The sequence below is a fragment of the Escherichia sp. MOD1-EC6475 genome (assembly GCF_003046645.1).
Taxonomy (GTDB): Bacteria; Pseudomonadota; Gammaproteobacteria; order Enterobacterales; family Enterobacteriaceae; genus Escherichia; species Escherichia ruysiae.
Genome location: NZ_PZKQ01000028.1, coordinates 1 through 57,671, shown reverse-complemented (window position 1 = coordinate 57,671; position 57,671 = coordinate 1). Strand labels below are relative to the sequence as shown.

At 52.0% G+C, this 57,671-nt stretch carries 46 protein-coding genes and 1 pseudogene; 10 read left to right on the top strand and 37 right to left on the bottom strand.

The window, feature by feature from the left end; all coding sequences use genetic code 11:
• The first annotated feature begins 31 nt into the window (after positions 1-31).
• From gntX to gntT, 3 genes are all read left to right on the top strand, one after another.
• Complete coding sequence (gene gntX / locus A7589_RS10135) at positions 32-715, top strand: DNA utilization protein GntX (RefSeq protein ID WP_010352788.1); 684 nt, start codon at positions 32-34, stop codon at positions 713-715.
• A 58-nt stretch (positions 716-773) separates the two neighbouring features.
• Entirely contained in the window at positions 774-1,349 is a 576-nt protein-coding gene (gene nfuA, locus A7589_RS10130) for a Fe-S biogenesis protein NfuA (RefSeq protein WP_000619389.1), read from the top strand.
• Between the two features lie 343 nt (positions 1,350-1,692).
• On the top strand, positions 1,693-3,009 hold the full coding sequence (gntT, locus tag A7589_RS10125; RefSeq protein WP_001131743.1) for a gluconate transporter: 1,317 nt from the start codon (positions 1,693-1,695) through the stop codon (positions 3,007-3,009).
• Positions 3,010-3,084: 75 nt separating this feature from the next.
• On the opposite strand, the gene A7589_RS10120 is transcribed toward gntT, so the two are convergent.
• From A7589_RS10120 to malP, 3 genes are read right to left on the bottom strand one after another with little or no spacing between them, the layout of a single operon-like run.
• On the bottom strand, positions 3,085-3,438 hold the full coding sequence (locus A7589_RS10120; protein ID WP_000367402.1) for a hypothetical protein: 354 nt from the start codon (positions 3,436-3,438) through the stop codon (positions 3,085-3,087).
• Between the two features lie 52 nt (positions 3,439-3,490).
• Complete coding sequence (gene malQ / locus A7589_RS10115) at positions 3,491-5,572, bottom strand: 4-alpha-glucanotransferase (RefSeq protein ID WP_105282535.1); 2,082 nt, start codon at positions 5,570-5,572, stop codon at positions 3,491-3,493.
• A 9-nt stretch (positions 5,573-5,581) separates the two neighbouring features.
• Positions 5,582-7,975 (bottom strand): maltodextrin phosphorylase, encoded by a 2,394-nt coding sequence (malP, locus tag A7589_RS10110; protein WP_000081936.1) that lies wholly within the window; start codon positions 7,973-7,975, stop codon positions 5,582-5,584.
• A 623-nt stretch (positions 7,976-8,598) separates the two neighbouring features.
• On the opposite strand from malP, the gene malT reads away from it, so the two are divergent.
• Positions 8,599-11,304, top strand: a complete 2,706-nt coding sequence (gene malT, locus A7589_RS10105; RefSeq protein ID WP_000907057.1) for an HTH-type transcriptional regulator MalT — start codon at positions 8,599-8,601, stop codon at positions 11,302-11,304.
• 42 nt (positions 11,305-11,346) lie between these two features.
• On the opposite strand, the gene rtcA is transcribed toward malT, so the two are convergent.
• Together rtcA and rtcB are read right to left on the bottom strand one after the other, a co-directional pair.
• Positions 11,347-12,363, bottom strand: a complete 1,017-nt coding sequence (rtcA, locus tag A7589_RS10100) for an RNA 3'-terminal phosphate cyclase (protein ID WP_000827113.1) — start codon at positions 12,361-12,363, stop codon at positions 11,347-11,349.
• A gap of 3 nt (positions 12,364-12,366) precedes the next feature.
• A complete protein-coding gene (gene rtcB / locus A7589_RS10095) occupies positions 12,367-13,593 on the bottom strand; it encodes an RNA-splicing ligase RtcB (RefSeq protein WP_001105450.1) in 1,227 nt (408 codons plus the stop codon).
• Positions 13,594-13,779: 186 nt separating this feature from the next.
• Between rtcB and rtcR the strand changes: the two genes are divergently transcribed.
• Positions 13,780-15,378 (top strand): DNA-binding transcriptional regulator RtcR, encoded by a 1,599-nt coding sequence (gene rtcR / locus A7589_RS10090; protein ID WP_108188824.1) that lies wholly within the window; start codon positions 13,780-13,782, stop codon positions 15,376-15,378.
• On the opposite strand, the gene A7589_RS10085 is transcribed toward rtcR, so the two are convergent.
• From A7589_RS10085 to glpE, 3 genes are read right to left on the bottom strand one after another with little or no spacing between them, the layout of a single operon-like run.
• Positions 15,360-16,118 (bottom strand): DeoR/GlpR family transcriptional regulator, encoded by a 759-nt coding sequence (locus A7589_RS10085; protein WP_000815099.1) that lies wholly within the window; start codon positions 16,116-16,118, stop codon positions 15,360-15,362. The genes rtcR and A7589_RS10085 overlap by 19 nt on opposite strands.
• A 16-nt stretch (positions 16,119-16,134) precedes the next feature.
• On the bottom strand, positions 16,135-16,965 hold the full coding sequence (gene glpG, locus A7589_RS10080) for a rhomboid family intramembrane serine protease GlpG (protein ID WP_000928733.1): 831 nt from the start codon (positions 16,963-16,965) through the stop codon (positions 16,135-16,137).
• A gap of 44 nt (positions 16,966-17,009) precedes the next feature.
• Complete coding sequence (gene glpE / locus A7589_RS10075) at positions 17,010-17,336, bottom strand: thiosulfate sulfurtransferase GlpE (RefSeq protein ID WP_000371926.1); 327 nt, start codon at positions 17,334-17,336, stop codon at positions 17,010-17,012.
• A gap of 189 nt (positions 17,337-17,525) precedes the next feature.
• Here glpE and glpD point away from each other — a divergent pair, with 189 nt between their 5' ends.
• Positions 17,526-19,031 (top strand): glycerol-3-phosphate dehydrogenase, encoded by a 1,506-nt coding sequence (gene glpD / locus A7589_RS10070; protein ID WP_000448163.1) that lies wholly within the window; start codon positions 17,526-17,528, stop codon positions 19,029-19,031.
• A 51-nt stretch (positions 19,032-19,082) separates the two neighbouring features.
• Here glpD and A7589_RS10065 read toward each other — a convergent pair whose 3' ends face one another.
• From A7589_RS10065 to asd, 9 genes are all read right to left on the bottom strand, one after another.
• A complete protein-coding gene (locus tag A7589_RS10065; protein ID WP_001032090.1) occupies positions 19,083-19,682 on the bottom strand; it encodes a hypothetical protein in 600 nt (199 codons plus the stop codon).
• Positions 19,683-19,940: 258 nt separating this feature from the next.
• Entirely contained in the window at positions 19,941-20,927 is a 987-nt protein-coding gene (locus A7589_RS10055; RefSeq protein ID WP_108188823.1) for a PstS family phosphate ABC transporter substrate-binding protein, read from the bottom strand.
• Positions 20,928-20,952: 25 nt separating this feature from the next.
• Entirely contained in the window at positions 20,953-22,461 is a 1,509-nt protein-coding gene (locus tag A7589_RS10050) for a PstS family phosphate ABC transporter substrate-binding protein (protein ID WP_000983444.1), read from the bottom strand.
• A gap of 124 nt (positions 22,462-22,585) precedes the next feature.
• On the bottom strand, positions 22,586-25,033 hold the full coding sequence (gene glgP / locus A7589_RS10040; protein WP_000993436.1) for a glycogen phosphorylase: 2,448 nt from the start codon (positions 25,031-25,033) through the stop codon (positions 22,586-22,588).
• An 18-nt stretch (positions 25,034-25,051) separates the two neighbouring features.
• Positions 25,052-26,485: a glycogen synthase GlgA gene (gene glgA / locus A7589_RS10035; RefSeq protein ID WP_001197630.1), complete on the bottom strand. Its 1,434-nt coding sequence runs from the start codon at positions 26,483-26,485 to the stop codon at positions 25,052-25,054.
• Positions 26,485-27,780, bottom strand: coding sequence for a glucose-1-phosphate adenylyltransferase (glgC, locus tag A7589_RS10030; protein ID WP_000624234.1), 1,296 nt, complete (start codon positions 27,778-27,780; stop codon positions 26,485-26,487). Before glgC ends, glgA begins: the two co-directional genes overlap by 1 nt.
• Positions 27,781-27,797: 17 nt before the next feature.
• Positions 27,798-29,771, bottom strand: a complete 1,974-nt coding sequence (gene glgX / locus A7589_RS10025) for a glycogen debranching protein GlgX (protein ID WP_000192584.1) — start codon at positions 29,769-29,771, stop codon at positions 27,798-27,800.
• Positions 29,771-31,954 carry a 1,4-alpha-glucan branching enzyme gene (gene glgB / locus A7589_RS10020; RefSeq protein WP_000116222.1) on the bottom strand — a complete coding sequence of 728 codons (2,184 nt, stop codon included), beginning with the start codon at positions 31,952-31,954 and terminating at the stop codon, positions 29,771-29,773. Before glgB ends, glgX begins: the two co-directional genes overlap by 1 nt.
• Before the next feature lie 271 nt (positions 31,955-32,225).
• Positions 32,226-33,329, bottom strand: a complete 1,104-nt coding sequence (gene asd / locus A7589_RS10015) for an aspartate-semialdehyde dehydrogenase (protein ID WP_000799967.1) — start codon at positions 33,327-33,329, stop codon at positions 32,226-32,228.
• Between the two features lie 192 nt (positions 33,330-33,521).
• Here asd and yhgN point away from each other — a divergent pair, with 192 nt between their 5' ends.
• Positions 33,522-34,115: an NAAT family transporter YhgN gene (yhgN, locus tag A7589_RS10010; RefSeq protein WP_001002547.1), complete on the top strand. Its 594-nt coding sequence runs from the start codon at positions 33,522-33,524 to the stop codon at positions 34,113-34,115.
• 45 nt (positions 34,116-34,160) lie between these two features.
• On the opposite strand, the gene A7589_RS10005 is transcribed toward yhgN, so the two are convergent.
• The 7 genes from A7589_RS10005 to A7589_RS09975 all read right to left on the bottom strand — a co-directional run bounded on the left by A7589_RS10005 (position 34,161) and on the right by A7589_RS09975 (position 42,554).
• A complete protein-coding gene (locus tag A7589_RS10005; protein ID WP_010353673.1) occupies positions 34,161-35,456 on the bottom strand; it encodes a DNA-processing protein DprA in 1,296 nt (431 codons plus the stop codon).
• Complete coding sequence (locus tag A7589_RS10000) at positions 35,363-37,459, bottom strand: RecQ family ATP-dependent DNA helicase (protein WP_010353672.1); 2,097 nt, start codon at positions 37,457-37,459, stop codon at positions 35,363-35,365. The genes A7589_RS10005 and A7589_RS10000 overlap by 94 nt, the downstream gene beginning before the upstream one ends.
• Positions 37,460-37,599: 140 nt before the next feature.
• Positions 37,600-38,940: a gluconate transporter gene (gntU, locus tag A7589_RS09995; protein WP_000105942.1), complete on the bottom strand. Its 1,341-nt coding sequence runs from the start codon at positions 38,938-38,940 to the stop codon at positions 37,600-37,602.
• 3 nt (positions 38,941-38,943) lie between these two features.
• Positions 38,944-39,471, bottom strand: coding sequence for a gluconokinase (gene gntK / locus A7589_RS09990; protein ID WP_000108328.1), 528 nt, complete (start codon positions 39,469-39,471; stop codon positions 38,944-38,946).
• Between the two features lie 138 nt (positions 39,472-39,609).
• Positions 39,610-40,605, bottom strand: coding sequence for a gluconate operon transcriptional repressor GntR (gene gntR, locus A7589_RS09985; RefSeq protein WP_000730250.1), 996 nt, complete (start codon positions 40,603-40,605; stop codon positions 39,610-39,612).
• A gap of 93 nt (positions 40,606-40,698) precedes the next feature.
• Positions 40,699-41,394: a quercetin 2,3-dioxygenase gene (gene yhhW, locus A7589_RS09980; RefSeq protein ID WP_000639809.1), complete on the bottom strand. Its 696-nt coding sequence runs from the start codon at positions 41,392-41,394 to the stop codon at positions 40,699-40,701.
• 122 nt (positions 41,395-41,516) lie between these two features.
• Positions 41,517-42,554: an oxidoreductase gene (locus tag A7589_RS09975; protein ID WP_000996651.1), complete on the bottom strand. Its 1,038-nt coding sequence runs from the start codon at positions 42,552-42,554 to the stop codon at positions 41,517-41,519.
• Between the two features lie 458 nt (positions 42,555-43,012).
• Here A7589_RS09975 and yhhY point away from each other — a divergent pair, with 458 nt between their 5' ends.
• Entirely contained in the window at positions 43,013-43,501 is a 489-nt protein-coding gene (yhhY, locus tag A7589_RS09970) for an N-acetyltransferase (protein WP_010353668.1), read from the top strand.
• Positions 43,502-43,561: 60 nt separating this feature from the next.
• Here yhhY and ggt read toward each other — a convergent pair whose 3' ends face one another.
• Entirely contained in the window at positions 43,562-45,307 is a 1,746-nt protein-coding gene (gene ggt, locus A7589_RS09965; RefSeq protein WP_000595055.1) for a gamma-glutamyltransferase, read from the bottom strand.
• 120 nt (positions 45,308-45,427) lie between these two features.
• Here ggt and A7589_RS09960 point away from each other — a divergent pair, with 120 nt between their 5' ends.
• On the top strand, positions 45,428-45,868 hold the full coding sequence (locus tag A7589_RS09960; RefSeq protein ID WP_000825990.1) for a DUF2756 family protein: 441 nt from the start codon (positions 45,428-45,430) through the stop codon (positions 45,866-45,868).
• Here A7589_RS09960 and ugpQ read toward each other — a convergent pair.
• From ugpQ to livK, 10 genes are all read right to left on the bottom strand, one after another.
• Positions 45,855-46,598 carry a glycerophosphodiester phosphodiesterase gene (gene ugpQ, locus A7589_RS09955; protein WP_000073585.1) on the bottom strand — a complete coding sequence of 248 codons (744 nt, stop codon included), beginning with the start codon at positions 46,596-46,598 and terminating at the stop codon, positions 45,855-45,857. The genes A7589_RS09960 and ugpQ overlap by 14 nt on opposite strands.
• Positions 46,595-47,665 carry a sn-glycerol 3-phosphate ABC transporter ATP binding protein UgpC gene (ugpC, locus tag A7589_RS09950; RefSeq protein ID WP_000907810.1) on the bottom strand — a complete coding sequence of 357 codons (1,071 nt, stop codon included), beginning with the start codon at positions 47,663-47,665 and terminating at the stop codon, positions 46,595-46,597. The genes ugpQ and ugpC overlap by 4 nt, the downstream gene beginning before the upstream one ends.
• Before the next feature lies 1 nt (position 47,666).
• Positions 47,667-48,512 carry a sn-glycerol-3-phosphate ABC transporter permease UgpE gene (gene ugpE / locus A7589_RS09945; RefSeq protein ID WP_000572164.1) on the bottom strand — a complete coding sequence of 282 codons (846 nt, stop codon included), beginning with the start codon at positions 48,510-48,512 and terminating at the stop codon, positions 47,667-47,669.
• Positions 48,509-49,396, bottom strand: coding sequence for a sn-glycerol-3-phosphate ABC transporter permease UgpA (gene ugpA, locus A7589_RS09940; protein ID WP_000099289.1), 888 nt, complete (start codon positions 49,394-49,396; stop codon positions 48,509-48,511). Before ugpA ends, ugpE begins: the two co-directional genes overlap by 4 nt.
• 175 nt (positions 49,397-49,571) lie before the next feature.
• Entirely contained in the window at positions 49,572-50,888 is a 1,317-nt protein-coding gene (gene ugpB / locus A7589_RS09935; RefSeq protein ID WP_000803180.1) for a sn-glycerol-3-phosphate ABC transporter substrate-binding protein UgpB, read from the bottom strand.
• A 407-nt stretch (positions 50,889-51,295) separates the two neighbouring features.
• Complete coding sequence (livF, locus tag A7589_RS09930; RefSeq protein WP_000416895.1) at positions 51,296-52,009, bottom strand: high-affinity branched-chain amino acid ABC transporter ATP-binding protein LivF; 714 nt, start codon at positions 52,007-52,009, stop codon at positions 51,296-51,298.
• Position 52,010: 1 nt separating this feature from the next.
• Entirely contained in the window at positions 52,011-52,778 is a 768-nt protein-coding gene (gene livG / locus A7589_RS09925) for a high-affinity branched-chain amino acid ABC transporter ATP-binding protein LivG (protein WP_001075510.1), read from the bottom strand.
• Positions 52,775-54,052: a branched chain amino acid ABC transporter permease LivM gene (gene livM / locus A7589_RS09920; RefSeq protein WP_000803776.1), complete on the bottom strand. Its 1,278-nt coding sequence runs from the start codon at positions 54,050-54,052 to the stop codon at positions 52,775-52,777. The genes livG and livM overlap by 4 nt, the downstream gene beginning before the upstream one ends.
• On the bottom strand, positions 54,049-54,975 hold the full coding sequence (gene livH / locus A7589_RS09915) for a high-affinity branched-chain amino acid ABC transporter permease LivH (RefSeq protein WP_001295111.1): 927 nt from the start codon (positions 54,973-54,975) through the stop codon (positions 54,049-54,051). Before livH ends, livM begins: the two co-directional genes overlap by 4 nt.
• A gap of 47 nt (positions 54,976-55,022) precedes the next feature.
• Positions 55,023-56,132: a high-affinity branched-chain amino acid ABC transporter substrate-binding protein LivK gene (livK, locus tag A7589_RS09910; RefSeq protein WP_000827691.1), complete on the bottom strand. Its 1,110-nt coding sequence runs from the start codon at positions 56,130-56,132 to the stop codon at positions 55,023-55,025.
• Positions 56,133-56,556: 424 nt separating this feature from the next.
• Here livK and panM point away from each other — a divergent pair, with 424 nt between their 5' ends.
• Positions 56,557-56,940, top strand: a complete 384-nt coding sequence (panM, locus tag A7589_RS09905; protein WP_000778812.1) for an aspartate 1-decarboxylase autocleavage activator PanM — start codon at positions 56,557-56,559, stop codon at positions 56,938-56,940.
• Here panM and A7589_RS09900 read toward each other — a convergent pair.
• Positions 56,937-57,449: a GNAT family N-acetyltransferase gene (locus A7589_RS09900; RefSeq protein WP_000342458.1), complete on the bottom strand. Its 513-nt coding sequence runs from the start codon at positions 57,447-57,449 to the stop codon at positions 56,937-56,939. The two genes, panM and A7589_RS09900, sit on opposite strands and share 4 nt — an antisense overlap.
• Positions 57,450-57,455: 6 nt before the next feature.
• A pseudogene (gene ataR / locus A7589_RS09895) lies at positions 57,456-57,653 on the bottom strand (type II toxin-antitoxin system antitoxin AtaR); the annotation flags it as partial.
• Positions 57,654-57,671: the final 18 nt, after the last annotated feature.

Genomic DNA, 57,671 nt, shown 5'->3' with positions numbered 1-57,671 from the left:
TTGTTCTCTTTTCACTTACAAGGATGAACATATGCTAACAGTACCGGGATTATGCTGGCTATGCCGAATGCCGCTGGCGCTAGGTCATTGGGGGATTTGTTCGGTCTGCTCCCGCGCCGCACGTACAGATAAAATGCTATGCCCGCAATGTGGATTACCCTCTACACACTCACATCTTCCCTGTGGTCGCTGTCTGCAAAAACCGCCGCCGTGGCAAAGACTGCTCACTGTTGCCAACTATGCGCCGCCCTTAAGTCCGCTCATCCACCAGCTTAAGTTTTCCCGGCGCAGTGAAATCGCCAGTGCGCTAGCACGTTTGTTACTATTGGAAGTCTTACACGCCCGTCGCACCAGCGAATTACATCTGCCGGATCGTATCGTCAGTGTCCCGCTATGGCGGCATCGCCACTGGCGTCGGGGATTTAATCAGAGCGATTTGCTGTGTCAGCCGTTATCACGCTGGTTGCACTGCCAATGGGATAGCGAAGCCGTCACACGAACAAGAGCCACTGCAACCCAGCATTTTCTCAACGCCCGTCTGCGCAAGCGCAACCTGAAAAATGCCTTTCGCCTTGAATTGCCCGTGCAAGGTCTCCATATGGTGATTGTGGATGATGTCGTTACCACCGGAAGTACCGTCGCAGAGATTGCGCAGTTGCTTTTACGCAATGGTGCGGCGACTGTCCAGGTCTGGTGCCTTTGTCGAACCTTGTAGAGCCTCGATGATGGGCGTATTATAACCAACTAAAATAGTCAACTATTAGGCCATTACTATGATCCGTATTTCCGATGCTGCACAAGCGCACTTTGCCAAACTGCTGGCAAACCAGGAAGAAGGGACACAAATCCGCGTATTTGTGATTAACCCTGGCACACCTAACGCTGAATGCGGCGTTTCTTATTGTCCGCCGGACGCTGTGGAAGCCACCGACACCGCCCTGAAATTTGACCTGCTGACCGCGTATGTTGATGAGTTAAGCGCACCATACCTGGAAGATGCAGAGATCGACTTTGTTACCGACCAGTTGGGTTCCCAGCTAACGCTGAAAGCACCGAACGCCAAAATGCGTAAAGTGGCTGACGATGCGCCGCTAATGGAGCGCGTCGAGTATATGCTGCAATCGCAGATTAACCCGCAACTTGCCGGTCACGGTGGTCGCGTTTCGCTGATGGAAATCACCGAAGACGGTTACGCCATTCTGCAATTTGGTGGCGGCTGTAACGGCTGTTCCATGGTCGACGTAACGCTGAAAGAAGGGATCGAAAAGCAGCTGCTGAACGAATTCCCGGAGCTGAAAGGTGTGCGCGATCTCACCGAACATCAGCGCGGCGAACACTCTTACTACTAAGTTATCCCCTCTTTTGTAGATTGCCCGATGCGACGCTAAAGCGTCTTATCGGGCTTTCGTTGTTCTTATGGCGCTGCTTTACTCCGTCCCCCTTCGTTTCCCCACGATAATATGACCAACCTCTCATAATTTAAATTTACCCCGCTCTGGTGATTCTCAAGCGCATTATGTTACCCGTATCATTCTCATGGGCACCAAACACACTCATAACATCTGACTACACTAATACGTTTTAGGGGTCATCAGCCGTGGTGCCGTTATATCTCTGTTCCCAGTTGGGACAACCAGGATTTGTCGTCAGAAACCTGACGTTACCCATAACAAATTAAAGGCCAGGTAAATCATGCCATTAGTCATTGTTGCTATCGGTGTTATCTTGTTATTACTCCTGATGATCCGCTTCAAAATGAACGGCTTCATCGCTCTCGTCCTGGTGGCGCTTGCTGTTGGATTAATGCAAGGGATGCCGCTGGATAAAGTTATTGGCTCTATCAAAGCCGGTGTCGGCGGGACGCTCGGTAGCCTTGCCCTGATCATGGGGTTTGGCGCAATGCTGGGCAAAATGCTGGCAGACTGTGGCGGCGCGCAACGTATCGCCACCACGCTGATTGCCAAATTTGGTAAAAAACACATCCAGTGGGCAGTGGTATTGACCGGTTTTACCGTCGGTTTTGCCCTGTTCTATGAAGTAGGCTTCGTGCTGATGCTGCCGCTGGTATTCACCATCGCTGCTGCTGCCAATATCCCGCTGCTGTATGTTGGTGTACCAATGGCGGCTGCACTGTCTGTGACCCACGGCTTCCTGCCGCCGCATCCGGGCCCGACTGCGATTGCCACCATTTTCAATGCCGATATGGGTAAAACCCTGCTGTACGGTACTATTCTGGCGATCCCGACCGTGATTCTCGCGGGTCCGGTTTACGCTCGCGTGCTGAAAGGCATTGATAAGCCGATCCCGGAAGGTCTGTACAGTGCGAAAACCTTTAGCGAAGAAGAGATGCCGAGCTTTGGCGTCAGCGTCTGGACTTCTCTGGTGCCGGTTGTACTGATGGCGATGCGTGCCATCGCTGAAATGATCCTGCCGAAAGGTCACGCTTTCCTGCCGGTAGCAGAGTTCCTCGGTGACCCGGTGATGGCGACATTGATTGCCGTGCTGATTGCGATGTTCACCTTTGGTCTGAACCGTGGCCGTTCGATGGATCAGATTAACGACACGCTGGTTTCTTCCATCAAAATCATCGCGATGATGCTGCTAATCATCGGTGGTGGCGGTGCGTTCAAGCAGGTGCTGGTAGACAGCGGCGTGGACAAATACATTGCTTCCATGATGCACGAAACCAATATTTCTCCGCTGCTGATGGCGTGGTCTATTGCCGCTGTGCTGCGTATCGCGCTGGGTTCTGCAACCGTTGCGGCAATCACTGCGGGTGGTATCGCTGCGCCGCTGATTGCAACGACAGGTGTTAGCCCGGAGCTGATGGTTATTGCGGTTGGTTCCGGTAGTGTGATTTTCTCTCACGTGAACGATCCGGGCTTCTGGCTGTTCAAAGAGTACTTTAACCTGACTATCGGCGAGACCATCAAATCCTGGTCGATGCTGGAAACCATTATCTCAGTGTGCGGTCTGGTAGGCTGTCTGCTGCTGAATATGGTGATTTGATAATACTGATGGCCGGATGCATCGCATCCGGCATCAACCGCACTCTACTTCTTCTTCGCTGCCGCTCTGTGCCGCTTATAACAGATGCCTTCGCGTTTCGAAGACAATGGCTATATTTCTATAAAATATCTTGTATCCCATAAACTCCGGGGGATTTTCATTAAATTTTTTAATGGCTTTACTCTTTACAGAAGCCTTATCACCAAAGAAAACAAGGTCTTCAGTCTCATGATCGGATAATCCATTTTCATAGCCATCAAAGTACCATACATCGCAGCTTCGCCAGATATCTGTATCTACTTCATAGAGATACAATTCGATTTCTGTATCACCCCAAAAGCATTTATTTACTTCATCAAATTCATAGTCACCAATCGTATATTTTTCTTTTATCTTATCTTCAAGGTCTGCCTTGACTAACATGTCCATATCATTTTTCCTTGAAAAAAAGCCTGGTAACGTGTACCAGGCACTTCCTAAATTATTTCTTCGCTGCCGCTCTGCGCCGCCTGTCCAGATCCTTAATCAACTTGTTCACCTCATCATCAGCAAACATCGACTCAAGCGTTGCAGAAAGCTTACGTCGCCAGTTTTTATACTGGTAACTGGTGCCGGGGATATTCACCGGGTCCGCCATATCCAGCCAGTCTTCCGGCTGTAGCCCTAACAGGGCACTGTTGCTGTCGGCGATGTAACGCTGTAAGCCACGATTCAGCGTCGGCGTCATCGACATCAGTGATGCCTTATGCCCGGCACGTTTTGGCAGACAGCCATATTTATGCAGCGCATCCAGCAGCCCTTGCTTCGCCAGTTCGCGATCCTGATACAAACCGCGCAGCACCACTTCATCCGGGTACAGCCCCAGCGTTTTGCCCAGCGTTAAATCCCCGCTCTCCCAGTAACCACGCAGCGTAGGCAGATCGTGTGTTGCCGCGACCGCCATCGACTGCTCCGGATACGCTTTTGGTGCGCGGAACGTCTTCTCGTGATCGCTTTCGAAATAGAGCACTTTGTAGGAGTAAACCCCACTACTGCGCAGCTTACCGACAATCTCTACTGGCACCGTGCCAAGATCTTCGCCAATCACCATGCAGCGATGGCGTTTACTTTCCAGTGCCAGGATCGAGAGCAGATCATCCACCGGATAGTGAACATACGCCCCCTGATCCGCCGTTTCGCCATACGGTATCCACCACAAACGCAGCATCGACATCACATGGTCAATTCGCAGCGCACCGCAGTTTTGCATATTGGCGCGCAGCAGCTCGATAAACGGTTCATAGGCGCGCGCGGTGATAATATGCGGGTCCATCGGCGGCAATCCCCAGTTTTGCCCCAACGGGCCGAGGATATCCGGTGGCGCACCAACCGACGCCTTCAGACAATACAGTTCGCGATCGCACCAGGTTTCTGCGCCGCCTTCCGCCACGCCAACGGCCAGGTCACGATACAGCCCAACCGGCATATCATAGCCCTGGCAGATTTCCCAGCAGGCGGCAAACTGGCTGTAAGCCAGCCACTGCAACCAGAGATAAAAATCGACGTCATCACGATGTTCTTCGCAGAACTGACGCACTTCTGGTGAATCCACATTCTGGTACGCCTGCGGCCATGCTGGCCAACCCCAGCGCATTTCGTCCTCTTTCACTTGTTGTGCATGTAGCGCGTCAAACGCTGCCTGCCAGAACAAGCTATCGCCCTGCTCTGCAACAAACTGGCGAAACGCTGCCATCTGTTCATCATCACGTTGCGCGAAACCTTTCCACGCCATCCGCAATGCTGTCATTTTTAGGGCGGTAACCGTGGAGTAATCGACCCAGTCGGCATCCCGCGCCTGTTGCAGCGTCTGTTGTGTGGTCGGCATCTGCCACCAGACCTGTGCCTCTTCGCTAAGATGGAAATCTTCGACGGCGTTAACGTCGATATAAACCACATTCAGCCAGCGGCGAGAAGACGGGCTATACGGGCTGGCGCTTTCCGGGTTTGCCGGATAGAGCGCATGAATCGGGTTCAAACCGATGAACGACCCGCCACGTTTTGCCACATCCACCAGCATCGCTTTGAGATCGCCAAAATCACCAATGCCCCAGTTTTTTTCCGAGCGCAGCGTATAAAGCTGAACGCAGGCCCCCCACAGCTTTTGTTTATTCAGCAACGCCTGCGGTTCGTAACAACGTTTCGGGGCGACAATCACCCGGCAATGCACGCGCTGTTCGTCCTGGGTAAGCGTCAGCGTGTGATAACCTTCCGGCAGCTTCGTCGGTAGATTGAACGCTTTACCACCGCTCACGTGCCCTTTGTACTGAGTACCTTCTTCGGTGGTCAGCAGCCAGCTATATTCGCCGCTGCCCTCCACCACCATCGGCATTTTTTTGCCGCTGGTATAAACCATGACATTCGGGACTGGCGTTACCGCCACTTTCGTGGCGGTACGTTGATGCATCGCGTCAAGCAAACGCCGTTTGGTTTCGGCGCTAATCGACTGCGGTTTACCGTGGGCATTGATGTAATTGGGGCTGATCCCCGCCGCCAGCGCGGCATTATCCAGACGTTTGCTTTCCATCGAGCTTCCTTAGCGTTTTGCCTGCCAGATACGAGCCTGATAATCGCGAATAGAGCGATCCGAGCTAAACATACCGCAGCGGGCGGTATTGAGGATCGCCGCGCGAGTCCAGGCCTCCTGGTCGCGGTACAGCACATCCACCTGCTTTTGTGCCTCTACATAGGCTGCGAAATCCGCCATCACCAGATACGGATCGCCGCCTTGTTTGCCGATACTGTGCAGCATCTGGTCGAAGGCATGTTTATCACCGTCGCTGTATTTACCGCTTTCCAGCTCTTTCAACACGGCGTCCAGAACCTTATCTTTCTTCCGCCATTTCACCGGGTCGTAGCCTTTGGCCAGAATTGCCTTCACTTGTTCCACGGTATGACCAAAAATAAAGATGTTTTCTTCACCGACTTTTTCGGCAATTTCAACGTTCGCGCCATCCAGCGTACCCACGGTTAACGCGCCGTTGAGCGCCAGTTTCATGTTGCCAGTACCAGAAGCCTCTTTCCCTGCAGTGGAGATCTGCTCGGAGATATCCGCCGCCGGGATCAGTTTTTCCGCCGCCGAAACGCAATAATCCGGCAGGAACACCACCTTCAGTTTGTCGCCAACTTGCGGATCGTTGTTGATCACGTCAGCCACTTTATTGATCGCAAAGATAATATTTTTCGCCAGGTAGTAGCCAGGCGCCGCTTTCGCGCCGAACAGGAATGCGCGCGGTACGCGGTCGGCCTGCGGGTTCTCGCGAATTTCTTTATACAGCGCCAGAATATGCAGCAGATTCAGGTGCTGGCGTTTGTACTCATGCAGACGTTTGATCTGAATATCGAAAATCGCCTGCGGATTGATCTCAATACCGGTACGGGCTTTCACAAACTCTGCCAGACGGACTTTATTCGCCTGTTTGATCTCGCGATATTGCTGACGGAATTTCGCGTCATCGGCGAATTTTTCCAGATGGATCAGTTGATCCAGATCGTTAACCCACTCTTTCTTCAGTGATTTATCCAGCAGCGCCGCCAGTGCCGGGTTGCACTGTTTGATCCAGCGACGTGGGGTAATGCCGTTAGTGACGTTATGGAATTTGTTCGGCCACAGCTGGTGATATTCCGGGAACAAGTCTTTCACCACCAGATCCGAGTGCAACGCCGCCACACCGTTCACCGCAAAGCCGCTTACCACACACATATTGGCCATGCGAACCTGTTTGTCATGCACCACCGCCAGCTTTGCCCACACCGCTTTATCACCCGGCCAGGTTTTTTCCACCAGTTTCTTAAAACGGTTGTTGATTTCATTGATTATCTGCATATGGCGCGGCAGCAGGGCTTTTACCAGTTTCTCATCCCAGCACTCCAGAGCTTCTGGCATCAAAGTATGGTTGGTGTAAGCGAAAGTTTTGCTGGTGATTGCCCAGGCGTCATCCCAGCTCATCTGGTGCTCATCGATCAGCACGCGCAGCAGTTCTGGAATAGCGATAGTCGGGTGGGTATCGTTCAGTTGAATGACTTCGTAATCTGCCAGTTCGTGCAGTTTACGCCCCGCCAGATGATGGCGACGCAGAATATCCGCCACCGAACAGGCACACTGGAAGTATTGCTGCATCAGGCGCAGCTTTTTACCCGCAGTGTGGTTGTCGTTTGGATAGAGAACTTTGGTCAGTTTTTCAGCATTGATGCCTTGTTGTTCGGCACGCAGGAAGTCACCGTCATTAAATTTGGTTAGATTGAACGGATGAGCATGAGTCGCCTGCCATAAACGCAGCGGTTGTGCCACACCGTTGTGGTAGCCCAACACTGGAAGATCCCACGCTTGCCCGGTAATGGTAAATTCCGGTTCCCAGCGCCCCTCTTTCGTCACTTTGCCGCCGATGCCCACCTGCACATCCAGAGCTTCGTTATGGCTAAACCACGGGTAGTTGCCGCGATGCCAGTCGTCTGGCGCTTCAGACTGTTTACCATCGACAAAGGATTGACGGAACAAACCATACTGATAGTTAAGACCATAGCCAGTGGCAGACTGCCCGACAGTCGCCATTGAGTCGAGGAAACACGCAGCCAGACGCCCCAGGCCACCGTTACCCAGCGCCGGATCAATCTCTTCTTCCAACAGGTCAGTCAGGTTGATGTCATAAGACTTCAGTGAATCCTGAACAGCCTGATACCAGCCGAGGTTTAACAGGTTGTTGCCCGTCAGACGCCCAATCAAAAACTCCATTGAGATGTAGTTAACATGGCGCTGATTCGCCGCCGGTTTAACGAAAGGCTGGGCTCGCAGCATTTCCGCCAGGGCTTCACTTACTGCCAACCACCACTGGCGAGGGGTCATCTCAGCCGCAGAAGTTAAACCATAACGCTGCCACTGGCGTGACAGGGCTTCCTGAAATTGCTTTTCATTAAAAATGGGTTGTGACATAGGAGTTCCAGTTTTCTTAGATATTAAACACAACGTTATCGTTAGTTTGCCAGGCTCCATGTTGACCTTCCTCATCCTACGGGGGATTAGGCGGGGAGGAGTGACGGGGATGAGCAAGAAAATGTGATCACGACCACTTAAAGGTAGTGCAATCAACTGCAAAAGCATCAGCTCAATGCCAGAGAGCGCAGAAAACCTGCTATTAACAGTAAGAAATGGTCGTTGCGTATTATCAAAAAGCGGAAAGCAACTCTATAAATTAAGTAAAGCGGCGAAATAGTTTCAGTAATGAAATATCCATTGAGGGTCATCTCACTGTTAATAGATTTATTAAGATCAACTTTTTAGATAGACCTTTCATCAGGAATTAAGGCGGTATCGTTGCTTTAATAAGGCTTTTGAACTGAAAGAAAACACCCTAAAATCCAGTATCCACGCTGCATTTGCCTTGTTTTAAGATGAAGTATTAATAAAGATTTGGAATTGTGACAGAGTGCAAATTCAGACACATAAAAAATCGTCATCGCTTGCATTGCACAGGTTTCTGACCGAACTTATAACTATTAATTACGAAGCGCAAAAAAAATAATATTTCCTCAATTTCCACAGTGAAGTGATTAACTATGCTGATTCCGTCAAAATTAAGTCGTCCGGTTCGACTCGACCATACTGTGGTTCGTGAGCGCCTGTTGGCTAAACTTTCCGGCGCGAACAACTTCAGGCTGGTGCTAATCACAAGTCCTGCGGGTTACGGGAAGACAACGCTCATATCCCAATGGGCGGCAGGAAAAAACGATTTGGGCTGGTACTCGCTTGATGAAGGCGATAACCAGCAAGAACGTTTCGCCAGCTATCTGATCGCCGCCGTGCAACAGGCAACCAGCGGGCACTGCGCCATCAGTGAAACAATGACGCAAAAACGGCAATATGCCAGTCTGACGTCACTGTTTGCCCAGCTTTTCATCGAACTGGCGGAATGGCATAGCCCACTTTACCTGGTGATCGACGATTACCATTTGATCACCAATCCGGTGATCCACGAATCAATGCGCTTCTTCATTCGCCATCAACCAGAAAATCTCACTCTGGTGGTGCTGTCACGCAACCTTCCGCAGTTGGGCATTGCCAATCTGCGCGTGCGTGACCAACTATTGGAAATTGGCAGCCAGCAACTGACATTTACCCATCAGGAAGCGAAGCAGTTTTTTGATTGCCGTCTGTCATCGCCGATTGAAGCCGCAGAAAGCAGTCGGATTTGCGATGACGTGTCCGGCTGGGCGACGGCGTTGCAGCTAATCGCGCTTTCAGCAAGGCAAAATACCCACTCGGCGCATAAATCAGCGCGTCGTCTGGCGGGCATCAATGCCAGTCATCTTTCTGATTATCTGGTCGATGAAGTGTTAGATAACGTTGATCTGACCACTCGTCATTTCCTGCTAAAAAGCGCCATTTTGCGCTCGATGAATGATGCGCTAATCACCCGCGTGACCGGCGAAGAAAACGGGCAAATGCGTCTTGAGGAGATTGAGCGTCAGGGGCTGTTTTTGCAACGGATGGATGATACTGGCGAGTGGTTCTGCTATCACCCGCTGTTTGGCAACTTCCTGCGCCAACGCTGCCAGTGGGAACTGGCGGCGGAACTGCCGGAAATCCACCGTGCCGCCGCAGAAAGCTGGATGGAGCAAGGTTTTCCCAGCGAAGCCATTCATCATGCGCTGGCGGCAGGCGACGCTTTGATGCTGCGCGATATTCTGCTGAATCACGCCTGGAGTTTGTTCAACCACAGCGAACTGTCGCTACTGGAAGAGTCGCTTAAGGCCCTGCCGTGGGACAGCCTGCTGGAAAATCCGCAGTTGGTGTTATTGCAGGCGTGGCTGATGCAAAGCCAACATCGCTACGGCGAAGTAAATACCCTGCTGGCACGAGCCGAACACGAGATCCAGGGCATCAGGGAAGGCACCATGCACGCAGAATTTAACGCTCTGCGCGCCCAGGTAGCCATTAACGACGGTAATCCGGAAGAAGCCGAACGACTGGCAAAACAGGCACTGGAAGAACTGCCTCCGGGCTGGTTCTACAGTCGCATTGTCGCGACCTCTGTACTTGGCGAAGTGTTGCACTGTAAAGGTGAACTAACCCGCTCGCTGGCACTTATGCAGCAAACCGAGCAAATGGCGCGCCAGCATGATGTCTGGCACTACGCCTTGTGGAGTTTAATCCAGCAAAGTGAAATTCTGTTTGCCCAGGGGTTCCTGCAAACTGCGTGGGAAACGCAGGAAAAAGCGTTCCAGTTGATTAACGAACAGCATCTGGAACAGTTGCCGATGCATGAGTTTCTGGTACGCATCCGTGCGCAACTGTTATGGGCATGGGCACGGCTGGATGAAGCCGAAGCCTCGGCGCGTAGCGGGATCGAAGTTTTATCTTCTTATCAGCCCCAGCAACAGCTTCAGTGCCTGGCAATGTTAATTCAATGCTCGCTGGCTCGTGGCGATCTGGATAACGCCCGCAGCCAACTTAACCGCCTGGAAAACCTGCTGGGGAATGGCAAATATCACAGCGACTGGATCTCTAACGCCAACAAAGTTCGCGTGATTTACTGGCAAATGACTGGCGACAAAGCCGCCGCTGCCAACTGGTTGCGTCACACGGCCAAACCGGAGTTTGCGAACAACCACTTCCTGCAAGGCCAATGGCGCAACATTGCCCGTGCACAAATTTTGCTGGGCGAGTTTGAGCCTGCGGAAATTGTCCTCGAAGAACTCAACGAAAATGCCCGCAGTCTGCGGTTAATGAGCGACCTGAACCGCAACCTGCTGTTGCTCAATCAGTTGTACTGGCAGGCCGGACGTAAAAGCGACGCTCAGCGCGTGCTGCTGGACGCATTAAAACTGGCGAATCGCACCGGATTTATCAGTCATTTTGTCATCGAAGGCGAAGCGATGGCGCAGCAGTTACGCCAGCTGATTCAGCTCAATACGCTGCCGGAACTGGAACAGCACCGCGCGCAGCGTATCCTGCGGGAAATCAATCAACATCACCGACACAAGTTCGCTCACTTTGACGAGAGCTTTGTCGAACGTCTGCTAAATCATCCGGAAGTGCCGGAACTGATCCGCACCAGCCCATTGACCCAACGCGAATGGCAGGTGCTGGGGCTGATTTACTCCGGTTACAGTAACGAACAAATTGCGGGCGAACTGGAAGTAGCAGCGACCACCATCAAAACACATATCCGCAATCTGTATCAAAAACTCGGCGTTGCCCACCGTCAGGCTGCGGTACAGCACGCGCAGAAACTGCTGAAAATGATGGGATATGGGGTGTGAGTCTGGTCGGGTAACACACCTGATCCGACTTGCTTCTCTGCATCATTCAACGCTAACCCGCGTTACGCCATCTGTTTCAGCCAGAATAAACCGCACTGGCAAGAAACGCTCTACCACCGCGATATTGGTCAGCAGATGGCATGAGGGATGAGCAACCGTAAATTCCCCCGCGCCTGCCAGCGCCATCGGCAACACTAACTGGTCTGCGAGATATTCCCCTACCGCAGCCGAACTTGCCAGGTAGCGTTTAACCTCTTTCACCAGTTGGGCGGCAACCACTTCGGCACTAACGCGCTTTTCACCAACAGCAAAAAAACGCTCGGTGATGTGTTCGCTGACGATTTCAAGCGAAGCGGTATTTCCTGGCCCCTGCTCGCGCGGCAGACTTTGAATATTCTGCTCATTCAGGGAAAAGCTGGCAGCCAGCACGGACATCTCTCTTTCGCCAACATGATGAGGCACTCCAGCCAGTAACACTTCACCGCACAGTCGCACAATGTTGCCCCGCTCATTCAACGCTAATGCGTTAAGTGATGCCACAGGCGAGACTTCTGTTGTCACCACACCGCCGCCAGCAGGGTAAAAACCGTGGCGCAACAGCGTTGTTTGCTGCTGAATCCCCATCCGCGCCAGCAACGGTTCCAGCACACGGCAGATAAAATCGGTGGGCGGTGCAGACGGGTTATCGGTGCCACCGCTGACTTCAACACGCGAAGACCCGTCGGCAAACCACAGCGCGGGCAATACCGTTTGCAGCACCAACATGCAGCTACCTGCGCTACCGATGGCGAAGCGGTAATCGCCGCCGCGCACGATGCCAGGCCGGAAGACCAGGCGCTGCGACCCCAACTCCGCGCCCTCCACCGTCGCTCCGCAAATTTCCGTCGCTGCCTTTACCGCCGTCAGATGCTGGCGCAACAGCCCTGGTTTCGCCCGTCCGGCACGAATGCCGGTGATGGTGAACGGTTTACCGGTTATCATCGACAGACTCAGCGCCGAGCGCAGGATCTGCCCGCCGCCTTCGCCCTGTGCGCCATCCAGCGCAATCATCCTTTTCATTATTTATCCTTTTACGCACACTACCTGACGCAGGGTGTAGATAACTTCCACCAGATCGCTTTGCGCCGCCATCACCGCATCAATATCTTTATACGCCATCGGGATTTCGTCGATCACTTCGGCATCTTTACGGCATTCCACATGCGCGGTGGCACGAATCTGATCTTCCACGCTAAACAGTTTTTTTGCTTTGGTACGGCTCATCACGCGTCCGGCACCGTGGCTGCATGAACAGAAAGATTCTTCATTTCCCAGCCCACGGACGATAAAGCTTTTCGCCCCCATCGACCCGGGAATAATTCCATATTGACCAGCGCGCGCAGACACCGCGCCTTTACGCGTCACATAGATCTCTTCGCCAAAGTGCTGTTCTTTTTGCACATAGTTGTGGTGGCAGTTGATCTCTTCCATCGCCAGCGTTTGCGGCAGTCTTACCGTTTTCTGCGTAATACTCTGCAACGCCGTTACCACGTTTTCCATCATCGCATCGCGGTTAAGGCTGGCAAAAAGCTGCGCCCAGGCCACGGCTTTCAGGTAATCATCAAAATATTCCGTACCTTCCATAAAGTACGCCAGATCACGCGACGGCAACGTCTCAAGCTGTTCCTGCATCTCTTTTTGCGCCAGATCGATAAAGTAAGTTCCGATGGCGTTACCGATTCCGCGTGAACCGGAGTGCAACATAATCCACACCTGATCCGACTCATCAAGGCAGATTTCAATAAAGTGGTTACCCGTTCCCAGCGTTCCCAGGTGTTTGTAATTATTGGTGTTCAGGAAACGCGGATATTTTTGCGTTAACCACTGATAACCTGCTTCAAGCTCGGCCCATTTAGCATCGACGTTAACAGGCGGATTTTCCCATGCGCCTTTATCACGACGGCTACGATTATTGGAACGCCCGTGCGGCACGGCAGTTTCAATCGCCTGACGTAGCTCCGCCAGGTTTTCAGGCAGGTCCGCCGCCGTTAAGGCGGTACGCAGCGCGTTCATCCCACAGCCGATATCCACACCTACCGCCGCCGGAATAATCGCCCCTTTGGTTGGGATCACGCTACCAATAGTAGAACCTTTACCCAGGTGCACGTCGGGCATTACCGCAATATGTTTGAAAATGAACGGCATCTTCGCCGTATTAATAAGTTGCTGACGTGCATCGGCTTCTACCGGCACGCCTTTGGTCCACATTTTTACTGGGGCATTTTCAGTGGTCAGTAATTCATAATTCATTTTGCTTTTCTCTTTTCGTTGATATGTCCTGATAATTGCAACCGTCGTGCCAAAAAATTAAATCAGCAAATTAATTTTATAATTGATTGTTTTTATTTAATTAAAAGCACAAAGTCCGTAAACGGAGATTTTCCATAAAGTCACTTACCCGATAATGAAATATCGTCTTTTATAAGGATATCTAAGATGCGTAAAACTGTGGCTTTTGGCTTTGTCGGAACGGTGCTGGATTATGCCGGGCGTGGTAGTCAGCGCTGGTCAAAATGGCGTCCGACACTCTGTTTATGCCAGCAAGAATCGTTGGTCATCGATCGACTGGAATTATTGCACGACGCCCGCTCGCGCTCGCTATTTGAAACGCTTAAACGCGATATCGCCAGCGTTTCGCCAGAAACAGAAGTGGTGAGCGTTGAGATTGAACTGCATAACCCGTGGGATTTCGAAGAGGTCTACGCCTGCCTGCATGATTTCGCCCGAGGTTACGCTTTTCAGCCAGAGTGCGAAGACTATTTAATTCACATCACCACTGGCACCCACGTCGCGCAAATTTGCTGGTTTCTGCTGGCTGAAGCACGTTACCTGCCCGCCCGACTGGCGCAAACTTCACCACCACGCAAAAAAGAACAGCCCGATAGCCCAGGCGCGGTGGCGATTATCGATCTCGATTTAAGCCGTTATAACGCTATCGCCAGCCGCTTTGCCAAAGAACGCCAGCAAACGCTTGATTTTCTTAAATCTGGCATCGCCATACGTAACCCGCATTTCAACCGCATGATTGAGCAGATCGAAAAAGTGGCGATTAAATCCCGCGCACCGATCCTGCTTAACGGCCCGACTGGTGCGGGTAAGTCATTTCTGGCGCGACGCATTTTCGAATTAAAACAGGCGCGACATCAGTTTAGCGGCGCGTTTGTGGAAGTGAACTGCGCCACCTTGCGCGGTGATACCGCGATGTCGTCGCTGTTTGGTCATGTGAAAGGCGCATTTACCGGGGCACGGGAATCGCGGGAAGGTTTATTACGCAGCGCCAACGGCGGCATGTTATTTCTCGATGAGATAGGCGAACTGGGCGCAGATGAACAGGCGATGTTGCTGAAAGCCATTGAAGAGAAAACCTTTTACCCGTTTGGCAGCGATCGCCAGGTGAGCAGTGATTTTCAGCTTATCGCCGGAACGGTGCGCGATTTGCGCCAGTTAGTTACCGAAGGCAAATTTCGCGAAGACCTGTACGCGCGGATCAATCTCTGGACCTTCACCCTGCCAGGACTGCGCCAGCGTCAGGAGGATATCGAGCCTAATCTGGATTATGAAGTGGAGCGCCACGCCTCGCTGACCGGAGACCGCGTGCGTTTTAACACTGAAGCGCGGCGTGCCTGGCTGGCCTTTGCAACATCTCCCCAGGCGACATGGCGCGGTAACTTTCGCGAACTTTCTGCCAGCGTTACGCGCATGGCGACGTTTGCCGATAGCGGGCGCATTACACTGGAAACCGTAGAGGATGAGATTAGCCGTCTGCGCTATAACTGGCAGGAAAGCCGCCCTTCCGCGCTTACGGCGTTGCTGGGCGCGGAGGTGGAAAACATCGATCTCTTTGATCGCATACAACTGGAAAACATTATTGCTGTCTGCCGTCAGGCAAAATCACTTTCCGCCGCCGGTCGTCAGCTTTTTGACATTTCGCGCCAGGGCAAAGCCAGCGTCAATGACGCAGATCGGCTACGCAAATACCTGGCGCGTTTTGGTCTGACGTGGGAAGCCGTGCAGGATCAGCACAGCTCCAGTTGAATATGGTGGTCCGTCAGCACCTGCATCACGCTTACTGGCGGCGGGGCGTCGGTGTAGACGGCATCTACCATGCTGATGCTGCCCATATTGACCATCGCGTTACGGCCAAATTTCGAGTGATCGACAACCAGCATAACGTGGCGCGAGTTCTCAATAATGGCGCGTTTGGTGCGAACTTCGTGGTAATCGAACTCCAGCAGCGAGCCGTCGCTGTCGATGCCGCTTATCCCCAGAATGCCGAAGTCGAGGCGGAACTGGGAGATAAAATCGAGCGTCGCTTCGCCAATGATCCCGCCATCGCGGCTGCGTAATTCGCCACCGGCGAGGATAATACGGAAATCCTCTTTTACCATCAGCGTGTTAGCAACGTTGAGATTGTTGGTGACAATGCGCAAATTGCTGTGATTAAGCAGCGCGTGCGCCACCGCTTCCGGCGTGGTGCCGATATCAATAAACAGCGTCGAGCCGTTAGGGATTTGCTCCGCCACTTTGCGGGCAATACGCTCTTTTTCTTCGGTCTGGGTGGCCTTACGATCGTGCCACGGCGTGTTAACGGAACTGGAAGGCAGCGCCGCGCCGCCATGATGGCGCAGGATCAGATTCTGTTCCGCCAGTTCATTGAGATCGCGGCGAATAGTCTGCGGGCTGACGGAAAAGTGTTCTACCAGTTCCTCGGTACTGACATAACCCTGCTGTTTAACCAGTTCAATAATACCGTTGTGACGTTGTGTTTGTTTCATTTATAAATCCCTGGAATCATTTTCGTTTTCGCGCATTGAGCGAATCAACAAAAGCCATCGCTAGCCCCACGGCTAACCCGGCGATGTGTGCTCCGTTCGCCATCGACATCCCAAACAAATCAAACCATCCGGCGACAATCCAGATCAGCGCAAAGATAATTAACCCACGTTGCAGGTAAATGCCACTTTGCGGATTGCGTTCGCCACGTAGCCAGACGTAGCCCATCAGCGCATACACCACGCCAGAAAGCCCGCCAAACCACGGCCCGCTGAATTTTTGCTGCACATAGCCACTTAACAGGGCGCTAATGAGAGTAATGACAATAAGCTTACCGCTGCCGAGGCGTTTTTCCACCGCACCGCCGAGATACCACCACCAGAGCAGGTTAAAGAGGATATGCATCAGCGAGAAGTGCATTAACGCGTGGGTGAAGTAACGCCAGAACTCAAATTTCAGTGTCGGATCGAATGGCCAAGCCAGCCATAACATCACTTCCTGATCGCCGAGGATTTGCATGGCAATAAACACCACCACGCAGGCAATCATCATCACCCAGGTCACCGGACCTGCGCGTTCACGCAAGGTGGCAAAGAAAGGAAAACGGCGATAGTGCAGACCACTATCGGTATGGCCTGACTGCCAGCTGGCGGCGAGATAACGCGGATCTGCCGGGTTTTCGAGAAAACGCGCCAGCTCCGCCCGCACGCGTTCAGCCTGGGATTCATCCGCCAGCCAGACATCGCTTTGGTTATGTTGTTGAATAGTGAGGATAACGCCCTGCGTCGCCATGTAATCAACAAACGCCTGCGCCACGCGGGGGTTAGCAAAAGAGGTAATCATCAACATCGTTGCTGTCGCTTATTCCACACAAAAGGGGACAGTATAAAGCGTTACGCGCCGTACGCCACCTCTGCAGGAAACTGACGCTGCCAGGCTTCAAAGCCGCCATCAATGCTATAGACCACATCGTAGCCCTGTTGCAGTAGATACTGCGCCGCGCCTTTGCTGCTATTACCGTGGTAACACATCACCATGACCGGCGTATCGAAGTCATTATCACGCATAAACGCGCCCAGCGTGTCGTTAGTCAAATGGAAAGCCTGTGTTGCATGACCCATAGCGAAACTTTGTGGATCGCGAATATCGACCAGCACCGCCTCTTTTTCCTGCAACTTCTGGTGCGCGTCGGCAACGTTAATACATTCGAACTGATCCATGCGTCTCTCTTTCTTTACAAACAAGTGGGCAAATTTACCGCACAGTTTACGTTGAAGCGGCAGATAAACGCCATAATGTTATACATATCACTCTAAAATGTTTTTTCAATGTTACCCAAAGCGCGATTCTTTGCTAATATGTTCGATAACGAACATTTATGAGCTTTAACGAAAGTGAACGAGGGCAGCATGGAAACCAAAGATCTGATTGTGATAGGTGGCGGCATCAATGGTGCTGGTATCGCGGCAGACGCCGCTGGACGCGGTTTATCCGTGCTGATGCTGGAAGCCCAGGATCTCGCTTGCGCGACCTCTTCCGCCAGTTCAAAACTCATTCACGGCGGCCTGCGCTACCTTGAGCACTATGAATTCCGTCTGGTCAGCGAGGCGCTGGCTGAACGTGAAGTGCTGCTGAAAATGGCGCCACATATCGCCTTCCCGATGCGTTTTCGCCTGCCGCATCGCCCACATCTGCGCCCGGCGTGGATGATTCGTATTGGTCTGTTCATGTACGATCATCTGGGTAAACGCACCAGCCTGCCGGGATCAACCGGTTTGCGTTTTGGCGCAAATTCAGTGTTAAAACCGGAAATTAAGCGCGGATTCGAATATTCCGACTGTTGGGTAGACGACGCCCGTCTGGTACTCGCCAACGCCCAGATGGTGGTGCGTAAAGGCGGCGAAGTGCTTACCCGGACTCGCGCCACCTCTGCTCGCCGCGAAAACGGCCTGTGGATTGTGGAAGCGGAAGATATCGATACCGGTAAAAAATATACCTGGCAGGCGCGCGGCCTGGTTAACGCCACTGGCCCGTGGGTGAAACAATTTTTCGACGACGGGATGCATCTGCCTTCGCCTTATGGCATTCGCCTGATCAAAGGCAGCCATATTGTCGTGCCGCGCGTGCATACCCAGAAGCAAGCCTACATTCTGCAAAACGAAGATAAACGTATTGTCTTTGTGATCCCGTGGATGGACGAGTTTTCCATCATCGGCACCACCGATGTGGAATACAAAGGCGATCCAAAAGCAGTGAAGATTGAAGAGAGTGAAATCAATTACCTGCTGAAAGTGTATAACACGCACTTTAAAAAGCAGTTAAGCCGTGACGATATCGTCTGGACCTACTCCGGTGTGCGCCCGCTTTGTGATGATGAATCCGACTCGCCGCAGGCTATTACTCGTGATTACACCCTTGATATCCACGATGAAAATGGCAAAGCGCCGCTGCTGTCGGTATTTGGCGGCAAGCTGACGACCTATCGTAAACTGGCGGAACATGCGCTGGAAAAACTAACGCCGTATTATCAGGGGATTGGCCCGGCATGGACGAAAGAGAGCGTGTTACCGGGTGGAGCCATTGAAGGCGATCGCGACGATTATGCCGCCCGCCTGCGCCGCCGCTATCCATTCATTACGGAATCGCTGGCACGTCATTACGCACGCACTTACGGCAGCAACAGCGAGCTGCTGCTCGGCAATGCGGAGGCGATAAGCGATCTTGGGGAAGATTTCGGCCATGAGTTCTACGAAGCGGAGCTGAAATATCTGGTAGACCACGAATGGGTACGCCGCGCCGACGATGCCCTGTGGCGTCGCACAAAACAAGGCATGTGGCTGAATGCGCAGCAACAGTCTCGTGTGAGTCAGTGGCTGGTAGAGTATACGCAGCAGAAATTGTCGCTGGCGTCGTAAATTAACGTAAGGTGGTCAGATTTCAATCTGACCCCTTTTAGATTCAGGGAATTACCGCAAAGCCCACACCATCATACCCAACGTAACAAAACTCAGGCACGTTACCCACTCACTCCACTTCCGTATCTGGCTTCTATTTTTACTACGCCACTGGCAATAATATCCCAACGCAAAACCAAGCTGTGCGCTTATCGGACCGACAAAACCAGTCCACGGCTGTGGCCAAAATGGCGAAAAATTCAGGGGTAACCAGATAACTCTCAAAAAGAAATTGCGGATATTTTCCAGCACAGCTGATTTCTCTGGCGCAATATAAAAAATAATATTGCAGAGAATTAGCCAGAAATAGACCGGTGTGAATACCAGCCAGCAGTGAGGTCTGTTTTTTAGTTCCGATGGCGTTCTGCAAGCAAATTGCCAACCGACGCAACACATTACACAGAAAAAAAGCGCATATTCAGCCGATAACCAAAGTTGTAATTCCAGAAGTGAAATACGCCGAATCATGAGCGGGATTGAGAATAGTATTTCCCCCAGAAAACTCAATGTGATACTAAAAGCCGCTAGCGCAACCACCGTCGGCCACACCAACAACGGCACAATAACAAAGCCGAGAATTACCGGAGGAATATAAAATCTGAATTTGTTCATCTTTATTGTCCTGATGATTCAGGTGATGCGTCATACCTCGCGCATAAACACTCATCAATCATCCCGTCGTCTTCCCAGATCTGATAATCTGTCCACTGCTCGGGCTGTTTTAGCGGATTCTGTTTCACAAGCTAAAGTGTAATGCTGGAAAGGCGGTGAAATATTCTGGTATGCGGCATTACTCTCAGAAAGAAAGAGTAAGCAACTGCTGATAAGTAATAAAGTCTTCATATCCATATCTGCCCCCTACTTACTTAATTATTTAATATCTAATAACGTTTTATACAGCGGCACATACCCTACATCCTCTACCAATTGCTGTCCCTGCGGGCTTAAAAACCAGTCAACAAATTTCTGCGTTTCCGGCGTAGGATTTTCACGCGTCACCATATAAGCATCCACAATGTATGGATAAGTGCCGTTGCGGATATTTTCCTCGGTAGGCGCAACGCCATTTATAGCCAAAAGTTTAATCTGCTTGCGCATTTTGAGCATGTTGTCATTCATACGCGTGACATAATAATGAAAGGTATAACCAACGGAAGATGGTGCATTTTGGTAGTCGGCTACTTCGGTAATTAAACCGCCCATGAGATCAATTACAGTGGATTTTTTAGCTGGCAGCATTGGGGTGTCTTGCATAACCAGTCCCTTCATAACCGTTTGGCTTCCAGAATCCTCTGGCCGCTGCCAGACTTTTATACGTTCGTCACTACCGCCCACTTTATTCCAGCGACTCACTTTACCGCTAAAAATGTCTTTGACCTGCTGTTCGCTAAGTGAATTAACGGGGTTTTTGATATCAACGATAAAGACAAAGGCTTCGCGGGCGAAAGCGGTATATTTCAGCTTAACCCCCGCTTGTTCTGCACGTTTTTTCTGCCCTTCTGACGGTTGCGCGACAAAAATAACGGTCGCAGTACCTTTAATTAGACTATCGTAGGCTTCTGCTGTTCGGGTTTGCTGCAAACCATACGCCTGCCAGGCACGCGAGGTTCGATCCGCATCTTTCGGCTCGGGTATTAATTGATAATATGCAGAGGCATACAGCGGGTATAAGGCCGTAGCACCGTACACTCTTGGCCATCTTGACCAATCTTCGCTGTAACGTAATTCAGGTTGACCCTGCAGAGAAGTCAGTCCATGGCTCTCTTCTTCTCTGACGCTGTTATAGTACCCTTCCCTGTCGACACATCCCGCCAGTAATGCCGTGCCTAATAGTAAAACACCGGTGAATTTATTCATCGCGCTGATTCCTTTCTCTCCAGGGTTATTTCATTGTTGGATACATCGGTACATAACCCACATCTTCCACCAGACTCTGTCCTTGTGGCGTTAAAAACCATTCCACCAATTTTTGTGTTTCTGACGTCGTATTTTCCCGCGTCACCATAAAAGCATCGACGATATACGGATATTTGCCGTTACGAATGTTTTCCGCACTCGGAGCAATACCGTTAATCGCTAACAACTTGATATTCTTATCGGCATTCATTTGCGTCGCGTAATAGCGGAAGGTATAGCCAATGGAGTTGTTTGTATTACGGTATTCAGCAACGACTTTAATCATGCCTTCCATCACGCTTGCCACTTCGGTTTCCTGCGGCGAGATCATGCGGACATCTTTCATCACCAGTGATTGCATCACCGTCTGACTGCCTGAGTCTTCCGGGCGTTGCCAGGTCTGGATCTCTTGATCATTACCGCCAACAGTACGCCAGTTGGTAATAGCGCCACTAAAGATGTCACGCACTTGTTGCTCTGTCAGGGAATTAACCGGGTTATCTGCATTAACGATGAAAACAAATGCTTCGCGGGCAAAGGGAGCGTATATCAAAGTGACGCCCGATTCCTCTGCACGCTTTTTCTGCCCACCAGAAGGTTGCGCCACAAAGATAATATCGGCATCGCCCTTAACGATTTTGTTATACGCCTCCGGCGTGCGAGAGTTATCCAGATATTCCCTGACGTGAAAATCTTCCGGTATAACGCTTAACGCATAAAAGGCAGAGGCATAAATGGGGTACGCTGCCGTAGCACCATCGAGTCGCGGCCAATTTTGCGTAAACTGAATTTGTGGTTTACCACGCAGTGGCGTCAGTTGATTATTGAGTTTGTCGGGTCGCCAGGCCCAGGTATCAATATCTTCGCGAACACCGACACCAGGATTAAGCTGTTTATATAAATGAGCCTGATAACCAGCGACAAAACCCAGCAGGAGAAGGATAAACAGAAGTGAATTACGGTAACGTAGCCCGAATGTGCCGGTTAAAGGATGTCTTGTCGGCCAGGCGTATCCCAGCGAAAAACTGATATGCGCCCCAACGGGAATAATGACCATCCACCAGTACTCACCACCGACTAATGTGACTAACAAAACGCCCAGCCAGGGAAGCATAAGATCTGCCAACCAGCCCGAACCCATCTGGCGAAATTGATAATCTGCCAGATGTAGCGTGATTATCCAGCCAACCAGGGTTAATAATGCAGGTAATAAAAAAAGACATTGTCGCCAGACGGCTATTTCTCTGTTTTCTGGGGCGCTATCTCTCGCCCACACTCGACCCGAGAAAAATATCACTATCGCACCCAGCGCCAGCATAAAAACGTTGAGTAAAAGGTAAATTGTTGGTGTGAGGAGTAGATTGCAAAACTCAAGAATAGCGGCAATCCCGGCACCCAGCATGGCAATAACCGCTGCCAAAAATTGCGCCAGTATGGGAATACCGAAAAAAGTCATTACCAGCGAGGTCAAAATCCATTTTCTGTTTTGCATCATTCTGTCCATTCTTTCTGAATGGCGAAATTATACTCCTCCAGTATCCTTCCCCCCGCTGGACACTTTTCCGAAATAAAGGCAAAAAAAAACGGGACCTTTTGGCCCCGTTCTATTTTTGGCGAAATTACAATCTCACCGGATCAATATGCCAGATAAGATCGGCGTACTCTTTGATAGTCCGGTCAGAAGAGAAATAGCCCATATTTGCGATGTTCAGCATCGCTTTGGCTGTCCACTCTTCTGGACGCTCGTACAGTTCGTCAACTTTATCCTGACAATCGACATAGCTGCGATAATCCGCCAGCACCTGGTAGTGATCGCCAAAGTTGATCAGCGAATCAACCAGATCGCGGTAGCGACCCGGCTCTTCCGGACTAAACACACCGCTGCCGATTTGCGTCAGCACCTGATGCAGCTCTTCATCTTTCTCGTAGTATTCACGCGGTTTGTAGCCCTGACGACGCAGCTCTTCCACTTCTTCCGCAGTGTTACCAAAGATAAAGATATTGTCCGCACCGACATGATCCAGCATCTCAACATTCGCACCGTCCAGCGTACCGATAGTCAGTGCGCCGTTAAGTGCAAACTTCATGTTGCTGGTGCCGGAGGCTTCCGTACCCGCCAGCGATATTTGTTCGGAAAGATCGGCTGCCGGAATGATCAGCTGCGCCAGGCTGACGCTGTAGTTCGGGATAAACACCACTTTCAGCTTATCGCCAATCTGTGGATCGTTGTTGATCACTTTCGCTACGTCATTGATCAAATGGATAATGTGCTTCGCCATGTAATAGGCCGAAGCCGCCTTACCGCCAAAGATATTCACTCGTGGAACCCACTTCGCATCTGGATCGGCCTTGATGCGGTTATAGCGGGTGATCACGTGCAACACATTCATCAATTGACGTTTGTATTCGTGAATACGTTTGATTTGCACATCAAACAGCGCCTTCGGATTCACTACCACATTCAATTGTTGGGCGATGTACTCCGCCAGACGCTTTTTGTTCTCCAGTTTCGCCTGATGAACTGCATGATTGACCATCGGAAAATCACAATGCTGTTGCAACTCGTTTAATTGACTCAGATCGGTACGCCAGTTACGACCGAGGTGTTGATCCAGCACGCCTGAAAGCGACGGATTCGCCACCGCCAGCCAGCGACGCGGGGTCACACCGTTGGTAACGTTGGTGAAACGTCCAGGGAAGATCTTCGCAAAGTCAGCAAACAGCGATTGCACCATCAGATTAGAGTGCAGCTCCGATACGCCGTTAACTTTGTGGCTGACCACAACAGCCAGCCAGGCCATGCGCACACGACGCCCATTCGATTCATCAATGATCGACGCCCGTCCCAGCAGGTCGGTATCGTTCGGATACTGCTCCTGCAAGGTTTTCAGGAAATAGTCGTTGATTTCAAAGATAATCTGCAAATGGCGCGGCAGAATTTTACCCAGCATATCGACCGGCCAGGTTTCCAGCGCCTCGCTCATCAGCGTGTGGTTGGTGTAGGAGAAGACCTCGCAGCACACTTCAAAAGCGTCGTCCCAGCTAAATTTGTGCTCATCGATCAGCAGACGCATCAGCTCAGGAATCGACAGCACCGGATGGGTGTCGTTGAGGTGAATCGCGATTTTATCCGCCAGATTATCGTAGGTTTTATGCAACTGATAATGGCGACTTAAAATGTCCTGAATGGTCGAAGATACCAGGAAATATTCCTGACGCAAACGCAGTTCACGTCCGGAATAGGTGGAGTCATCCGGGTACAGCACGCGGGATACGTTCTCAGAGTGGTTTTTATCTTCCACTGCCGCGAAGTAGTCCCCCTGGTTAAATTTACCAAGATTAATTTCGCTACTGGCTTGTGCACTCCACAGACGCAAAGTGTTGGTCGCGTCAGTATCATAACCTGGGATAATTTGGTCGTAAGCCACGGCCAGAATTTCTTCGGTTTCAATCCAGCGCGTTTTCTTACCTTCTTGCTGAATACGTCCGCCAAAACGCACTTTGTAGCGCGTATTGTGGCGTTTAAATTCCCACGGATTGCCGTACTCCAGCCAGTAGTCCGGAGACTCTTTCTGACTGCCGTTAACGATGTTCTGTTTGAACATACCGTAGTCATAACGGATGCCGTAACCACGCCCTGGCAATCCTAAAGTCGCCAGCGAATCCAGGAAGCAGGCCGCCAGACGCCCCAGGCCACCATTACCGAGACCAGGGTCATTTTCTTCATCAATCAACTCTTCGAGATTTAATCCCATCGACTCCAGCGCACCCTGGACATCGTCATAAATACCTAACGACAGCATGGCGTTAGAGAGAGTACGACCAATCAAAAACTCCATCGACAGGTAGTAAACCTGGCGAGTTTCTTGCGACAGCTGGGCACGATTCGAGCGTAACCAGCGCTCCACGAGACGATCGCGCACAGCAAATAACGTTGCGTTCAGCCATTCATGTTTATTGGCGACGACCGGATCCTTTCCAATCGTAAACATCAGCTTGTAAGCGATAGAGTGCTTAAGAGCTTCTACGCTAAGCGTGGGCGATGAATATGTAAACGGAGCATTCATATAGGCGTTTCCTGAAAACTATTTCAAGCGATAGTAAAGCTCACGGTACGACTTCGCCGCGACCTGCCAGCTAAAATCCATTGCCATAGCCTGACGTTGCACAAACCGCCACAGTGAAGGACGGGACCACAGTACAAAAGCACGTCGAATAGCCCGTAACAGCGACCAGGCATTACTATCTTCAAAGACAAACCCACTGGCGACGCCATCTGCAAGGTTCTCAAGAGAACAGTCAGAAACCGTATCAGCAAGCCCACCGGTGCGCCGCACTAACGGCAGCGTACCGTACTTCAATCCATAAAGTTGCGTTAAGCCGCACGGTTCAAAACGGCTGGGCACCAGAATGACGTCCGCGCCGCCCATAATGCGATGCGAAAATGCTTCGTGATAGCCAATCTGAACGCCCACCTGGCCGGGGTATTCCGCTGCCGCCGCAAGGAAACCTTCCTGCAGCACCGGATCGCCCGCGCCGAGTAGCGCCAGCTGCCCGCCCTGCTCCAGAAGACCCGGTAAGGCTTCCAGCACCAGGTCGAGACCTTTCTGGCTGGTCAGACGGCTCACCACTGCAAAAAGCGGCACTTTATCGTCAACCTTAAGCCCCATTGCGATTTGTAACTGGCGCTTATTTTCCGCTTTATCTTCCAACGTATCGCGGGTGTAGCGCGAGGCCAACAGTAAGTCCGTCTCTGGACTCCAGATTTTCTCGTCCACGCCGTTCAGTACGCCTGAAAGACGCCCTTCACGGTGACGCTGTTGCAACAGACCTTCCATACCGTAGGCAAACTGCGGTTCGGTGATCTCGCGAGCGTAGGTTGGACTGACCGCCGTAATGTGATCGGCATAGTACAGACCGGCCTTCAGGAAAGAGATTTGTCCGTTGAATTCCAGCCCGTGAACATTAAAGAATGACCATGGCAATTGGATGTCATTCATGTGATGTGCATAAAACATGCCTTGATAGGCCAGGTTGTGCACAGTAAACACCGACTTCGCCGGACGCCCGTGTGCCGCCAGATACGCAGGCGCAAGACCCGCATGCCAGTCGTGCGCGTGCACAACATCGGGGCGCCAGAATGGGTCAAGGCCGCTTGCCATCTCCGCTCCAACCCACCCGAGCAGTGCAAAACGCAATACGTTGTCGGTGTAAGCAAATAAGTTGGTATCGTGATACGGGCTTCCGGGACGATCGTAGAGATGCGGTGCATCAATCAGGTAAATACCAACCCCGTTGTAATGCCCAAACAGCAGCGTGAAATGTCCGGCAAAGGTATCACGGCGAGATACCACCTTCGCATCGGTCACGCCACGGCGAATATCGGGAAATGCAGGCAACAGTACGCGAGCGTCAACGCCGTCTGCGATTTGTGCTGCGGGTAATGCCCCAATAACATCAGCCAGACCGCCGGTTTTAAGCAGCGGGAACATCTCTGAACATACATGTAAAACCTGCATTATCGCTCCTGTTTATACCCTAACTTCCGTAGCATTTCGCGCGTAACCAGCACAATGCCTTCTTCTGAACGATAGAAACGACGTGCATCCTCTTCTGCATCCTCACCAATCACCATTCCTTCCGGAATGACACAAGCGCGGTCAATGACGCAGCGACGCAGACGGCACGAGCGACCTACCCATACTTCCGGCAGCAATACGGCGGAATCAATGTTGCAGAATGAATTCACGCGAACGCGTGAGAACAGAACGGACTGCACCACCACCGAACCAGAGATCACACAACCGCCGGAAACCAGTGAGTTAAGGGTCATCCCATGGCTACCGGAGCGATCCTGAACGAATTTCGCTGGCGGCAATGATTCATTGTAGGTGCGAATCGGCCAGTTGCGATCGTACATATCCAGTTCCGGCACGACAGAAGCCAGATCCAGGTTCGCTTTCCAGTAAGCCTCCAGTGTCCCAACATCACGCCAGTACGGCTCGGCGTCCGGGTCGGACTGTACACAAGAGAGCGGGAATGGATGCGCATAGGCGAGGCCTGCTTCGGTAATTTTTGGAATCAAATCCTTACCAAAGTCGTGGCTGGAGTTTTCATCACGATCGTCTTCTTCCAGCAATTCATACAGGTACTCTGCATCAAAGACGTAGATCCCCATACTCGCTAAAGATTTGCTCGGATCGTTTGGCATTGACGGCGGGTTAGCCGGTTTTTCAACAAATTCGATAATTTTATCGTTTCCATCAACCGCCATAACGCCAAATGCAGAGGCTTCTTCAATCGGTACAGGCATACAAGCAACGGTGCAACGTGCGCCTTTTTCGACGTGGTCGATAAGCATACGCGAGTAGTCTTGCTTGTAGATATGGTCACCCGCCAGGATCACTACGTACTCCGCTTTATAACGGCGGATAATGTCGAGGTTTTGGGTAACGGCATCTGCCGTACCGCGATACCAGTTCTCCCCTTTCATTCTCTGCTGCGCTGGCAGCAGATCGACAAACTCGTTCATTTCTTCATTGAAGAACGACCAGCCGCGCTGAATATGCTGTACCAGAGTGTGAGACTGGTACTGGGTGATCACGCCCATACGACGGATACCGGAGTTGATACAGTTGGACAGTGCAAAGTCGATAATACGGAACTTGCCGCCGAAGTGTACGGCAGGCTTTGCTCGTTTATTGGTTAAATCCTTCAGGCGAGTACCGCGTCCCCCCGCCAGAATCAGGGCAACAGACTTCAATGGCAGCTGGCGCGCCAACATTAAGTGATCGTTCTTCTCTAAACTAATCATGACTAACTCCTTTTTTATCATCTCTGGAACACACACAGTCCGTGTGCAGGTCCCGGCCAGACAGCCGTAATCACTGGGTTATCCTCTCCAGCGAATGGGGGAATGGCACGCCACTCCCCAGCAGGTAAAACAATCTCTGTTACCTCAAGCGTGGCGTTTATTGCGATCAAGAAACGATCCGAAAGCAAAATTTGCAGCTGCTTTGGCCCGTTCTGCCACTCATCCGAGCTTAAAGATTGAGCATATCGATTCAGCCAACGGACATTGCCGTCGCCTTCTTCCCACCAGCGATCCTCTGCCAAAGCAGGAATGCGCTTGCGCAGATGGATTAACGCGGCGGTAAACGCGGTTAAGCCACTGCTTGCTTGCGACCAGTCCAACCACGTTAGTTGGTTATCCTGACAGTAAGCATTGTTATTGCCATGCTGGCTGTGACCGTGTTCGTCACCGGCCAGTAACATCGGCGTACCCTGGGAGAGCAACAACGTTGTTAACAGGGCGTGAATGCTGTCGCGCCGCCGTTCAACCAGATCAAGAGTACCGCCTAACCCTTCTTTACCATGATTGTTACTGTAATTGTTGTTGGTTCCGTCGCGATTTTCTTCTCCGTTTGCTTCATTGTGTTTATGGTTAAAACAAACGCAGTCGCGAAGCGTAAAACCATCATGCGCCGTGACCAGATTAATCGCAGCACTCGGCAGACGGCCATTACGTTTAAAAACATCACTGGAAGCGGCAAAGCGTCCGGCAAACTCCCCCAGCGACAGGTTATAGTGCAGCCAGAAGCGCCGGGCAGCATCGCGGAAATGATCGTTCCACTCGGCAAACAGCGGCGGGAAATTCCCCACCTGATAGCCACCGGGCGCGATATCCCACGGTTCGGCAATCAGCTTCACTTGCGAAAGTACCGGGCAATTCTGAATAGCCGTAAACAGAGGCGCATCCTGACGAAACTCCGGCGTTCGCCCCATGACAGTAGCGAGATCGAAGCGGAAGCCATCAACATGACAAGTTTCCACCCAATAGCGTAGACAGGCGCTGGCGTACTCCACCACAGCTGGATGGCTCAAATTGAGCGTATTGCCGCAACCGGTCCAGTTGTGATAATCGCCGTCTTCTCTTATCCAATAATAGCTACGGTTATCGATCCCGCGCAGGGAGAATAACGGGCCGTCGAGATCCAGTTCCGCACTGTGGTTGAGAACGATATCGAGGATGACCTCAATGCCCGCTTTGTGCAGGGCTTTGACTGCATCGCGGAACTCATCCAACGCCGTGTCGGGCGAGCATGCATACGCCGGATGCAGTGCAAACAGCGCCACCGGGTTGTAACCCCAGTAGTTACTCAACCCCATACGTTGCAAGCGTGGCTCACTGGCAAATTGCGCGATCGGCAGCAGTTCCAGTGCGGTAATGCCCAACTGTTTTAAATAGTTGATCATCACCGGATGCCCCAAGGCTTTATAGGTTCCACGGATCTCGACCGGGATCTCCGGATGCAAGTAGGTTAAGCCCTTGACATGGGCTTCATAAATGATGGTACTGCCCCACGACGTACGCGGCGGGGCATCATCTTCCCAGTCATAGTGATCCACGACCACTACGCATTTCGGCGCAATAGCAGCGTTGTCACGATAGTCAGGATCACTATGCCCGGCGTGCAGCAGCGGGTTATCTTTAAATTCCCCGACAATTTGCCGCGCGCAAGGATCAATCAACAACTTCGCCGGGTTAAAGCGATGCCCCATGGCGGGTTGCCATGGGCCATGAACACGGTAACCATAACGCAAACCCGGGCGCGCATCCGGCAGATAACCGTGCCAGATGTCACCACTTCGTCCTGGCAAATCATACCGATGTTCGATGCCCTGAGCGTCAAACACACACAGCTCTACCCGTTCAGCATGAGCGGAGAAGAGCGTGAAGTTAACGCCCTGACCGTCGTAATGCGCGCCAAGAGGAGCGGGATTGCCAATGGCAAGTTGTGTCATTATCCCTCCCGAACCAGCCAGATAGTGGCCAGCGGCGGTAGCGTAAGGCTTAATGAATGCTGGCGACCGTGGCTGGCGATCTCATCACTGTGTACCGCGCCGCCATTACCGGTATTGCTACCGTGATAGTGCATGGAATCAGTATTGAGGATTTCACGCCATTTACCCGGCTGATTAATGCCAAAGCGATAATCATGGCGCGGCACCGGCGTAAAGTTACTGGCAACGATAATTTCATTACCCTCTTTATCACGGCGAACAAAAATCAGCACCGAACGTTCATGGTCATCCACCACCAGCCATTCAAAGCCATACGCGTCAAAATCCAGCTCGTGCAATGCCTTGTGATAGCGATAAGTGTGGTTCAGATCGCGCACCAGACGCTGGACACCGTGGTGCCAGTTGTCGCCGCCTTCCAGCAGGTGCCAGTCAAGGCTGGCGTCGTGGTTCCACTCGCGCCCCTGAGCAAATTCATTACCCATGAACAGCAGTTTTTTGCCCGGAAACGCCCACATCCAGGCATAGTAGGCTCGCAGATTGGCAAACTTCTGCCATGCATCGCCCGGCATTCTGTCGAGAATCGATTTTTTGCCGTGCACCACTTCGTCGTGCGACAACGGCAGGACGAAGTTTTCAGTGTAGTTGTAGAGCATCCCGAAGGTGAGTTTATCGTGATGGTATTGACGATAAACCGGGTCGAGCTTCATGTAGTCCAGGGTGTCGTGCATCCAGCCGAGGTTCCACTTGTACCAGAAGCCCAGGCCGCCGATATCCTGCGGACGAGAAACACCAGGGAAGTCGGTAGACTCCTCCGCCATTGTTACCGCGCCAGGAACTTGCTCACCGATAATACGGTTGGTATTGCGTAAAAATTCAATCGCTTCCAGATTCTCGCGCCCACCAAACTCGTTGGGGATCCACTCGCCCTCTTTACGGCTGTAGTCGCGATAAATCATCGAAGCCACCGCATCGACACGCAGCGCATCAATACCAAAACGTTCAATCCAGTACAGCGCGTTGCCGACGAGGAAATTACTGACTTCACGACGCCCATAGTTGTAAATCAGGGTATTCCAGTCCTGATGGTAGCCTTCACGGGGATCGCTGTGTTCATACAGATTTGTTCCGTCAAATTCGGCAAGCGCAAAGTCATCAGTCGGGAAGTGCCCCGGCACCCAGTCAAGAATGATGTTCAAACCGGCTGCATGTGCGGCATCAATGAAATAGCGGAAGTCATCGCGAGTACCAAAACGGCGAGTTGGCGCGTACAGCCCCGTCGGTTGATAGCCCCAACTACCATCGAATGGATGTTCGTTAATTGGCAGCAGTTCGAGATGGGTAAAGCCCATCCATTTAGCGTAAGGCACCAGTTGATCAGCCAGCTCGCGGTAGCTTAACCAGAAGTTGTTGTCGGTGTGACGACGCCAGGAACCCAGGTGAACTTCATAGATAGAGATTGGCGCATCAAACTGATTCGCTTTTTTGCGCTCTTCGGTCTGCACGACCTTTTCAGGCAGTCCGCAAATAAGGGAAGCGGTTTCCGGACGCATCTGTGCTTCAAAGGCATAAGGATCAGACTTCAAACGCAGATTGCCATTGGCATCAATCATTTCGTATTTATAGAGCTGACCGTTATGCGCGCCAGGGATAAACAGTTCCCAGATGCCACTCTCTTTACGCAGGCGCATCGGATGACGACGACCATCCCAGTAGTTGAATTGCCCAACAACCGAGACTCGGCGGGCATTGGGTGCCCAGACAGAAAAACGCGTGCCGGTAACGCCATCCATGGTATCTGCGTGTGCGCCTAAGGTTTCGTACGGGCGCAGGTGAGTACCTTCAGATAACAGCCAGGCATCCATTTCCTGGATTAAAGGGCCAAAACGGTAAGGGTCATCAATCAGATTCTGCTGACCATGCCAGACAACAGCCAACTGATAGCGGAAAAAATTCTTACGTCGTGGAATGACGCCGCTGAAGAATCCACGAGAGTCGAGACACTCCAGTTTAGCGACTTTGCGTCCGGTTTTTGGTTCAATCACCCACACATCGGTGGCGTCAGGTAAAAGGGCGCGGACTTCCAGTCCTGCTGTAGTTTTATGCATTCCCAGTACGGAAAATGGGTCTGCAAAATGGCCTGCAATTAGCGCGTTTATCACGTCTCTATCGATACGAACGGACATGCTTGTCTTCCTGTTTTATTGTGTCACCCCATCCAACTGATTTTTGACATCTGGTTGTGACATTTTTTTGACCTGAACGACGCAGCACTCTGTGCATCCTCTCTGCGTCGTCCTCCCTTCAGGTAAGGCAGTGAATACTCATGTATTCTGCCACCCTTAAAGAATAGCCAATGCTCTATCTAACTCCCGGTAAATCATGAAACATCTGCGCTTACTCCTGTATTACGCACTAAAAGGGGCGGCATTGCGCCCCAGATTTAATGAATAAAGATTACGCCAGTTGACGAAGCATCCGGCGCAGCGGCTCCGCTGCGCCCCACAGCAACTGGTCACCTACGGTAAAGGCTGACAGAAATTCTGGTCCCATATTCAGCTTACGCAGGCGGCCTACCGGCGTGGTCAGCGTGCCAGTAACGGCTGCTGGGGTTAGCTCACGCATAGTGATTTCCCGATCGTTTGGTACGACTTTCGCCCACGGGTTGTGAGCCGCCAGCAGTTCTTCCACGGTCGGAATAGATACATCTTTTTTCAATTTGATGGTGAATGCCTGACTATGGCAGCGCAATGCCCCGACGCGCACGCATAAACCATCTACCGGAATCACAGAAGATGTGTTGAGGATCTTGTTGGTTTCCGCCTGCCCTTTCCATTCTTCGCGGCTCTGACCGTTATCAAGCTGTTTGTCGATCCACGGAATCAGGCTACCCGCCAGCGGAACACCAAAGTTATCCACCGGCAACTCGCCGCTGCGGGTTAAGGTCGTGACTTTGCGTTCAATATTGAGAATAGCAGAGGACGGGGTTGCGAGTTCATCCGCCACATGGCCATACAGTTGGCCCATCTGGGTTAACAACTCCCGCATATGTCGCGCACCACCGCCGGAAGCCGCCTGGTAGGTTGCAACGGAAACCCAATCAACAAGATCATTGGCGAATAAACCGCCTAACGACATCAACATCAGGCTTACGGTACAGTTACCGCCAACAAAAGTCCTGATGCCTTTATTTAATCCGTCAGTAATGACGTCCTGATTGACCGGGTCAAGGATGATAATGGCGTCGTCTTTCATGCGCAGAGACGATGCTGCGTCAATCCAGTAACCTTGCCACCCGTTCTCACGGAGCTTTGGATAGATTTCGTTGGTATAATCGCCGCCCTGACAGGTTACGATGATATCGAGGGCCTGCAGCGCCTCCAGATCAAAGGCATCCTGAAGTGTGCCGGTAGTACCGCCAAAGGACGGTGCAGCCTGACCAGGCTGGGAAGTCGAAAAGAAGACAGGGCGAATGGCGTCGAAGTCGCGCTCTTCAACCATGCGTTGCATGAGAACGGAGCCGACCATACCGCGCCAGCCGATAAAACCAACATTTTTCATAAGCGTTTTTTTCCTGCAAAGATGTGTGCTGTATATATGTGCCGGTGTCCTCGTGGCACATCTTTCACCATACAAAAAGCAGCCAAAGTCGCAAGTGAAATTAATCAATGATAGCGAAGCAATCAGTAATGCGACTTATCCTGCTTTCATAGCACGCAGAAAGTCCAACGCAATTATCAGGGAACTTGAGTTATGAATGAAATCATTTCTGCAGCAGTTTTATTGATCTTGATTATGGATCCGCTCGGAAACCTACCTATTTTTATGTCCGTACTGAAACATACTGAACCGAAAAGACGTCGGGCAATCATGGTGCGAGAGTTGCTTATTGCTCTCCTGGTGATGCTGGTGTTCCTGTTTGCGGGTGAGAAAATTCTGGCATTTCTTAGCCTACGGGCGGAAACCGTCTCCATTTCTGGCGGCATCATTCTGTTTCTGATCGCCATTAAGATGATTTTCCCCAGCGCCTCGGGAAACAGCAGCGGGCTTCCGGCTGGTGAAGAGCCGTTTATCGTGCCATTAGCCATTCCACTGGTCGCCGGGCCGACAATTCTCGCCACGCTGATGTTGCTGTCTCATCAGTACCCGAATCAGATGGGGCATCTGGTGATTGCCCTGCTGCTGGCCTGGGGCGGCACATTTGTCATCCTGCTACAGTCATCGCTGTTTTTACGTCTGCTGGGCGAGAAAGGGGTGAATGCGCTGGAACGCCTGATGGGATTGATTCTGGTGATGATGGCAACCCAGATGTTCCTCGACGGCGTTCGGATGTGGATGAAGGGGTAAGGTTCAAACAGGTGCTGCACACAACCTGACGCGGCACCTGTTTTATTACCTGAACTGATAATGACCTTCGCCCAATCGGATAACTCTTCCCTCTTCTTCTGCGCGATTCAGCCATACGCTAGCTTGTTCGATGGTTAAACCAGTACAAGACGCCAGCCTTTCAATACTTATCGATTCCTTTGCAAGGATCGCCAGTTCCGCTACAAAGAGTTGATAAAAATCGACAGGCGTATGCGCGGGCATTCCTGCGTAATTTGCGTCATCTTCATGCAGTGAAAACAGTTCTGGTTGAGCGTTACGGCGTACTCTGTCATACATCAGCCCAGGAACGTCTGGCAGTCTGATCGTCACATTTTCAGCCTGTTCAGCACTCCATGACGCCCCATTTTCTACTAATCGTGAATTGGCTGATTGCTCATCCTGATTTGGTTTAACCAGGACAGGCAGCCACTGATGTTTTAATGCCTCCATCGCCCCGGTTATCGTTCCACCGGTCATTCCCGCACGCACAACCATTGCGCTTTCCGCAAGGCAATAAATATATTTATTCCGCGCCATCGCATTGCCGACGGTGAAACGTACTTCTGGGTAAAACGGCGAAATCAACACCAGATTGCCTGCTATAAGCCCTTCACGCCATTTCACTAACGTGCTCGTTTTTAACAAGCTATCAGCTAATACGCCAACGGCCGTTCCCCCTGCCTCTAGTGCCGACGTCATTGCACATTCATCAATACCTCGCGCACCACCAGAGATAACGCAAATCCTCTGTTGAGCCAGTTTCGCTGCCAGTTGTTGGGTATAGCGCAAATCGGCAGTCGGAGCATCTCGTGAGCCAACAATCGCCATACCTTCCGCTTGCAGTAATGCTTTATTCCCGCAGCCAAATAAAACGGGAGGGGCATCCGTTCGCAATCGGTTTTTCAAGCGAACGGGATAATCGGCATCGCCTCGGGTTAAGATCCATAAACCAGCGCGTTGCCACTTATCTACCGCCAACGCCAGACTATGACCGCGCGCCAGCAAGCCAAGAATACGCTCCTGAGAAATACGCGGATCGCTCCAGCCTGTAAGTTTCTCTTGCGGTTGCGACACCAGAAGATCGGCGGGACTGATACGTTGGTGCTTCAGCCATAATGCAAACTTCCCCCATTCACTATTGCTAAGAGGTTTATGCTCACTCGCCGCCGCGCGAGAAAAATCGCTGGTTAGCAGGAGAGTCGCTTGTGCATTGGCTGAAAGATTCATCAATTTTTTACCGAGGTAGAAGCAAGGGCAAGAGGATAAACCGTCGGGCAACCTGCCTGGCGTAACAGTGCTGTCAGAACTGTCAGCGTCCATGCAGAATCCACGATATCGTCAACCAGCAACGCCGGGCCTGGCATCAAAGGAGGGGTAATCACAAACGCCCCGTCGAGATTTTGACACTGGTGAAAACGGTTTTGCTGTATTTTCTGTGGTGGATTGTCCACGACTTTGTCAATGGCATCAATAAAAGGTAAGCCAAGTTTCGCCGCCAGTCGCCGGGCAAAATCAGGAACCAGGTCGAGGTGCCTTAATGAAGGAACGCAGCATACCCAGGTTGGTTCAGGATGTGGATTCCAGCGTTGGCGAACCATTTCCGCACATGCCTCCACCAGCTCATCACTGAAGCGCCCCATTTTTTTCTCCTGTGCGACCTGCTTTCCCCACCCGGAATCCCCCCAACGAGAAAGGATTCGCCCCGTAGATCCTTGTAAATCCGCAGGTAAGTTCCCTTTAAATCCGTATTGCGTAAAAGCCCCAGATGCCACCTGTTTATTGAGATTTAATGGCAGGTCAGCGTGTTTAATAAATAAATTTGCTGCATGGAGTAAGCCGCTATCAATGTCGGGCGACAACAACGGATGCTGAAGACAACTGCTACATTTACCACAACGTTCGGCACTTGGCTCATCGAGTGCGCGGCGCAGAAATTGCATTTTGCACTCCTTAGTCGTGATATAGCTTTCAACGTCTGCCAGTTCACTTTTTCTCTGATTCATCAAATGGTTAATTCGTTCATGGTCAGGAGAAAAACTGACGATAGTTCTGCGCCATAATTTCTCGGTATACACCACAGGCGATGGATTTTCAGCTACCAATAATTTCAGTGCTTTTTCTATTTGCCCATAACGGAGATTCGTCCGTTGTTCAATGCCTCGTAGAGTAAGACCGTCATTCTCGCTAAGTACGTTGAGTATTTCATGAATTTGTGCCTCCGCAGGAAAGGCGCTTTCACGGAAGAATTGATGAATAGCGCGGTCTTCGCCACCACAAAGCAATATGCCAACTGCGGAATCTATAGCACGCCCGGCACGCCCCACCTGTTGGTAGTAACCAACAATCGACCCCGGCATCTGATAATGAATGACGAAACCTAAATCAGGTTTATCAAACCCCATACCTAATGCCGTCGTCGCGACCAGCACTTTGATTTTATTTGCCAGCAGTGCCTGCTCCAGATATTCCCTGGCAGTATTAGAATCTTTCGCGCCTTCACAAGTCACGCCGCTGTAGTACGCAAATGCACTGATACCATTTTTCCTTAACCACTCGGCGACAAGTTCGGCATCGCGCGTAGTCAGGGTATAAACAATTCCCGATTTGGAAAACTGAGGGATAACCGTCGCTAACCATGCCAGACGGGATGACTGTTCACCTAAGACTAAGGCATCAAGCGCCAAACTTTCGCGAGCCAGCGTTCCACGCTGAATCACAATGTCACCCAATTGCTGACGGATATCCTCAACGACACGGTTATTCGCTGTCGCGGTTGTACCCAGAACAGGGGTATTCGCAGGCAACTGGCGCAAAATATCTAATATACGTCGGTAATCCGGGCGAAAATCGTGGCCCCAATCAGAGATGCAGTGCGCCTCGTCGACCACAAGCAAGCCAATACGATCGGCTATAGGATATAAAACCGTTTCGATAAAGTCCTGGTTTGCCAAACGTTCCGGGGAAACCAGCAAGCAATCGACCTCACCTTGCAGCAAATTATCGCTAATGCGCTGCCATTCTTCCCTGTTTGTAGAATTCAACGTTTCAGCCGTAATACCTAACCGTTCAGCGGCGGCAACCTGGTTACGCATCAGGGCAAGCAAAGGAGAGATGATAATTGTCGGGCCAGCGCCGCGATCGCGGAAGATTTTACTGGCGATGAAGTACACGGCGCTTTTCCCCCAGCCAGTGCGCTGTACAACCAGCAGTTTTCGCCGCTGATTAACCACCGCATCTATAGCTTCCCATTGCCCTTCCCTGAAGGTAGCGGTGGTGTTACTTAACATCCGCTGTAACAGCAATTCAGCTCCGTGTTTCTCCATCATCTTCTCCTGCGTCCGTTAACGCAGTGATTAGAACGGATAATGAGCCAGTATTTTTGCGAGAGAGATCAAAAAGATGAAGAGAGGAAAAAAGAGAAATGAATTACTGCGAGCAAGCTCGCAGTAATTTGTCGCGGTAATTAACTCAACAGCTGGAACGCAATCATCCCGACGATAGCACCGACAGTGCCGAGGATGGTTTCCATCATGGTCCAGGTTTTCAGCGTTTCGGCTTCGGTCGCGCCGGTAAATTTACCGAACAACCAGAAACCGGCGTCGTTAACGTGGCTGACAACAATCGAACCACCAGCGATACAAATCGACAGCGCCGCCATTTGCGCACCAGAGTAGTTCAGTTGTTCAATAACCGGCATCACCAGCCCTACCGCCGTTAAGCAGGCAACCGTTGCAGAACCCTGAATGATGCGCACTGCAGCGGCCAGCACGAAGCAGGTAATCGCAATCGGCAGCCCCATCCCGGTTAACGCTTCGCCTAGTGCCGGACCTACGCCAGAATCAACCAGCACCTGTTTGAACACGCCACCCGCACCAATTACCAGCAGAATGATCCCCGCCGGTTGCAGCGCGTGACCGCAAATCTCCATCACTTTGTCTTTCGGCATACCCTGACGCATCGCCAGACCATAAATCGCCACCAGACAAGCAACCAGAATCGCGGTAAACGGATGACCGATAAACTCGAACCATTCGTAAGCGGTAGAGCCTTCCGGCACAAAACGCGCGGCAATGGTTTTAAGACCTACCAGCACCAGCGGCAACAGGATCAGCGACAGGCTGAATCCGAAAGATGGCATTTTGCCTTCGCCGAGATGTGGTTCGCTGATGTCGTCAGGAATATGCAGTTCCACGTAGCGGCTGATGAAATTACCCCACAGCGGCCCGGCAATAATCATTCCCGGAATTGCCGCACACAGACCGATCAGGATCATCCAGCCAAAGTCGGCGTTCATCTGCGATGCCAGCAGCATTGGCGCTGGCCCCGGCAATAAGAACGCCGCCGCTGCCGCCACGCCGGCGAATAACGGGATAACCAGTTTCACCAGGTTCGTGCCGGTATGGCGCGCCATTGAGAAAGCAACGCTAATCAGCAGAACAATCGCCACTTCAAAGAACAGCGGTAGCGCACAAACCAGCCCCGCAAGGCCAATGGCATAATGCGCGCGGCTGTGACCGAAGGATTTGAGCATTTTGACGGCAATCTGATCGACTGCGCCGGTTTCATGTAAGATCTTGCCAAACATGGCTCCCAGAGCGACAACCACCGCCAGGAAGCCGAGGGTGCCTCCCATCCCTTTTTCCATCGTCGCTGCGATTTTATCGAGCGGCATACCGGAAAAAAGGCCAGCCCCCATAGACACCACCATCAAAGCCAGGAAAGCGTGCATACGCGCTTTCATGACTAAAAACAGCAGCAGTAAAACAGACCCTACTGCTGTTAAAACAAGCGTTAATGTACTCACTACTTATTTGCCTTTTTTAATAACCTCAATGGTGCTTGCCACAACACCTTCCAGCGGTTGATCGATATCCACCACCAGTACATCGGTTTCGTCCGCACCCGGTTCTTGCAGCGTTTCAAACTGCGTCACCAGCATTTGGGTTTTAAAGAAATGGCCTTTACGCGCTTTCAGACGGCTTTCAATTACATCAAAATCGCCTTTCAGGTAGATGAAAGAGAGATTCGGATTACCCGCGCGCAGCAGGTCGCGATAGTGCTTTTTCAGTGCGGAACAGACGATCAGCGACACTTTATTGGTACGCTGCATGGCAAACGCGGCGTCGTTCAGCGCCTGTAACCACGGTTTGCGATCGTCATCATTCAGCGGTTCACCGGACGCCATTTTTTCGATATTGCGACGCGGATGGAGGAAATCGCCATCAAGAAACGCGGCATGAAGTTGATGCGCCACTTCACTGGCGACCGCAGATTTGCCGCTGCCCGATACGCCCATCAAGACGTAAATGTGGTGATCATGGTTAGTCGTGCTCAAAGTGGTGCCCCCACAATACAAGAATTAAAAATGTTACGGGTAACTGTTATCGGTAACATTGTCCAGCCGGACAAAATCAGAAGCAATATCCATCCGTGCCTTAAGTGTATAAGTGTGAGCTACTTCAAATTTGTGAGCTTAAATAGATCCGCCCGGTGACAAGGTGAAACCTAAATCTAACATTTTCGGTGTCACTGCTTCGCCACGAATACGCGCCAGCAGGCGTTCAGCGCCAATGCTGCCCATCCGCTCACGCGGCGTCAGCACGCTCGCCAGCCGTGGCTCCATCACCTGACCAATATCGTGGCCGTGGAAACCGGCAATTGCCATATCATCAGGAATTTTCAGCCCCAGACGCTGACATTCAAACGCTGCGCCGACAGCCAGGTCATCGTTGGTACAGAATACGCCATCTAACTGCGGATATTCCCTCCGCGCCTGGCGAATCAGTTCAATACCTGAAGAGTAAGAAGAAGATTGTTCAACCATCACGCTATATGGCACCAGGCCGGCATCCAGCATCGCCTGTTCGTATCCCTTCTGTTTGATGATAGTACGTTCGTCGAGACGTGCGCCGAGATAGGCAATGTGACGATGCCCGCGAGCAATAATGGCGGTGGTCATCTGGCGTGCCGCTTCAAAGTTATCAAAACCGACGGCGATATCGAGGCACGGAGATTTACTGTCCATCAGCTCCACCACTGGAATACCTGCCACTTCAATCATCTTTAAGGTGCGCGGCGTGTGGGTTCGTTCGGTGAGGATCAGCCCGTCGATATTCCATGAGAGCATTGATTCGAGGCGCTCTTGTTCCATTTCCGGTTTATAACCGTAGTGCGCCAGCATAGTCTGATAACCGTGCGCGTCGGTAACGCTTTCGATGCCGCGTAATACTTCCGCGAAAACCTGGTTGGTGAGAGAAGGTAACAGGACGCCAATTGCCCGGCTGGTGGCATTTGAGAGGATATCGGGCGCGCGGTTGGGAATATAACCCAGTTCATCAAGAGCGGCGGCAATCTTGCCACGTAAGGCGACGGAGACCTGCTCCGGGTTGCGTAAAAAACGGCTGACCGTCATTTTGGTCACGCCTACACGGTCAGCCACATCCTGAAGTACGGGTCTTTTCTTTTTCATCGTCCTGAAGGGTACAAAAGGGATAGATTCCTTTAGTTTACCACGGACGCATCACAACCTTCCTGATTCCTCAGGAAGGTTTGTGAGATAAATTTAGACTGGCGGCAAATCGAACAGCAGAATTTCACTGTCGCTATCGGCGTGGATGGAGATTGCCTGCTCATCCCAGATTGCCAGACCATCACTGGTCGAGGCTTTTACACCGTTAATGGTGACATTGCCTTTCACTACCTGGATCCAGACGCGGCGTTCAGCGGCAATCTGATGCACAGACTGTTCATCTTTCAGCAGCGCCCAGCGATACAGTTCCATATCCTGATGCACTTTCAACGAACCATCACGCGCATCCGGCGAGAGCACCAGTTGTTTGCCCTGCACGGCATCAAAGCGACGCTGTTCATAACGCGGCGTAATGCCGTTTTCTTCTGGCATGATCCAGATCTGATACAGATGCAGACGCTCGGTGCTGCTTGGGTTGTACTCTGAGTGACGAATACCCGTACCCGCACTCATAATCTGGAACTCGCCCGCCGGAACCTGCTCTTTATTGCCCATGCTGTCCTGATGCTCAACAGTACCTTCCAGCACGTAGGTCAAAATTTCCATATCTTTATGTGGGTGAGTGCCGAAACCCTGCCCTGCTTCAATCACGTCGTCGTTAATGACACGCAGCGCGGAGAAGCCCATAAAATTCGGATCGTAATAGTTGGCAAAAGAGAAAGTGTGCCAGGAGTCCAGCCAGCCATGATTCGCATGACCACGTTCATTTGCTTTGCGTAAGTAGATCATTTGTATTCACCCCCTGAATGTTTTCGATGGGCTTAGTGTGGACCCGATCCGCCTGGGATGATAGAGGGTGAAAATTGACCCCTCTGTTCAAAAAAATTGAACTATTCGAGGAGCCATCAAACTTACTTCGCGAGAGTCACTGTAGAGGGAGAAGCTTGTTCAAAACCACGCTCAAGGATTTCCAGATTAGTAAGAACTTCAGATTCCTTGACGTAATTTGGTGCACCGGTAGTGATGGTTTGATACAGCGCATCATATACGCGTCCGTAGTCGCCCACCTCCGGCTTCATCTCTTCTCTTACCGTCACGCCCTCGTCATTGACATACTCCAGCACACCGACCGAATCATCCGCTGCGAATCCCGGTTCGCCCGGCATAATATTAGCCTTCAGGCTGGTTTCCTGCTGGTCGATGCCGTATTTAATAAATGTACCTTTCTTACCGTGAACGATAAATTTCGGATAATCGATTTTCACCAGATGGCTGGTTTTGACGATGGCTTTCAAATCACCATAAAACAGCTGCGCTTCGAAGGTGTCATCCGGGTTGGCTTTATTACGCAGGCTGCGAATGTCGTAAGCCACATGATCCGGGCGACCGAACAGCGAGATAATCTGGTCGAGGGTATGCACGCCAAGGCCATAAAATGCGCCATCCTGCGGCAGTCCAGGTTTGGTTTCTGCCACCGGGCGGTAGTAGTCAAAATGGCTTTCCACTTCGACAATCTCTCCCAGCTTGCCGCTTTCAATCGCTTTTTTCGCCGTCAGGAAGCAGGAGTCAAAGCGGCGATTCTGATACGGCGTGACGGTCAGCCCTTTGCTTTTTGCCAGCGCAAACAGCTCTTTCGCCTGCGCAAGCGTCGGGGTGAACGGTTTTTCGACCAGCACATTTTTCCCGGCTTCCAGCGCACGCTTCGCGTACTCGAAGTGGCTGTCAGCGTGAGTGCAGACGATAACCAGCTTAACGTCAGGATCGTTTAATACTTCGTCGAGATCGCTGGTGAAATGGATATGCGAGTAGACAGGAGCCTGTTCTTCCGGCTTCGCATGGCGGCGGAAAATATGCGCGACATGCCAGCTATCCTTGCGGTTAAGTACATACGGCAGATGGTAACGGGTGGTGCTTTTGCCGAAGCCAATAAAGGCGCAGTTGATGGCCATGATTTCGTCCTTTTTTAAGGTGGTTAGTTACACCTTAACGCAAAGCGGACGTGGTTCCTATGCCTGTGCTTCAGTACGTCAGATTGTTGGCAAAGTGCACTTTGATCATGCCGGATGCGGCGTGAACGCCTTATCCAACCTACGGTTCGGGCACAGGTTTGTAGGCTGATAAGCGTAGCGCATCAGGCGATTTTGCATTTGTCTCAACACGAGGAACATTCCCCTTGGACAAAATGACAAGCAAAAAAAAAGCCAGCACCCGGCTGGCTAAGTAATACTGGAAGCAATGTGAGCAATGTCGTGCTTTCAGGTTCTCCGCGAGGGTCTTCCTGATCGCGAGACAATAATAATCATTCTCATTCGCACTTGTCCAACACTTTTTGCAAAAAAATGCATTTGACTCGTATTTGAAAGTCAATGATGTTGAAAGGGACATTTACCCCAAAGAGGACAGAGGAATGAGTGAGATAGTGATACGCCACGCTGAAACGCGCGATTACGAGGCCATTCGGCAAATTCACGCCCAGCCGGAGGTGTATTACAACACGCTACAGGTGCCTCATCCTTCCGATCATCTGTGGCAGGAGCGACTCGCCGATCGTCCCGGCATCAAACAGTTAGTCGCCTGTATTGATGGAACCGTCGTGGGTCATCTCACCATTGACGTGCAGCAACGCCCGCGCCGCAGTCATGTTGCCGATTTTGGTATCTGCGTCGACTCCCGCTGGCACAATCGCGGCGTCGCCAGCGCCCTGATGCGAGAGATGATTGAGATGTGCGACAACTGGCTGCGGGTAGATCGCATTGAACTAACCGTGTTTGTCGATAACGCCCCGGCAATTAAGGTCTATAAAAAACACGGTTTTGAGATTGAAGGAACTGGTAAAAAGTACGCGTTGCGAAATGGCGAATATGTCGATGCGTATTTTATGGCGCGGGTGAAATAAAGAATTTGCAATCTAAGTTTGTCATTTAAGCCCTCACCTACCGGGAGAGGGCTTAAGATATTAATACCCCGCTGTTAAATCATCCACCGAGCGCGGGTCGGATGCGCCGTATAACTCACCCTCCGGCCCAACCATAATGCTTTGTGTGCTGCCCATCGCCTCTTTCAGCGCCACTTTCTGACCTTTTGCTTCCAGCAGCTTGAGTGTATCCGGGCTAAATCCTTTCTCGACTCGCAGCTCGTCCGGCAACCACTGATGATGGAAACGCGGCGCATTGGTCGCTTCGGCGACGTTCATTCCATAATCGATGCTGTTCACTACCATTTGCAGCACGGTGGTGATAATCCGGCTACCTCCTGGGCTACCGGTAACCAGCCAGGTTTTACCGTCTTTCACCACAATCGTTGGTGACATCGACGACAGCGGGCGTTTGTTTGGCCCGACGGCGTTGGCATCGCCGCCTACCAGCCCGTAAACGTTCGGTACACCTGGTTTGGCTGAGAAATCATCCATCTGATTGTTAAGCAGAATACCGCTCTCACCCGCGACAATCCCCGTACCGAAAGTGGTATTCAGCGTATAGGTCACCGCCACCGCGTTACCGTCTTTATCCACCACTGAGTAATGGGTTGTTTGATTACTCTCATAAGGCGCAAGTTTGCCTGGGCGAATTTCGCTGGACGGCTTCGCTTTATTGATATCAATTTGATCGGCAATGGATTTGGCATAGGCTTTATTGGTCAGCGCCTGCCACGGCACTTTGACAAAATCCGGGTCGCCAAGATATTCCGAGCGGTCGGCGTAGGCGTATTTCTCAGCTTCTGCCATGATTTGCATCGCATCGGCGCTGCCAAAGCCATATTTCTTCATATCGAAGTTTTCCAGGATATTCAGAATCTGCACGATATGAATCCCGCCGGAGGATGGCGGTGGCATGGAGTAAACCTGATACCCGCGATAATCGCCGCTAATCGGTGTGCGTTCCACCGCTTTATACGCCGCTAAATCTTCTTTGCTTACCAGGCCGCCGTTTTTCTGCATCTCCTGGGCGATCTGCTCAGCTATCGTGCCTTTGTAGAATTCGTCCGGGCCGTTTTCGGCAATCATCTCCAGGCTCTTTGCCAGGTTCGCCTGCACCAGTTTGTCGCCCTTTTTCAGCGGTTCGCCCTCTTTCCAGAAGATAGCCTTGCTGTTTTCGTGATTCGGCAGCACTTCACTGCCGTAAGTTTTGAGATCGTCGGCCAGCGCGTCGTTAACGATAAAACCATCGCGCGCCAGTTTAAACGCCGGTTGCACCACTTTGTTCAGCGGCATGGTGCCGTACGTCTCCAGCGCCAGCGAGAAGCCTGCGACCGTGCCAGGCGTTCCTGAGGCCAGATGCGAAGTGAGTGATTTTTTGCTGTCCGGGTTGCCCTGATCATCGAGGAACATATCGCGGGTTGCTTTGGCGGGTGCCATCTCACGGAAATCAATAGAAGTCGTATTTCCATCTTTAGTGCGGATCAGCATAAAACCGCCGCCGCCCAGATTCCCTGCCTGCGGATGCGTTACCGCCAGCGCATATCCCACCGCCACGGCGGCATCAACGGCATTACCACCTTCTTTAAGGATATCCACCCCCACCTGAGTGGCAGTAGCATCTACAGACGCCACCATCCCCTGCTTCGCGCGTACCGGATGAAAGACATCTTCCTCCACGCCATACGAGACAGGCGGCGGCGCAGGTGGCGCGGCTGCCGCACTAAAACAACATCCTGAAAGCAAAGCTGTAATCGCCGCCCGGCGTAAAAACGTCGGTTTTATCATCGTTATTCTCCAGTTATGTGTGGGGCAACCCCAGCTAAGCCTGGTATATAACTCTGAATTAATCATCGTTTTGCCGGGAAGCGAGTAAACTTAAAGAATATCTTCAGAGGAGGATACGCGATGAAACGACTTCTGATCCTTACGGCACTCCTGCCGTTTGTCGGCTTTGCACAGCCCATTAATACTCTGAACAACCCTAACCAGCCGGGGTATCAGATACCCAGCCAGCAGCGGATGCAAACCCAGATGCAGAATCAGCAAATCCAGCAAAAAGGGATGCTGAATCAGCAACTGAAAACGCAAACTCAGTTGCAACAGCAGCATTTAGAAAACCAGATAAACAATAATTCTCAGCGGGTGTTGCAGTCACAGCCGGGGGAGCGAAATCCCGCCCGGCAGCAAATGCTGCCCAACACCAACGGCGGGATGTTAAACAGCAACCGTAATCCGGATAGTTCGTTGAATCAGCAGCATATGCTGCCGGAGAGGAGAAACGGCGACATGCTGAATCAGCCCAGCACGCCGCAGCCTGATATTCCGTTGAAAACTATTGGGCCGTAAAGTTCGGACCAATCACGTCAATCGCATCGGTACAGATGCAATCCACGCCCCAGCGCAGCAACTCTGTCGCGCGCTGGGGTCTGTTGACGGTATACACCAGAATCCGTAATCCAGCGTCTTTCAACTGCCTCACTCGCGCTTTATCGAGCAACTTATGATTGAGATGAATAGAGACGCAGCCCAGCCGCGTGGTCAGTTCGCGCCAGTCGTCGCGCCATTCATCAAGCAACAAACCGCGCGGCAGTTCCGGTGCAGCCTGTTGCGCAGCTTCTAAAGCATCAATCTCAAACGATGACAGCAGCGGCGGCGTCATACCTGCCCAAAGCTCGCGCGCCGCCAGCGCCACCATTTTACCCGTTAATGGCCCAGTGCCAGTGGTGGGTTTGATTTCGATATTCGCCATCATCCCGTGTTCGCGGCAGCGTTCTGCTACTTGCGAAAGCAAAGGCAACGGCTCGCCTTTAAACGCTTTGCTGTACCAACTGCCTGCATCCACGCGCAGTAAATCCTGCCAGTTCAGCTCACCCGCGACGCCCCAACCGTTGCTGGTACGTTCGAGATTATCGTCATGGAGCAAGAAGATCTCGCCATCTTTCGATAACTTCGCGTCAAATTCGATCATCTTATGACCGTATTTTGCCCCCACATCGATTGCCGCCAGGGTGTTTTCCGGAGCCAGTTTACCGCCGCCACGATGGGCGACGATGCGGGGATAAGGCCAGTTACTCATACTCGTTGTCCTGTTTCACCATCAAAAAGATGTAGCTGATTTTCCGGCAGATGCAGCCACAGCGTGCTACCTGCCGTCGGGCGCTCCTGATGCGCCAGTCTTACCACCAGCTTCTGTTCGCCCCAGCGTCCGTGCGCCAGGTTATCAGCGCCGAGGATCTCCAGCGTGTCCATCACCAGCGGTACGCCGCCCTCTGTTTGTGAGCTTAACGCAATATGTTCCGGGCGAATACCGAGGGTCATTTTATGTCCGGCATACTGACGGCAGCCACCATTTAGCGGTAGCGCGATCCCCCCATCCAGTTCGAAATGCGAGCCTTCGTTATTCACACGTCCTGTCAGCAGGTTCATCGCCGGACTGCCGATAAAACTCGCCACAAACAGGCTGGCGGGCTTTTCGTACACTTCCACCGGTGTGCCAATCTGTTCAGCAACGCCGCCGTTCATCACCATCACCCGCTGGGCGAGCGTCATCGCCTCAACCTGATCGTGAGTAACGTAGAGTGAAGTTGTTTTCAGACGACGGTGCAACTGTTGCAACTCAAGGCGCATCTGCACGCGCAGCTTGGCATCAAGGTTAGAGAGCGGCTCATCAAACAAAAATACCGCCGGATCGCGCACAATCGCGCGCCCCATCGCCACACGCTGGCGCTGCCCGCCGGAAAGCTCGCGCGGTCGGCGCTTAAGCAGGCCGTCCAGTTCCAGAATGCGCGCCGCTTCTTTAACACGTTCGGCAATTTGCTGCTTGCCCATGCCGCGAATTTTCAGCCCCCACGCCATGTTTTCTTCGACACTCATATGCGGATAAAGCGCGTAGTTCTGGAACACCATCGCAATCCCGCGATCTTTCGGCTCCATTTCGGTCACACGCTCATTGTTGATCCAGATATCGCCCTCGGTCACCCGCTCCAGCCCGGCAACCATGCGCAGCAGCGTCGATTTCCCGCAGCCAGACGGCCCGACCATCACGATAAATTCGCCATCCGCCACATCAAGGGTCAGCGGTTTAATGACCTGGGTTTTGCCATCCCAGCTTTTGGTTACTGCCTGTAATTTCAGTCCTGCCATCTTATTTCTCACTATCGACCAGGCCGCGCACGAAGGCACGCTGCATCACTAAAACAATCACTACTGGTGGGATCAGGGTTAACAACATCGCCGCCATCACCGAGTTCCATTCCGTTGTGCCTTCGCCAGTAGCGATCATCCCTTTAATCCCTGCCACGGTGGTGCCGAGATCAACGTCGGTAATAATCAACAACGGCCATAGATACTGGTTCCAGCCGTAAATAAAGGTGATCACAAACAGCGCCGCCAGATTGGTTTTCGACAACGGAAAAACAATGTCGCAAAAGAAACGCATTGGCGACGCGCCGTCGATCCGCGCCGCTTCCACCAGTTCATCCGGTAGGGTCATAAAGAACTGACGGAACAGGAAGGTGGCGGTCGCCGAGGCCATCAGCGGCAGCGTTAAACCTGCGTAGCTGTCGAGCATCTTCAGATTGGCGATCACTTCTACCGTCGGGAAGATACGCACTTCAACCGGCAGCATCAGGGTGATAAAAATCATCCAGAAAAAGAGGTTACGCAGCGGAAAACGAAACCAGACAATAGCGAATGCCGAGAGCATCGAGACGGTAATTTTGCCGAGCGTAATGCTGAACGCCATCACAAAGCTGTTAAGCAACATCCGCCAGAACGGCGCACTATTCGTGCCTACTCCGTTCACCCAGATGTTGTGGATGTTTTCCAGCAGATGCGTGCCGGGGATGAGCGTCATCGGCGCGGCGTAGACGGCTTGTTTATCCAGCGTCGCCGCGACAAACGCCACGTACAGCGGGAAGAGGATCACCGCGATCCCGAGGATCAGCATGGTATGGCTGAATATCGTCAGCCACGGACGGTTCTCAATCATTGGTAACGCACCTTGCTTTCAACATAGCGGAACTGCACCACCGTCAGCACGATGACGAGGAACATCAACACCACCGACTGCGCGGCAGACGAAGCCAGATCCAGTCCGGTAAAGCCTTCGCGGTAAATCTTATAAATCAGCGTCGTGGTGGCCTGTACTGGCCCACCGGACGTGGCGGCGTCGATTACCGGGAAGGTATCGAAGAAGGCGTAGACCAGGTTCACCACCAGCAGGAAGAAACTCACCGGGGCGATAAGCGGCAGCGCGATCTTAAAGAAGCGGCGAATCGGCCCTGCACCGTCGATGGCTGCGGCTTCAATCAACGAACGGGGAATGGATTGCAGCGCGGCATAGAAGAACAGAAAGTTGTAGCTGATTTGCTTCCACACCGAGGCAAACACCACCAGGAACATCGCCTGACCGCTGTTTTGCGCGTGGTTCCAGTCGTAGCCGAACTCAGCGAGAAAATGAGTGATCAGCCCACGACCAGGGTTAAACAGGAAGATCCACAATACGGCGGCAACGGCGGGTGCCACAGCGTAAGGCAGCAGCATTAAGGTTTGATAGAAACGGCTGCCGCGCACGATGTACTCCACCAGCGCCGCGAAGAACAGCGACACCAGCAAACCGCTGACGGTGACAAAGGTGCTGAATTTTATCGTCGTCCAGAAGGAGTCGAGATAGTAGCTGTCATGGAACAGCGTGACGAAGTTATCCAGGCCGACAAACTGGCTGGAGAAACCAAACGGATCGACGCTTTGTAGCGAGTACCACAACGCTTCGCCCGCAGGCCAGATAAAAAAGATAACGGTGATGATGAGCTGCGGCGCGACCAGCAAATAGGGCAGCCAGCGCGAGCGGAACACCGGACGGGATGATGACATAAATAAACTCTTCGTGTTGTGTTCCCCTCACCCCGGCCCTCTCCCCAGAGGGGCGAGGGAGAAAGGCGGTGCATACTTTTCCACCGAGCAAAGTTGCAAACCGACACGGTACTTTTCCACCACGCCGATCGGTCCCCTCTCCCTTTGGGAGAGGGTTAGGGTGAGGGTAAGAGAATTAAGACTTCGTAGACTGCTCAAAGCGGCGCAGTAACTGGTTCCCACGCTCAACGGCGGTATCCAGCGCCTGCTGCGGTGTCTTCTTACCGGTCCACACGCTCTCCAGCTCTTCATCCACAATCACGCGGATTTGCGGCATGTTGCCCAGACGCAGCCCTTTGGTGAACGGCAACGGCGGCTTGTTCAGCATCTGACGTGTCGCGGTATCCGCCCCTGGGTTTTTCTCATAAAAGCCCTGCTCACGGGTCAGGTCATACGCCGCCTTGGTAATTGGCAGATAACCGGTTTTCTGATGCCACTCAGCAGCGTTTTCTGGCTTCGCGAGGAAGTCGAGGAACTTCGCCACGCCGGTATACGTTTCTTTATCTTTGCCCTGCATCACCCACAGGCTGGCTCCGCCGATAATGGCATTTTGTGGCGCATCTTTCGCATCGGCGTCGTAAGGCATCATGCCTACGCCATAGTTGAATTTGGCGTACTCGCGAATGTTGGCAAGCGAACCGGAAGAGGCGGTGGTCATCGCGCAATCACCGTTATAGAACTTCTCGGTGGATTCATCCTTACGCCCGACATAGCTGAAATCGCCCTTCTTGTTCATCTCCTCGAGCATGGCAATGTGTTTCACCTGCTCCGGCTTGTTGAACTCCAGCACCGCGTCCGTGCCGTCAAAACCGTTGTTTTTGCTGGCAAACGGCAGACCGTTCCAGGCGCTAAAGTTTTCCAGTTGGATCCAGCCCTGCCAGCCGCTGGCGTAGCCGCACTTCATACCGGAGGCTTTCAGTTTTGCGGCATAGTCCGCCAGATCCTGCCAGGTTTTCGGCGGCTGTTCCGGGTCTAATCCTGCTTTCTTGAAGGCGTCTTTGTTGTAATAGAGTACGGGGGTCGAGCTGTTGAACGGCTGGGAGAGTAAGTGGCCCGTTTTGCTGTCGGAGTAGTAACCTGAAACCGTCGGCACAAACTGCGACTCATCGAATTGAATCCCCGCCTCTTTAAACACGTCATATACCGGTTTAATGGCTTTCGACGCCATCATGGTGGCGGTGCCAACTTCATAAACCTGCAAAATAGCCGGAGCGTTGCCGGTACGAAATGCGGCAATCCCCGCACTTAAATTCTGTTCGTAGTTGCCTTTATAGGTCGGTACAATTTTGTAATCCGGGTTTTCGGCGTTAAAACGTTGAGCCAGAGAATCAACCTCTTTACCCAGTTCCCCTTCCATAGAATGCCAGAACGGAATGATCGTCACTGCCTGTGCATTCCCCATTAACGCCAGTCCGAGCGCCAGTGCTGAAGCTGTATAATGTAACGGTTTCATCGTTTATCTCTCTTGTTGTACCGAATGCGCGAATTCACGCGTTTTATGCTCGCGGGGTAACATGACATGCTCGAATTACAGAAAAATAACTTTTTTGTTACATTTGTAAGATAGTAAGGTGTCAGAAAGATGACAAGGCAGTGACGGCGCGGGTGAGGGAAAATGGGAGATGGGACACGGATAAGCGGAAAAATAGAAGTCCTGTGTCAAACTCTACAGATTGTAGATAACATGCTCATCGTTTCATGCTGGATGCGGCGTAAACGCCTTATCTGGCCTACAAGATCGTGCAAATTCAATATATTGCAACTCACCCAGTAGGCCTGATAAGCGCAGCGCATCAGGCATTTTTACATTTGTCTGCTGTCTCAAAGGAGTCTTTTGACTCCTTATCAATCAACGTGTTATTACCCGCCTAAATACGCACTTCTCACCGCTTCGTTCGCCAGCAGCGCGTCGCCGGTATCAGAGAGCACTACATGGCCGTTTTCCAGCACATAGCCGCGATCCGCCAGCTTCAACGCCTGGTTAGCGTTCTGCTCGACGAGGAAAATAGTCATCCCCTGCTCGCGCAGTTGTTCGATGGTGTCGAAAATTTGCTGGATGATAATCGGTGCCAGCCCGAGCGAGGGCTCATCAAGCAGTAGCAAACGCGGATTGCTCATTAGCGCACGACCAATCGCCAGCATCTGCTGCTCACCGCCGGACATGGTGCCTGCCCGCTGAACACGGCGCTCATGCAAACGCGGGAACAGCTCATACACCCACTTTATGCGCTCCTGAAACTGGTCGCGTTCAGCAAAAAAGCCCCCCATCGCCAGGTTTTCTTCCACCGTCATCCGCGAGAAGACACGACGCCCTTCCGGGACAATCGCTACCGCTTCACGCATGATTTTCGCCGTCTGCCAGTCGGTAATGTCTTTATCATCAAACACAATTCGCCCACTGGTGGCGCGCGGGTCGCCGCATAATGTGCCGAGTAAGGTAGTTTTCCCCGCACCGTTCGCACCTATCAGGGTGACAATCTCGCCCTGATTGATATGCAGGCTCACCTCATGCAGCGCCTGGATTTTGCCGTAGTGGGCGCTGACTTTGTCAAAAGACAACATGACTTTTTCCATCTTATGCCTCACCTAAATAGGCACGGATCACGTCCGGGTTATTACGGATCTGTTCCGGCGTGCCGTTTGCCAGTGGCGTCCCCTGATTGACCACGTAAATTCTGTCTGAAATACCCATCACCAGCTTCATATCGTGTTCAATCAACAAGATAGTGGTGTTGTGATGATTACGAAGCTCGGCAATCAGCTCATCCAGCTCTTTGGTCTCTTTCGGGTTAAGACCCGCCGCCGGTTCGTCGAGCATTAAAATCTCCGGCTGCGTCACCATGCAGCGGGCGATCTCCAGACGACGCTGGTCGCCATAAGCCAGGTTGCTCGCCTGCCGGTTAGCGTGTTCCAGCAAACCAATGCGTTCCAGCCAGGTTGCGGCGCGGTCGAGCGCCTCACTCTGGGCGCGACGGAAAGAAGGCGTTTTCAACAGGCCGGAGAACAGCCCGGTTTTCAGCTGCTGATGCTGCGCCACCAGCAGGTTTTCAATCACCGTCATTTCACGGAACAGACGCACATGCTGGAAGGTGCGCACCACGCCCATGCGGGCAATTTGCTGACCCGGCAAACCTTCCAGATGCTGATCGCGCAGTAAAATGGTGCCGCCGGTGGGTTTGTAGAATCCGGTCAGGCAGTTAAAGACCGTGGTTTTTCCGGCTCCGTTAGGGCCGATTAACGAGACGATCTCCTGCGGGTACAGTTCGAGATTGACGTTGTTCACCGCCAGCAGGCCGCCGAAGCGCATCATCAGGCCGTTAACAGATAATAAGGGCTGATTCATGCCGGCTCTCCTTTCGCTGCGCCGTTCTTCAGCTTGAGTTGCGGGCGCGTCATGGGCAGCAAGCCCTGCGGACGCCAGATCATCATCAGCACCATCAAACCACCGAGCATTAACATGCTGTATTCGTTGAAATCACGCATCAACTCGCGCGATACCACCAGCAAAATTGCCGCCAGAATCACCGCGAACTGCGACCCCATGCCACCGAGCACCACTATCGCCAGTACAAAGGCTGATTCGGCAAAGGTGAAGGATTCCGGGCTGACAAAGCCCTGACGCGCAGCAAACAGCGTTCCGGCGAAACCCGCAAACGCGGCGCTGATGGTAAAAGCGGTCAGCTTAATACGGCGCGGGCTTAAGCCCAGCGAACGGCAGGCGATCTCGTCTTCACGCAACGCTTCCCACGCACGCCCCAGCGGCATCCGCAGTAAGCGGTTAATGACAAACAGACTTAGCACCACCAGCAGCAAGGCCACCAGATAGAGGAAGATGACGCGATCGGAGGGATCGTATTTCAGGCCAAAGAAATTGCTGAAGGTATCCCAGCCGCCTTCACGAGCGGTACGACTGAACTCAAGACCGAAGAAGGTCGGTTTCGGGATCTGACTGATGCCGTTCGGACCGCCGGTAATTTCGGTGTTATTGAGCAGCAATATGCGCACAATTTCGCCGAAACCGAGGGTAACGATCGCCAGATAATCACCACGCAGACGCAGCACCGGAAAACCGAGCAGGAAGCCCGCCGCCGCTGCCATTAACCCGGCAATTGGCAGGCAGGTCCAGAAGCCCAGACCGTAATAGTGATTGAGGAGCGCAAAGGTGTAAGCACCGATGGCGTAAAAGCCGCCGTAACCCAGCACCAGCAGGCCGGAAAGCCCCACCACCACGTTCAGCCCGAGGCCGAGGATAATGTAGATCATGGTCAGAGTGGCAATATCCACCGTCCCGCGTGAGACCATAAACGGCCACACCACTGCAAGCACCAGCAGCGCCACGAGGAACAGTTTCTGCTTCACCGTGGAGCCATCAATCGCAGGCAAAATAAACTTCGGCCCGGAAACGCTTTTCAACCCCTTCTGGAAAGCAGGTCGCACAAGCTGGAAGAAAAAGACCACCGCCGTACCGATAAATACCCACTGCCAACGGATATCTGAAGCACTGTCGACCACCAGTTTTGTACCATCCAGCTCCAGTTGCACGCCCATAAAGACGCCCGCCAGAACAAAGAACATCGCAGCAGAGAGCAGCGCCATTGCAATATGCATCGGTTTCATACTTTCTCTACCTCCGGACGACCCAGAATACCGGTCGGCATCACCAGCAGAACCAGAATCAGCAGGGCGAATGAGACCACATCTTTATATTCCGTACTCAGATAAGCCGAAGAGAGCGCCTCCGCAATCCCCAGAATCAATCCGCCAATCATCGCCCCAGGAATACTGCCAATCCCGCCGAGTACCGCTGCGGTGAAGGCTTTCATCCCGGCCATAAAGCCAATATAGGGGTTAATCACGCCGTAAAACTGGCCGAGCAGCACACCCGCCACCGCCGCCATCGCCGCGCCAATCACAAAGGTCAGCGCAATTACCCGGTCGGTATTGATGCCAAGCAGGCTCGCCATTTTCAGGTCTTCGGCGCAGGCACGACAGGCGCGCCCCATGCGCGAATAGCGAATGAAAATCGTCAGCGCCAGCATGGCGAGGAAGGTGACAATCCAGATCACTGCCTGCATGGTGGTAATAGACGCAGAGAAGTTTTCGCTATGACCCACCACCCACTGACCGTTAAACAGGCTGGGCAGCGCCACATCGCGCGAACCTTCGGTCAGGCTGACGTAGTTTTGTAGGAAGATAGACATACCGATTGCAGAAATGAGGGCAATCAGGCGCTTAGAGTTACGTACCGGGCGATAGGCCACCCGTTCGATACTCCAGCCGTAGGCGCTGGCAATGACGATTGCGCCGACAAATCCCGCCGCCACCAGCAGCCAGCCGGTATCAATGCCCATCATCATCAGCGCAGCGATGATCATAAAAGAGACGTAGCTGCCAATCATGTAAACCTCGCCGTGGGCGAAGTTGATCATGCCGATAATGCCGTAAACCATGGTGTAGCCGATGGCAATCAGCGCGTAAGTACTGCCCAGCGTGACGCCGTTAAACATCTGCTGCAAGAAATACAAAAACTGCTCAGACATAAGGTAACCTTTCTAAACCCGCCCGTATTTCACAGGCGGTGGGATTTTCACTTGGCTGCCGTGGATGAACCGTCGGCGTGCCACAGGAAGACACCAAAATCAAATCCCTTCAGATCGCCTTTTTCATCCCAGTTCAGCGGCCCAATCACGGTGTTTGCACCGTTAGCTTTTAAATCTTTCACCAGCGCCAGCGGCTCATCGCTGCCGGTACGCTCAAGGGCAGTCGCCAGAGATTGCACCGCCGCGTAAGTGATCCAGACATAAGGCCCGGACGGATCTTTCTTGTCTGCTTTCAGCGCATCAACGATGCCTTTGTTTGCCGGATCCTGGTCATAGCGTTTTGGCATAGTGACCAACATGCCTTCGGCGGCATCGCCAGCAATATTCGAAAGCGACGCATTACCCACACCTTCCGGCCCCATAAACTGAGTTTTCAGGCCAACGGAACGCGCCTGGCGCAGCATCTGCCCCATTTCCGGGTAGTAACCGCCGTAGTAAACGAAGTCGATGTTTTCTTTTTTCAGGCGGGCAATCAGCGCGGAGAAATCTTTCTCACCAGCGGTAATGCCGTCGAAAAAGACGACGTTAGCGTTAGCCGCTTTCAGCCCGTCCTGCACCGAACGCGCCAGCCCTTCGCCATATTGTTGTTTGTCGTGAATGATGGCGATGCGCTGGGGCTTCACCGTTTCAAGAATGTATTTTGCTGCCGTAGGCCCCTGGGAAGAGTCCAGCCCGGCAGTACGCATGATGTGTTGATAACCGCGTTGAGTCAGCTCCGGGTTGGTCGCTCCCGGCGAGATCATCAGAATACCTTCGTCTTCGTAGATATCCGACGCAGGTTGGGTAGAAGAGGAACACAGATGGCCAATAACGTATTTAATGCCGTCGTTAACGATTTTGTTGGCGACCGCAACGGCTTGTTTTGGGTCGCAGGCATCGTCATATTCCACGCCAACCAGCTTATCGCCCTTAATTCCCCCTTTAGCATTAATGTCTTTAATCGCCTGACGCGCGCCGTTAAATTCCATATCGCCCCACTGGGCAATCGGGCCGGACATCGCGCCGACAACGGCAACTTTAATATCGTCGGCTAAAGCAGTGTGTGAAATTGCCAGTGCAATCATCCCTGCGATGATAGTTTTCGCATTCCGTTTCATAGTCAAAAATCCCCACTCGTAATGTTGTGTTGCTTTGTTTTTTATGTGTTAACAAATCAGACTGTTCTTTTTTATACTGCGCTGTTTTTGCCTGTCCGATTAAGGGTTTAGCGCAGTTTTTTGTGATGATATAGATTAAAATCCCTATTTTTCAGTCGATTAAGAACAGATAATATTCTGAATTAATTGATAGATAAACAGAAAAAAGCGCAGTTGTCAGCATAAAATAACGGTACAAAGGGCGGAATAATTCACTACCATTCAGGGGATTATGCTGGACAATTTTCATTCTATAATGTTTTTAATTTGTAATTATTGCTGAAAAAAAAATTAATCACCTGCCAAAAGAAATAAAAAAGAGAAAGCCTCCGATTAAATTATTTCGCTACACTGGTTCCACTTTTGTGATTTGTACGGGTTCCCCATGAAGCTGACCATCATTCGATTAGAAAACTTTAGCGACCAGGATCGGATTGACCTGCAAAAGATCTGGCCGGAGTATTCTCCTTCCTCTTTACAGGTTGACGATTCCCACCGTATTTACGCCGCGCGTTTTAACGAGCGCCTGCTCGCTGCCGTGCGAGTAACCTTAAGCGGCACCGAGGGAGCGATGGATTCCCTGCGAGTGCGGGAAGTCACCCGGCGGCGCGGCGTAGGGCAATATCTGCTGGAAGAGGTGCTGCGTAACAATCCTGGCGTTTCATGCTGGTGGATGGCGGATGCAGGCGTGGAAGATCGCGGTGTGATGACAGCGTTTATGCAAGCACAGGGGTTTACGGCACAGCAGAGCGGCTGGGAGAAGCGTTAATCGCTCTGTGTAAAAAGCAGTTCTATGGATTTGGTTGGGAAAAATAACGCATTTTCGTTTTCTCCGACCAACGGGATAAAGCCCAGCGACTGATAAAACGTATGGGCTTTTTCATTCAGCGCCTCGACAAAAAGACCGTGAATACCTACCGCTAAAGAGGCTGACCAAACGACTTTCATGGCATGAGCAACCAGTGTTGCTCCCCATCCCTGCCCCTGTATTGAACGATCAATTGCCAGACGCCCAAGAGTGACGCTGGGAATATTTTTCTGTTTCGATTTCGAGGGCAATGCGGCTCGTTCAAAACAACTGCCGGATAATGTGTAATATCCCAGTATTTGACGTTCAGGGGTGTTGGTACGAAGAATGTACGCTCGCAGAATTTTATTGCGATGTTGACGAACCAGATGTGTCGTCAGAAAGAGATTTAAGGCTTCCTCGCCGCAGTCGAATCGCTGTAGATCATAATCTGCATCATCGGTCAGAATCTCTATCGTCAGATCATCCATAAATTATTACATTCCCTGAAGACGTTTTGCCGCACGTTTTAGCTTTTCACCTGGTGACGGCGGATTACTCAGCGCATCCATCACCCGCGTCCAGGACTCCTCATTAAGGATCGCTCGCCGATGCTGTTCAATCACTTCTGCAGCCCGCTGCGAGGCACTATTCAACATAAATTGGCTGACGGACTGATTAGATATCGCCGCCGCGGTAATGACTCCAACTTA

Bases quoted from the DNA above. Each gene is read 5' to 3' on its own strand.
- A7589_RS10005 (WP_010353673.1), bottom strand. From the start codon at position 35,456: ATGGACGCTGACAGTTCTGACAGCACTGTTACGCCAGGCAGGTTGCCC.
- livG (WP_001075510.1), bottom strand. From the start codon at position 52,778: ATGAATCAGCCCTTATTATCTGTTAACGGCCTGATGATGCGCTTCGGC.
- gntR (WP_000730250.1), bottom strand. From the start codon at position 40,605: ATGAAAAAGAAAAGACCCGTACTTCAGGATGTGGCTGACCGTGTAGGC.
- livF (WP_000416895.1), bottom strand. From the start codon at position 52,009: ATGGAAAAAGTCATGTTGTCTTTTGACAAAGTCAGCGCCCACTACGGC.
- A7589_RS10085 (WP_000815099.1), bottom strand. From the start codon at position 16,118: ATGAAACAAACACAACGTCACAACGGTATTATTGAACTGGTTAAACAG.
- A7589_RS09960 (WP_000825990.1), top strand. From the start codon at position 45,428: ATGAAACGACTTCTGATCCTTACGGCACTCCTGCCGTTTGTCGGCTTT.
- ugpE (WP_000572164.1), bottom strand. From the start codon at position 48,512: ATGATTGAGAACCGTCCGTGGCTGACGATATTCAGCCATACCATGCTG.
- A7589_RS10065 (WP_001032090.1), bottom strand. From the start codon at position 19,682: ATGAACAAATTCAGATTTTATATTCCTCCGGTAATTCTCGGCTTTGTT.
- gntT (WP_001131743.1), top strand. From the start codon at position 1,693: ATGCCATTAGTCATTGTTGCTATCGGTGTTATCTTGTTATTACTCCTG.
- glgC (WP_000624234.1), bottom strand. From the start codon at position 27,780: ATGATTAGTTTAGAGAAGAACGATCACTTAATGTTGGCGCGCCAGCTG.
- glgX (WP_000192584.1), bottom strand. From the start codon at position 29,771: ATGACACAACTTGCCATTGGCAATCCCGCTCCTCTTGGCGCGCATTAC.
- livK (WP_000827691.1), bottom strand. From the start codon at position 56,132: ATGAAACGGAATGCGAAAACTATCATCGCAGGGATGATTGCACTGGCA.
- ugpA (WP_000099289.1), bottom strand. From the start codon at position 49,396: ATGTCATCATCCCGTCCGGTGTTCCGCTCGCGCTGGCTGCCCTATTTG.
- malP (WP_000081936.1), bottom strand. From the start codon at position 7,975: ATGTCACAACCCATTTTTAATGAAAAGCAATTTCAGGAAGCCCTGTCA.
- A7589_RS10055 (WP_108188823.1), bottom strand. From the start codon at position 20,927: ATGAATAAATTCACCGGTGTTTTACTATTAGGCACGGCATTACTGGCG.
- glgP (WP_000993436.1), bottom strand. From the start codon at position 25,033: ATGAATGCTCCGTTTACATATTCATCGCCCACGCTTAGCGTAGAAGCT.
- A7589_RS09900 (WP_000342458.1), bottom strand. From the start codon at position 57,449: ATGGATGATCTGACGATAGAGATTCTGACCGATGATGCAGATTATGAT.
- nfuA (WP_000619389.1), top strand. From the start codon at position 774: ATGATCCGTATTTCCGATGCTGCACAAGCGCACTTTGCCAAACTGCTG.
- yhhY (WP_010353668.1), top strand. From the start codon at position 43,013: ATGAGTGAGATAGTGATACGCCACGCTGAAACGCGCGATTACGAGGCC.
- glpG (WP_000928733.1), bottom strand. From the start codon at position 16,965: ATGTTGATGATTACCTCTTTTGCTAACCCCCGCGTGGCGCAGGCGTTT.
- A7589_RS10120 (WP_000367402.1), bottom strand. From the start codon at position 3,438: ATGGACATGTTAGTCAAGGCAGACCTTGAAGATAAGATAAAAGAAAAA.
- rtcA (WP_000827113.1), bottom strand. From the start codon at position 12,363: ATGAAAAGGATGATTGCGCTGGATGGCGCACAGGGCGAAGGCGGCGGG.
- ggt (WP_000595055.1), bottom strand. From the start codon at position 45,307: ATGATAAAACCGACGTTTTTACGCCGGGCGGCGATTACAGCTTTGCTT.
- A7589_RS09975 (WP_000996651.1), bottom strand. From the start codon at position 42,554: ATGGCCATCAACTGCGCCTTTATTGGCTTCGGCAAAAGCACCACCCGT.
- yhhW (WP_000639809.1), bottom strand. From the start codon at position 41,394: ATGATCTACTTACGCAAAGCAAATGAACGTGGTCATGCGAATCATGGC.
- ugpC (WP_000907810.1), bottom strand. From the start codon at position 47,665: ATGGCAGGACTGAAATTACAGGCAGTAACCAAAAGCTGGGATGGCAAA.
- ugpQ (WP_000073585.1), bottom strand. From the start codon at position 46,598: ATGAGTAACTGGCCTTATCCCCGCATCGTCGCCCATCGTGGCGGCGGT.
- rtcB (WP_001105450.1), bottom strand. From the start codon at position 13,593: ATGAATTATGAATTACTGACCACTGAAAATGCCCCAGTAAAAATGTGG.
- yhgN (WP_001002547.1), top strand. From the start codon at position 33,522: ATGAATGAAATCATTTCTGCAGCAGTTTTATTGATCTTGATTATGGAT.
- glgB (WP_000116222.1), bottom strand. From the start codon at position 31,954: ATGTCCGTTCGTATCGATAGAGACGTGATAAACGCGCTAATTGCAGGC.
- glpE (WP_000371926.1), bottom strand. From the start codon at position 17,336: ATGGATCAGTTCGAATGTATTAACGTTGCCGACGCGCACCAGAAGTTG.
- malQ (WP_105282535.1), bottom strand. From the start codon at position 5,572: ATGGAAAGCAAACGTCTGGATAATGCCGCGCTGGCGGCGGGGATCAGC.
- gntX (WP_010352788.1), top strand. From the start codon at position 32: ATGCTAACAGTACCGGGATTATGCTGGCTATGCCGAATGCCGCTGGCG.
- A7589_RS10050 (WP_000983444.1), bottom strand. From the start codon at position 22,461: ATGATGCAAAACAGAAAATGGATTTTGACCTCGCTGGTAATGACTTTT.
- asd (WP_000799967.1), bottom strand. From the start codon at position 33,329: ATGAAAAATGTTGGTTTTATCGGCTGGCGCGGTATGGTCGGCTCCGTT.
- glgA (WP_001197630.1), bottom strand. From the start codon at position 26,485: ATGCAGGTTTTACATGTATGTTCAGAGATGTTCCCGCTGCTTAAAACC.
- glpD (WP_000448163.1), top strand. From the start codon at position 17,526: ATGGAAACCAAAGATCTGATTGTGATAGGTGGCGGCATCAATGGTGCT.
- rtcR (WP_108188824.1), top strand. From the start codon at position 13,780: ATGCGTAAAACTGTGGCTTTTGGCTTTGTCGGAACGGTGCTGGATTAT.
- livM (WP_000803776.1), bottom strand. From the start codon at position 54,052: ATGAAACCGATGCATATTGCAATGGCGCTGCTCTCTGCTGCGATGTTC.
- livH (WP_001295111.1), bottom strand. From the start codon at position 54,975: ATGTCTGAGCAGTTTTTGTATTTCTTGCAGCAGATGTTTAACGGCGTC.
- malT (WP_000907057.1), top strand. From the start codon at position 8,599: ATGCTGATTCCGTCAAAATTAAGTCGTCCGGTTCGACTCGACCATACT.
- A7589_RS10000 (WP_010353672.1), bottom strand. From the start codon at position 37,459: ATGGAGAAACACGGAGCTGAATTGCTGTTACAGCGGATGTTAAGTAAC.
- ugpB (WP_000803180.1), bottom strand. From the start codon at position 50,888: ATGAAACCGTTACATTATACAGCTTCAGCACTGGCGCTCGGACTGGCG.
- panM (WP_000778812.1), top strand. From the start codon at position 56,557: ATGAAGCTGACCATCATTCGATTAGAAAACTTTAGCGACCAGGATCGG.